55 protein-coding genes and 1 pseudogene (1 of these 56 running past the window's edge) are annotated in these 57,671 nt (G+C 57.4%); 13 read left to right on the plus strand and 43 right to left on the minus strand.

The features are described from left to right. Positions 1-32: 32 nt before the first annotated feature. Positions 33-1,613: a glutamine-hydrolyzing GMP synthase gene (gene guaA / locus ACW81B_RS09190; protein ID WP_491579926.1), complete on the minus strand. Its 1,581-nt coding sequence runs from the start codon at positions 1,611-1,613 to the stop codon at positions 33-35. A gap of 45 nt (positions 1,614-1,658) precedes the next feature. Continuing rightward, on the minus strand, positions 1,659-3,119 hold the full coding sequence (gene guaB, locus ACW81B_RS09195; protein WP_491580037.1) for an IMP dehydrogenase: 1,461 nt from the start codon (positions 3,117-3,119) through the stop codon (positions 1,659-1,661). 126 nt (positions 3,120-3,245) lie between these two features. Here guaB and xseA point away from each other — a divergent pair, with 126 nt between their 5' ends. The 4 genes and pseudogenes from xseA (at position 3,246) to ACW81B_RS09215 (ending at position 6,260) form a co-directional block, all read left to right on the plus strand. After that, the gene (gene xseA / locus ACW81B_RS09200; RefSeq protein WP_491579927.1) at positions 3,246-4,592 is read left to right on the plus strand and encodes an exodeoxyribonuclease VII large subunit; all 1,347 of its coding nucleotides are present in this window, start codon (positions 3,246-3,248) and stop codon (positions 4,590-4,592) included. Then, on the plus strand, positions 4,589-5,452 hold the full coding sequence (locus ACW81B_RS09205; RefSeq protein ID WP_491579928.1) for a peptidoglycan DD-metalloendopeptidase family protein: 864 nt from the start codon (positions 4,589-4,591) through the stop codon (positions 5,450-5,452). The genes xseA and ACW81B_RS09205 overlap by 4 nt, the downstream gene beginning before the upstream one ends. A gap of 6 nt (positions 5,453-5,458) precedes the next feature. Beyond that, positions 5,459-5,677: pseudogene (locus ACW81B_RS09210) on the plus strand (helix-turn-helix domain-containing protein); the annotation flags it as partial. 199 nt (positions 5,678-5,876) lie between these two features. Further along, positions 5,877-6,260 (plus strand): helix-turn-helix domain-containing protein, encoded by a 384-nt coding sequence (locus ACW81B_RS09215; RefSeq protein WP_491579929.1) that lies wholly within the window; start codon positions 5,877-5,879, stop codon positions 6,258-6,260. A gap of 15 nt (positions 6,261-6,275) precedes the next feature. Here the strand turns inward: ACW81B_RS09215 and ACW81B_RS09220 are convergent, their stop codons facing one another. The 21 genes from ACW81B_RS09220 to efp all read right to left on the minus strand — a co-directional run bounded on the left by ACW81B_RS09220 (position 6,276) and on the right by efp (position 24,669). Beyond that, on the minus strand, positions 6,276-6,689 hold the full coding sequence (locus ACW81B_RS09220) for a hypothetical protein (protein ID WP_491579930.1): 414 nt from the start codon (positions 6,687-6,689) through the stop codon (positions 6,276-6,278). Between the two features lie 14 nt (positions 6,690-6,703). Then, positions 6,704-7,438, minus strand: coding sequence for an MlaA family lipoprotein (locus ACW81B_RS09225; protein WP_491579931.1), 735 nt, complete (start codon positions 7,436-7,438; stop codon positions 6,704-6,706). A gap of 35 nt (positions 7,439-7,473) precedes the next feature. Further along, a complete protein-coding gene (gene der, locus ACW81B_RS09230) occupies positions 7,474-8,868 on the minus strand; it encodes a ribosome biogenesis GTPase Der (RefSeq protein ID WP_491579932.1) in 1,395 nt (464 codons plus the stop codon). A 5-nt stretch (positions 8,869-8,873) separates the two neighbouring features. Beyond that, positions 8,874-10,028, minus strand: a complete 1,155-nt coding sequence (gene bamB, locus ACW81B_RS09235; RefSeq protein WP_491579933.1) for an outer membrane protein assembly factor BamB — start codon at positions 10,026-10,028, stop codon at positions 8,874-8,876. Further along, positions 10,025-10,675: a YfgM family protein gene (locus tag ACW81B_RS09240; RefSeq protein WP_491579934.1), complete on the minus strand. Its 651-nt coding sequence runs from the start codon at positions 10,673-10,675 to the stop codon at positions 10,025-10,027. The genes bamB and ACW81B_RS09240 overlap by 4 nt, the downstream gene beginning before the upstream one ends. Before the next feature lie 20 nt (positions 10,676-10,695). Next, on the minus strand, positions 10,696-11,979 hold the full coding sequence (gene hisS, locus ACW81B_RS09245) for a histidine--tRNA ligase (protein WP_491579935.1): 1,284 nt from the start codon (positions 11,977-11,979) through the stop codon (positions 10,696-10,698). A 3-nt stretch (positions 11,980-11,982) separates the two neighbouring features. Next, entirely contained in the window at positions 11,983-12,882 is a 900-nt protein-coding gene (locus tag ACW81B_RS09250; RefSeq protein WP_491579936.1) for a RodZ domain-containing protein, read from the minus strand. Further along, positions 12,872-13,642 carry a type IV pilus biogenesis/stability protein PilW gene (gene pilW / locus ACW81B_RS09255; protein ID WP_491579937.1) on the minus strand — a complete coding sequence of 257 codons (771 nt, stop codon included), beginning with the start codon at positions 13,640-13,642 and terminating at the stop codon, positions 12,872-12,874. Before pilW ends, ACW81B_RS09250 begins: the two co-directional genes overlap by 11 nt. Continuing rightward, positions 13,642-14,742, minus strand: coding sequence for a dual-specificity RNA methyltransferase RlmN (gene rlmN, locus ACW81B_RS09260; protein ID WP_491579938.1), 1,101 nt, complete (start codon positions 14,740-14,742; stop codon positions 13,642-13,644). The genes pilW and rlmN overlap by 1 nt, the downstream gene beginning before the upstream one ends. Positions 14,743-14,975: 233 nt before the next feature. Continuing rightward, entirely contained in the window at positions 14,976-15,170 is a 195-nt protein-coding gene (gene iscX / locus ACW81B_RS09265) for a Fe-S cluster assembly protein IscX (RefSeq protein WP_491580038.1), read from the minus strand. Between the two features lie 18 nt (positions 15,171-15,188). Further along, positions 15,189-15,527, minus strand: a complete 339-nt coding sequence (gene fdx, locus ACW81B_RS09270; protein ID WP_491579939.1) for an ISC system 2Fe-2S type ferredoxin — start codon at positions 15,525-15,527, stop codon at positions 15,189-15,191. 12 nt (positions 15,528-15,539) lie between these two features. After that, the gene (gene hscA, locus ACW81B_RS09275) at positions 15,540-17,414 is read right to left on the minus strand and encodes a Fe-S protein assembly chaperone HscA (protein ID WP_491579940.1); all 1,875 of its coding nucleotides are present in this window, start codon (positions 17,412-17,414) and stop codon (positions 15,540-15,542) included. 3 nt (positions 17,415-17,417) lie between these two features. Beyond that, positions 17,418-17,966, minus strand: a complete 549-nt coding sequence (gene hscB / locus ACW81B_RS09280) for a Fe-S protein assembly co-chaperone HscB (protein WP_491579941.1) — start codon at positions 17,964-17,966, stop codon at positions 17,418-17,420. Between the two features lie 21 nt (positions 17,967-17,987). Continuing rightward, positions 17,988-18,311: an iron-sulfur cluster assembly protein IscA gene (gene iscA, locus ACW81B_RS09285; protein ID WP_491579942.1), complete on the minus strand. Its 324-nt coding sequence runs from the start codon at positions 18,309-18,311 to the stop codon at positions 17,988-17,990. Positions 18,312-18,324: 13 nt separating this feature from the next. Then, the gene (locus ACW81B_RS09290; protein WP_491579943.1) at positions 18,325-19,545 is read right to left on the minus strand and encodes an IscS subfamily cysteine desulfurase; all 1,221 of its coding nucleotides are present in this window, start codon (positions 19,543-19,545) and stop codon (positions 18,325-18,327) included. Between the two features lie 38 nt (positions 19,546-19,583). Then, complete coding sequence (locus ACW81B_RS09295) at positions 19,584-20,732, minus strand: cysteine desulfurase family protein (RefSeq protein ID WP_491579944.1); 1,149 nt, start codon at positions 20,730-20,732, stop codon at positions 19,584-19,586. 19 nt (positions 20,733-20,751) lie between these two features. Beyond that, on the minus strand, positions 20,752-21,240 hold the full coding sequence (gene iscR / locus ACW81B_RS09300) for a Fe-S cluster assembly transcriptional regulator IscR (protein ID WP_491579945.1): 489 nt from the start codon (positions 21,238-21,240) through the stop codon (positions 20,752-20,754). A gap of 215 nt (positions 21,241-21,455) precedes the next feature. After that, entirely contained in the window at positions 21,456-22,295 is an 840-nt protein-coding gene (cysE, locus tag ACW81B_RS09305; RefSeq protein ID WP_491579946.1) for a serine O-acetyltransferase, read from the minus strand. A 59-nt stretch (positions 22,296-22,354) separates the two neighbouring features. Then, positions 22,355-23,095, minus strand: coding sequence for an RNA methyltransferase (locus ACW81B_RS09310; protein ID WP_491579947.1), 741 nt, complete (start codon positions 23,093-23,095; stop codon positions 22,355-22,357). Between the two features lie 19 nt (positions 23,096-23,114). Next, positions 23,115-24,095: an EF-P lysine aminoacylase EpmA gene (gene epmA / locus ACW81B_RS09315; protein ID WP_491579948.1), complete on the minus strand. Its 981-nt coding sequence runs from the start codon at positions 24,093-24,095 to the stop codon at positions 23,115-23,117. Between the two features lie 4 nt (positions 24,096-24,099). After that, a complete protein-coding gene (efp, locus tag ACW81B_RS09320; protein ID WP_491579949.1) occupies positions 24,100-24,669 on the minus strand; it encodes an elongation factor P in 570 nt (189 codons plus the stop codon). A 42-nt stretch (positions 24,670-24,711) separates the two neighbouring features. Here efp and epmB point away from each other — a divergent pair, with 42 nt between their 5' ends. Both epmB and ACW81B_RS09330 read left to right on the plus strand, forming a co-directional pair. After that, on the plus strand, positions 24,712-25,716 hold the full coding sequence (epmB, locus tag ACW81B_RS09325) for an EF-P beta-lysylation protein EpmB (protein WP_491579950.1): 1,005 nt from the start codon (positions 24,712-24,714) through the stop codon (positions 25,714-25,716). A 176-nt stretch (positions 25,717-25,892) separates the two neighbouring features. Further along, positions 25,893-27,719 (plus strand): cyclic-di-GMP receptor FimW-related protein, encoded by a 1,827-nt coding sequence (locus ACW81B_RS09330; RefSeq protein ID WP_491579951.1) that lies wholly within the window; start codon positions 25,893-25,895, stop codon positions 27,717-27,719. 16 nt (positions 27,720-27,735) lie between these two features. Here the strand turns inward: ACW81B_RS09330 and ACW81B_RS09335 are convergent, their stop codons facing one another. After that, on the minus strand, positions 27,736-28,257 hold the full coding sequence (locus ACW81B_RS09335; protein ID WP_491579952.1) for a GNAT family N-acetyltransferase: 522 nt from the start codon (positions 28,255-28,257) through the stop codon (positions 27,736-27,738). Between the two features lie 223 nt (positions 28,258-28,480). Between ACW81B_RS09335 and ACW81B_RS09340 the strand changes: the two genes are divergently transcribed. Beyond that, on the plus strand, positions 28,481-30,568 hold the full coding sequence (locus ACW81B_RS09340; RefSeq protein WP_491579953.1) for a putative bifunctional diguanylate cyclase/phosphodiesterase: 2,088 nt from the start codon (positions 28,481-28,483) through the stop codon (positions 30,566-30,568). On the opposite strand, the gene ACW81B_RS09345 is transcribed toward ACW81B_RS09340, so the two are convergent. From ACW81B_RS09345 to ACW81B_RS09385, 9 genes are all read right to left on the minus strand, one after another. Beyond that, positions 30,565-31,788 carry a DUF1015 domain-containing protein gene (locus ACW81B_RS09345; RefSeq protein WP_491579954.1) on the minus strand — a complete coding sequence of 408 codons (1,224 nt, stop codon included), beginning with the start codon at positions 31,786-31,788 and terminating at the stop codon, positions 30,565-30,567. The genes ACW81B_RS09340 and ACW81B_RS09345 overlap by 4 nt on opposite strands. Before the next feature lie 85 nt (positions 31,789-31,873). Continuing rightward, a complete protein-coding gene (gene parC, locus ACW81B_RS09350; RefSeq protein ID WP_491579955.1) occupies positions 31,874-34,117 on the minus strand; it encodes a DNA topoisomerase IV subunit A in 2,244 nt (747 codons plus the stop codon). Between the two features lie 62 nt (positions 34,118-34,179). Further along, on the minus strand, positions 34,180-36,699 hold the full coding sequence (locus ACW81B_RS09355; protein ID WP_491579956.1) for a PilZ domain-containing protein: 2,520 nt from the start codon (positions 36,697-36,699) through the stop codon (positions 34,180-34,182). Between the two features lie 106 nt (positions 36,700-36,805). After that, positions 36,806-38,692, minus strand: a complete 1,887-nt coding sequence (parE, locus tag ACW81B_RS09360; protein ID WP_491579957.1) for a DNA topoisomerase IV subunit B — start codon at positions 38,690-38,692, stop codon at positions 36,806-36,808. A gap of 61 nt (positions 38,693-38,753) precedes the next feature. Next, a complete protein-coding gene (locus ACW81B_RS09365) occupies positions 38,754-39,338 on the minus strand; it encodes a CNP1-like family protein (protein WP_491579958.1) in 585 nt (194 codons plus the stop codon). 101 nt (positions 39,339-39,439) lie between these two features. After that, entirely contained in the window at positions 39,440-39,880 is a 441-nt protein-coding gene (locus tag ACW81B_RS09370) for an Hsp20/alpha crystallin family protein (protein ID WP_491579959.1), read from the minus strand. 238 nt (positions 39,881-40,118) lie between these two features. After that, positions 40,119-40,730, minus strand: a complete 612-nt coding sequence (locus ACW81B_RS09375; RefSeq protein ID WP_491579960.1) for a DUF3501 family protein — start codon at positions 40,728-40,730, stop codon at positions 40,119-40,121. A 19-nt stretch (positions 40,731-40,749) separates the two neighbouring features. Continuing rightward, positions 40,750-42,084, minus strand: a complete 1,335-nt coding sequence (locus ACW81B_RS09380) for a (Fe-S)-binding protein (protein ID WP_491579961.1) — start codon at positions 42,082-42,084, stop codon at positions 40,750-40,752. Between the two features lie 163 nt (positions 42,085-42,247). Next, a complete protein-coding gene (locus ACW81B_RS09385) occupies positions 42,248-42,667 on the minus strand; it encodes a rubrerythrin family protein (RefSeq protein WP_491579962.1) in 420 nt (139 codons plus the stop codon). A gap of 364 nt (positions 42,668-43,031) precedes the next feature. On the opposite strand from ACW81B_RS09385, the gene xseB reads away from it, so the two are divergent. From xseB to folE2, 5 genes are all read left to right on the plus strand, one after another. Beyond that, positions 43,032-43,280, plus strand: coding sequence for an exodeoxyribonuclease VII small subunit (gene xseB / locus ACW81B_RS09390; RefSeq protein ID WP_491579963.1), 249 nt, complete (start codon positions 43,032-43,034; stop codon positions 43,278-43,280). A 1-nt stretch (position 43,281) separates the two neighbouring features. Beyond that, positions 43,282-44,166: a (2E,6E)-farnesyl diphosphate synthase gene (ispA, locus tag ACW81B_RS09395; RefSeq protein WP_491580039.1), complete on the plus strand. Its 885-nt coding sequence runs from the start codon at positions 43,282-43,284 to the stop codon at positions 44,164-44,166. A 71-nt stretch (positions 44,167-44,237) separates the two neighbouring features. Further along, on the plus strand, positions 44,238-46,130 hold the full coding sequence (gene dxs, locus ACW81B_RS09400) for a 1-deoxy-D-xylulose-5-phosphate synthase (protein ID WP_491579964.1): 1,893 nt from the start codon (positions 44,238-44,240) through the stop codon (positions 46,128-46,130). Positions 46,131-46,158: 28 nt separating this feature from the next. After that, on the plus strand, positions 46,159-46,545 hold the full coding sequence (gene queD / locus ACW81B_RS09405; RefSeq protein ID WP_491579965.1) for a 6-carboxytetrahydropterin synthase QueD: 387 nt from the start codon (positions 46,159-46,161) through the stop codon (positions 46,543-46,545). Then, positions 46,542-47,372 carry a GTP cyclohydrolase FolE2 gene (gene folE2 / locus ACW81B_RS09410; protein WP_491579966.1) on the plus strand — a complete coding sequence of 277 codons (831 nt, stop codon included), beginning with the start codon at positions 46,542-46,544 and terminating at the stop codon, positions 47,370-47,372. Before queD ends, folE2 begins: the two co-directional genes overlap by 4 nt. Here the strand turns inward: folE2 and ACW81B_RS09415 are convergent. The 4 genes from ACW81B_RS09415 to ACW81B_RS09430 form a co-directional block, all read right to left on the minus strand. Next, positions 47,369-47,851 (minus strand): phosphatidylglycerophosphatase A family protein, encoded by a 483-nt coding sequence (locus ACW81B_RS09415; RefSeq protein WP_491579967.1) that lies wholly within the window; start codon positions 47,849-47,851, stop codon positions 47,369-47,371. The genes folE2 and ACW81B_RS09415 overlap by 4 nt on opposite strands. Next, entirely contained in the window at positions 47,838-48,803 is a 966-nt protein-coding gene (thiL, locus tag ACW81B_RS09420) for a thiamine-phosphate kinase (RefSeq protein WP_491579968.1), read from the minus strand. The genes ACW81B_RS09415 and thiL overlap by 14 nt, the downstream gene beginning before the upstream one ends. Positions 48,804-48,948: 145 nt before the next feature. Beyond that, positions 48,949-50,952 (minus strand): PAS domain-containing sensor histidine kinase, encoded by a 2,004-nt coding sequence (locus ACW81B_RS09425; protein ID WP_491579969.1) that lies wholly within the window; start codon positions 50,950-50,952, stop codon positions 48,949-48,951. A 35-nt stretch (positions 50,953-50,987) separates the two neighbouring features. Further along, a complete protein-coding gene (locus ACW81B_RS09430; RefSeq protein WP_491579970.1) occupies positions 50,988-51,437 on the minus strand; it encodes a YaiI/YqxD family protein in 450 nt (149 codons plus the stop codon). 285 nt (positions 51,438-51,722) lie between these two features. Between ACW81B_RS09430 and ACW81B_RS09435 the strand changes: the two genes are divergently transcribed. Beyond that, positions 51,723-53,051 carry a DEAD/DEAH box helicase gene (locus tag ACW81B_RS09435; protein WP_491579971.1) on the plus strand — a complete coding sequence of 443 codons (1,329 nt, stop codon included), beginning with the start codon at positions 51,723-51,725 and terminating at the stop codon, positions 53,049-53,051. Here the strand turns inward: ACW81B_RS09435 and cfa are convergent. The 6 genes in view from cfa to ribD are tightly spaced (at most 35 nt apart) and all read right to left on the minus strand, a layout consistent with a single transcriptional unit that may run on beyond the window. Next, entirely contained in the window at positions 53,048-54,163 is a 1,116-nt protein-coding gene (cfa, locus tag ACW81B_RS09440; RefSeq protein WP_491579972.1) for a cyclopropane fatty acyl phospholipid synthase, read from the minus strand. The two genes, ACW81B_RS09435 and cfa, sit on opposite strands and share 4 nt — an antisense overlap. Before the next feature lie 33 nt (positions 54,164-54,196). Next, the gene (gene nusB, locus ACW81B_RS09445) at positions 54,197-54,670 is read right to left on the minus strand and encodes a transcription antitermination factor NusB (protein WP_491579973.1); all 474 of its coding nucleotides are present in this window, start codon (positions 54,668-54,670) and stop codon (positions 54,197-54,199) included. Positions 54,671-54,675: 5 nt separating this feature from the next. Beyond that, the gene (ribH, locus tag ACW81B_RS09450; protein ID WP_491579974.1) at positions 54,676-55,152 is read right to left on the minus strand and encodes a 6,7-dimethyl-8-ribityllumazine synthase; all 477 of its coding nucleotides are present in this window, start codon (positions 55,150-55,152) and stop codon (positions 54,676-54,678) included. 35 nt (positions 55,153-55,187) lie between these two features. Continuing rightward, the gene (ribBA, locus tag ACW81B_RS09455; protein ID WP_491579975.1) at positions 55,188-56,303 is read right to left on the minus strand and encodes a bifunctional 3,4-dihydroxy-2-butanone-4-phosphate synthase/GTP cyclohydrolase II; all 1,116 of its coding nucleotides are present in this window, start codon (positions 56,301-56,303) and stop codon (positions 55,188-55,190) included. Beyond that, positions 56,300-56,983 (minus strand): riboflavin synthase, encoded by a 684-nt coding sequence (locus ACW81B_RS09460; protein WP_491579976.1) that lies wholly within the window; start codon positions 56,981-56,983, stop codon positions 56,300-56,302. Before ACW81B_RS09460 ends, ribBA begins: the two co-directional genes overlap by 4 nt. A gap of 21 nt (positions 56,984-57,004) precedes the next feature. Continuing rightward, positions 57,005-57,671 carry the 3' portion of a bifunctional diaminohydroxyphosphoribosylaminopyrimidine deaminase/5-amino-6-(5-phosphoribosylamino)uracil reductase RibD gene (gene ribD / locus ACW81B_RS09465; protein WP_491579977.1) on the minus strand. Its footprint extends 479 nt past the window's final position, so the window shows 667 of its 1,146 coding nt (coding positions 480-1,146); the start codon falls outside the window, past its right edge — the gene reads right to left on this strand; it ends in the stop codon at positions 57,005-57,007.

Here is a 57,671-nt window from a genome sequence, read left to right on the forward strand (position 1 = left end):
AGCCAGTGCCAGTCATTGCCTGAGATTGCCTGTCACTCCCACTCGATAGTCGCCGGCGGCTTGCCGGAGATATCGTAAGTCACGCGCGAGATACCGGAAATCTCGTTAATAATACGACGTGACACATGATCGAGAAATTCATACGGCAGGTGTGCCCAGCGTGCCGTCATGAAGTCGATGGTTTCAACAGCGCGCAAGGCTACAACATAATCATAGCGGCGACCGTCACCGGTTACCCCCACCGACTTGACCGGCAGGAATACGGCAAATGCCTGGCTGGTCTTGTCATACAGGTCCTGCTTGCGCAGTTCCTCGATAAAGATATGGTCAGCCAGGCGCAGGATGTCGGCGTATTCCTTTTTCACTTCACCCAGAATACGCACGCCCAGCCCCGGCCCCGGGAAGGGATGGCGATACACCATGTCGTAGGGCAGGCCCAGTTCCACACCCAGTTTGCGCACTTCGTCCTTGAACAGTTCACGCAGGGGTTCGAGCAACTTGAGTTTCATGTGTTCGGGCAAGCCACCGACGTTGTGGTGCGACTTGATCAGGTGTGCCTTGCCGGTTTTGGCGCCGGCCGACTCGATGACGTCCGGGTAGATGGTGCCCTGCGCCAGCCACTGGGCATTCGCCAGTTTATTGGCTTCTTCCTCGAACACCTCGACGAACAGGTTGCCGATGATCTTGCGTTTTTTCTCCGGGTCGGATTCGCTACCCAGCGCATCGAGAAAACGCTGTTCCGCATCGACACGGATAACACGCACGCCCATGTGTTCGGCAAAGGTCGCCATCACCTGGTCACCTTCGTGATGACGCAACAGGCCGGTATCAACAAACACGCAGGTCAGCTGGTCGCCAATGGCCTTGTGCAGCAGCGCCGCAACCACCGAGGAATCCACGCCGCCGGATAGTCCCAGCAAGACTTCTTCCTCACCGACCTGTTCACGCACCACCTTGATGCTTTCCTCGACAATATTGCCCGGCGTCCACAAGGCTTCACAACCGCAAATATCGACAATAAAACGCTGCAGGATACGCTCACCCTGACGGGTATGCGTCACTTCCGGGTGGAACTGCACGCCGTAGAACCCCCGCTCATCGTCAGCCATGCCGGCGATCGGCGCAGAATCGGTACTCGCCATCAGCTTGAAACCTGGCGGCAATTCAACCACCCGGTCGCCGTGGCTCATCCACACGTCCAGCAGGCCGTAACCTTCATCACTGGTATGGTCTTCGATATCGGTCAGCAGGCGGGTGTGACCACGTGCGCGCACCTGCGCATAACCGTACTCGTGGTGGTCCGCGTTCTCGACCTTGCCGCCCAGCTGTGCCGCCATGGTCTGCATGCCGTAGCAGATGCCCAGTACCGGCACGCCCAGTTCGAACACCAGCGCGGGTGCGGCAGGCGCTTCACCTTCGGTGACAGTTTCCGGTCCGCCGGAAAGAATGATGCCGTGCGGGTGGAAGATGCGCAGGTTCTTTTCTTCCATGTCCCAGGGGTGAATTTCGCAGTACACACCGATCTCGCGCACACGGCGCGCAATCAGCTGGGTGTACTGGGAACCGAAATCGAGGATCAGAATGCGGTGCGAATGGATATCGTGTTGAGACACAGTCAGGGTTCCATATTGGTTGCGGTACACAGCCGCGGAAATGGCTCAGGAGCGGTAGTTGGGCGCTTCCTTGGTGATCTGCACATCGTGCACATGACTCTCGGCCATGCCCGCGCTGGTCACACGAACGAACTCCGGTCTGGTGCGCATGTCTTCGATAGAGGCACAGCCGGTATAACCCATACTGGAACGCAAGCCACCCATCAGCTGGTGGATCACTGGCTGCAACGGACCCTTGTAGGGAACACGGCCCTCGATACCTTCCGGTACCAGCTTGTCGGTTTCGCTGCCTTCCTGGAAGTAACGGTCACTGGAACCGGTTTGCGATGCCATCGCGCCCAGTGACCCCATGCCACGGTAGGACTTGTAGGAACGCCCCTGAAACAGTTCGACCTCGCCCGGCGCTTCCTCGGTACCGGCAAACATACTACCGACCATGATCGACCAGGCCCCGGCGACTATCGCCTTGGCCATATCACCGGAAAAGCGGATACCGCCATCGGCGATCAGCGGAATGCCGCTGTCTTTCAGTTCATGCGCCACATTGGCCACCGCAGTGATCTGCGGCACACCAACGCCGGCCACAATACGCGTGGTACAGATCGAGCCCGGACCTATGCCAATCTTGACGGCATCCGCCCCGGCATCCACCAGCGCGCGTGCAGCGGCTGCCGTCGCGATATTGCCACCAATCACCTGCAAATCAGGGTAGTGCTTGCGCACCCAGCTGACCCGGTCGAGTACACCCTGCGAATGGCCATGTGCGGTATCGACCACCACCACGTCCACACCGGCGTTCACCAGTGCGTCAACACGTTCGTCCGTACCCTCGCCGACACCCACCGCCGCGCCGACACGCAACCGGCCCTGGTCGTCCTTGCAGGCATCAGGCTTGTCGCTGGCTTTCTGGATATCTTTCACAGTGATCAGGCCACGCAGGCGGAAGGCGTCGTCCACCACCAGTACCTTTTCGATACGGTACTGGTGCAGCAGGCGTATCACTTCATCGCGCTCGGCGCCTTCCTTGACGGTTACCAGCTTGTCGCCACCGGTCATCACCGATGACACCGGTGCGTCGAAGCGGGTTTCGAAACGGGTATCACGGTTAGTGATAATACCGACCAGCTTGTCCCCCTCCACCACCGGCACACCGGAAATGCCATGCTGCCGGGTCAGTTCCAGCACCTCGCGGATACTGGCGTCGGGCGCCACCGTGATCGGATCCTGGATGACGCCGCTTTCGTATTTCTTCACCCGCCGCACCTGCTCGGCCTGCTGCGCGATGGTCATATTCTTGTGTACGATACCGATACCGCCTTCCTGCGCCATGGCAATCGCCAGCCGCGCCTCGGTGACGGTATCCATGGCCGCCGAAATCAACGGAAGATTCAGTTCTATATCACGCGTCAGGCGCGTTTTCAGGCTAACATCCCTGGGCATTACCGAAGAATGCGCGGGTAACAGCAGGACATCGTCGAAAGTCAGGGCGTGTTCGGTAATACGCAGCATGCAGGCACCGTGGTCGGGGTCGGAAGTGAAGCCATCAATTATAGGTTCCGGCGGCCGCCGGGTAAACCGGATAAATCCTTGTCTGTCACCGGAAAACCCGGACAGATGCGCTAGAATACCCCAATGACAGGCCCGACCCGCGACATCTTCACTGTTACCCGCCTCAACCGCGAAGCCCGGGCGCTGCTCGAAACCGGCCTGGGCCGCCTGTGGGTGGAAGGTGAAATCTCCAATCTCGCCCGCCCGGCCTCCGGCCACCTCTACTTCACACTCAAGGATGCCCGCGCCCAGGTCAGCTGTGCGCTGTTCCGCAACCGCGCCCTGCGGCTGCGATTTACCCCCGAAAACGGCACCCAGGTACTGATCCGCGCCCAGGTCAGCCTGTACGAGGCACGCGGCAACTACCAGCTGATTGTCGACCAGATGGAAGAAGCGGGGGATGGCGCCCTGCGCCGCGCCTTCGAGCAGCTGAAAACAAAACTGTACAACGAGGGCCTGTTCGATGAAGCCGCCAAACAGCCGCTGCCCGACCTGCCGCACTGCATTGGCGTTATCACCTCACCGAGCGGAGCTGCCATCCGTGATGTACTGACCGTCCTCAAACGTCGCTTCCCGGGCATCCCGGTGGTGATTTACCCCACCCGTGTTCAGGGAGAAGGTGCGGCAGAAGACCTTGTGGCGGCCTTGCGTACCGCCGACAAGCGCGCGGATTGCGATGTACTGCTGCTGACCCGCGGCGGCGGCTCACTGGAAGACCTCTGGCCTTTCAATGAGGAAAAGGTCGCGCGCGCGGTCGCGGCATGCTCCCTGCCTGTGGTTTCGGCTGTTGGCCACGAAGTCGATGTGGTGATTACCGATTTTGTGGCTGATGCGCGTGCCGCGACACCGTCGGCAGCGGCTGAACGGCTCAGCCCGGACAGGGAAGAACTGGACACACGACTGCGCCAGCTTGCCAGCCGCCTCAAACAACAGGTCACACGACGACTGCAGCGACAGCATGAGCAACTCGAGTGGATCACCCGCCGCCTTCAGCAACAGCACCCGGGACGCAACCTCGACCAGCAGATGCAACGCCTGGACGAACTGGAGCAACGGCTCAATCGCGCCATGCAGCAGCAACTGACACAGCGACGAGCGAGATTACGGACTGCATCGGCACGACTCAAACAACACCATCCCGGGAGCCTGCTGGAAACCATGGCCGCGCGTAACCGGGACTTGGCACAGCGGCTTGAATACTGTATAAATATACAGCTTTCAAAATATCGGGAACGACTGACTGTTGTAGCGCGCGCACTGGAGACCGTCAGCCCGCTGGCGACATTGCAACGCGGCTACTCTATCACCCTGAACGGCGCGAATGGCGCTGTTATCACGGAGGGTTCCCAGGTCTCACCGGGAGATAAACTGGAAACCCGGCTGGCCCGGGGCCGTATTTTCAGCACGGTAACCAGCACGGAGCCAGAATGAGAACTGCCCGCACAAAATCTTTACGCTACCTGCTGGCCGCCCTGTTGCTGTACCTGTCGCCCACCCAGGCGCTGCAACTCCCGGAAAGCCACCCGGTTCCCGGCGGTATCGTCGTTATCCCCCTGAAGGGTTATGACACCCCCCCGCAAGTCACTTATCACAACAAACCGGTCATGGTTATCAGCAAGGAACCGCATATTGTCGTCGCTGTGGTCGGGTTGCCGCTAAAGACAAAACCCGGAAAACATGCGCTTACCGTCAAAGACAAAGCCGGCAAAGTACAGAGGATCTCTTTCAATGTTACCGCGCGTGACTACGAACGCCAGTACATTACCCTCAGCAACAAGCGCATGGTCAATCCGGAAAAGCGCGACATGCTACGCATCGGCAAGGAACAGCAGCGTATCCGCAAGGCACTGGCGAGCTGGTCATCGCAGACACCGGAAACCCTGCAACTGGTCTTGCCGGTCAAGGGACCGGTGAGCAGCACCTTTGGCTTGCGGCGCTTTTTCAATGACCAGCCGAGAAAACCACACAGCGGCCTCGACCTGGCTGCCCCCGAGGGCACACCGGTCAAGGCGCCGGCCAGCGGACGTGTTATCGATACCGGTAAATTCTTTTTCAATGGCAACACCGTGTTCATCGATCACGGGCAGGGGCTGGTCACCATGTACTGCCACCTGTCACGCATTGATGTCAAACCCGGACAGTCTGTCAGGCGCGGCGATATCATCGGCGCTGTGGGTAAAACCGGTCGCGTCACCGGCGCCCATCTGCACTGGAGCGTCAGCCTCAACGATGCACGTATCGACCCGGTGTACCTGCTGCGGAACCCCCTGCCGGAACAACCGGCCCACTGAAGCGAAATGTGTCACGAGCCAAAACCTGACGCCCCTGCAGCGGATACTGATATCCGTTACACACTGTCTCTGAATCTGCGCCTGTTTCGCCAGCTGTACGGCTGGAGCCAGGAGCAACTTGCCGAGCACAGCGGCCTGCACAGAACCTATGTCGGCGCGGTAGAACGACGGCAAATCAGTATCGGCGTCGATAACCTGCAAAAGCTGGCACATGCCCTTGACACATCACCCGCCACCCTGCTGGACCCACAATGCCGCGAGTTACCGGGCTGCATACGCGAAACGGCTGCCGCGTATAACCCGCAACACGACACACCTGCCAGGCTGTCATCTTCACGGAAAATACAGAATGTTGTAGATATGCGGCAATTTGCCCTATTTCGTCTGTGGACGATGTTACGGCACTCCCTTGTAATGGCTCCCCATGAAAGCCAATGCAAGGAAGCGGCTGGCGCAACGGGTGCGATTGATGCGCACCCGGCGCGGCTGGTCACAGGAAGTTCTCGCCGAACTCAGCGGACTCAACCGCAGTTACATCGGCGCTGTCGAGCGCGCCGAGCATAATATCGGCCTGGACAACATAGAACGTATCGCTGAAGCACTGGAAACGGGACTGCCGGATTTACTTGCTAACGACACACAAAAACCTGTGACTCCGGTTTCGCAGACAGGACAGACCCGTATCACGCAGCAACCCGTCATCGTACACCGAAAAATATTTCTGGAGCTTCTCAGGCAATGCGGCGAGACACACCGCGACCTTGTACTTGTGTATCTGGAGCGTTGCGGGGTAACGGTAAGAGACTAGTTGCCTGCAGGATTCTCAACCCAGGTGTATGGCTGCACCGTATTCGTGCCGGCCTCGCCTGAGATTTTTGTACCGCCGAACCATGACTATCATCTTGTCGATAGCGGCTGAATCGATGTGTGGCAACGCCAGTCCGACGCGAATCGGCACGCCACTCGCCCGCGGAGCACTGATTTCGATAAAATTGCGCAGACTCACGGGACGCGGCGAACCTTCCTGTACCAACCGCTGCAACTCGGCAGCAAGCGTCACGAACTCACAGCGCCAGACAACCTCCCGCCCCTCAAAAGGACCGGTGAAGGCTACCGTCGCATGATCTTTTGTCTGCTCAACAACCAGGCGGGGTAATCCTGATTTACCCAGAAACGCGGCAAACCGTTGCACATTACCACTCCATGCATCGCTATCCTGGCCGTCAGTGCCGTACACCCTACTGAAACGACCTAGTCATTGAACAGTTCGTCGTCAAAGAAATCCGGCTCCGGTGGATTACCGTCATAGATATCGTACCAGCGTTTCTGTCGGTACGCAGTCCGGACCTGCAAATAGGGATCCAGTGAACCGGCATCGAGCACGCGCGTTGCAGAAAGCAGCTCTGAGCGTTTATTAATCGCAAACAGAGTATACCAGCCTAACTGCACCCAGCCATTGGTCTCTATATTCACCGGCTCCATGAGCCAGGCGGGTGGCAAACCCGCCGTATCACGAACCGTGCTGGGGCCGAGGAAAGGCAATACAAGATACCAGCCCTCACCAAACCCCCAGACACCGAATGTCTGACCGAAGTCTTCATGGTGTTCTTCCATCCCCCAGGGCGTAGCCACATCGATCAACCCGACAAGACCGAAGACAGTATTAAAACTGAAGCGCATCGTGTCACTGGCCGCCTGTTCCGGTTTCCACTGCAACAGGTCGTTGACGATAACAATCGGTTCGTAGATATTTCCAAAGAAATTACCGACACCGGTACGCACCGGGGACGGGATGTATTCCCTGTAGTATTCTGCAACCGGTTTAACCAGTTTACGATCCAGCGTATCGTTGAAGTTGTAGACCACACGGTTCATACCTTCAAGCGGGTCACTGACTTCATCATAGGGCGACGTTACTGCACAGGCCTGCAGTAATACCACCAGCATCGCCAGCCAGCCGACCTGAACCTGTCTTTTCCTTCTCATGTTTTTCCACCCATCCCGTTTGAGGTGCATGATTATTATTTCTTGACGTGTCGCAACATCCGTTTGCGCTGACGCTGCTGACGTGGTGTCAGCTTGTTGCGCTTGTCCTTGTACGGGTTATCGCCGGTCTTGAACTCCAGCCGTATCGGCGTACCCACCAGCTTCAACGCAGAACGAAAATAATTATTCAGGTAACGCTTGTAGGTATGCGGCAACCGTGATGTCTGGTTGCCGTGTATCACGATAACCGGTGGATATTGTCCACCCTGGTGCGCATAGCGCAACTTGATTCGCCTGCCCCGGACCAGTGGTGGCTGGTGATCATGAACAGCCTGCTCCAGCAGGCGCGTCAACCCGGCCGTACTGACCTTGATCGATGCCGAGCGGTGCGCCGTTTTCACAGCCTCGTATAGTTCGCCCACACCACTGCCATGCAGGGCGGAAATAAAATAACGTTCTGCAAAACCAAGAAATGGCAGGCGTCGATCCAGCTGGTTGCGATACCAGTTGCGCCGCTCATCATCGAGCCCGTCCCACTTGTTCACGGTAACGACAACCGCTGTACCGCTTTCCAGTATATGCCCGGCCAGCGTTGCATCCTGCTCGGTCACTTCCCCTGCGTGCGCATCCAGCACCAGTAGTGCCACGTCAGCGTCATTGATTGCCTGCAGCGTCTTTATCACGCTGAATTTCTCAATGACTTCATTGACCTTGCTGCGACGACGCACACCCGCCGTGTCGATCAGGGTATAAGGCTCGCCATCACGTTCGAAATCTATGTAGATACTATCGCGTGTGGTACCTGGCTGATCATAGGCAAGCACCCGCTCTTCGCCAAGCATGCGATTGGTGAGGGTTGATTTGCCCACATTGGGGCGCCCCACCACGGCAATACGAATGCCCTTGTGTTGCCTTTTTTCCGACCCGGTCTGTTCGTGTGCCGGGAGTTCTGCCAGCACGCGGTTGATCAGTGTGGTAACACCGTGACCCTGTGTTGCAGCAATCGGTGCAGGCTCACCGAGTCCCAGCGTGTAGGCATCGGCAAGTATCGCGTTGGTATCCTGCCCATCCGATTTATTCAGCGCCAGCCAGGCAGGCTTGCCGCTGCGCCGCAATCGTTCGGCAATCTGTTCGTCACTGAGATTGATACCGTCACGCGCATCCAGCAGCAGGATGACTGCATCGGCTTCATCGACTGCCTGCCAGACCTGGTCAGCCATCAGGCTGTCCAGCCCCTGCTCATCACCCACCAGGCCACCGGTATCGACCACCAGGTACGGGCTGTCCCCGATACGGCCGTTCCCGTACTGGCGGTCGCGTGTCAGCCCCGGGTAATCCGCCACCAGTGCATCCCTGCTGCGAGTCAGCCGGTTAAACAGGGTTGACTTGCCGACATTCGGACGACCGATCAGCGCGATAACGGGCAGCATACGACCTACTCGACAGGCAACAGCCGGTACATCACCAGCTTGCCACCGGCACCCAGTACCAGCAAACGGTCGCCAAGGGCCACCGGTGGTGCAAGTATGCCGGCACGATCAACCCGCTCGCGTCCGGCTATTGCACCGTCGATACGGGACAACAGATGCAGATAGCCTTCAAAATCACCCACAGCCACATAACCACCGACAACCACCGGGGCAGTCAGGTACCTGCGCTGGAGATCGCTGTTCTTCCACAGCGACGCACCGGTACGACGATCCAGTGCCCACACATGACTCAGCTCATCGCTGACGTAGACCTGCTGCAAATCGACCGCGATGCCAGCATAGGCAGACATTTCACGACTCCAGAGCAAGCGTCCGTTTTCCAGCGAGACAGCCGCAAGCTGTCCCTGGAAACTCGCCACGTAGAGGACGCCATCGCGCACGACCGGGTCGGCATCGAGATCCACCATACGCTGCAATTCCGAGCGACCTGTTGGAACAGCAATCGCCGCTTCCCACAGCTGGCGGCCGCTACGCACATCCAGCGCCACCATCTTGCCACTGGCAAACCCTGCCAGCACCAGACCCTCCTGGATCAGCGGCGTACTGGTGCCACGAAGTGACAGTACCGGCACTGTCCGGTCATGGATCCACAGGCGCTTTCCAGTATCCGCATCCAGGCCGGTCAGATTGCCATCGACCGTCTGTACGATAACCACACCCTCGTGTACCCGTGGCACCGAAAGCACTTCACTGGAAACCGGGACCGCCCATAACAACTCGCCCTTTTCCGTATCGAACGCCAGTACGCGCGCATCACTTGTACCAATCAGTACGAGACCTTCATCCACGCCGGGACCTGCCGAGACCGGTGCGTCTGCCTTTTTGTGCCAGACAGATTTACCATCTTCAAGCCGGTAGACTGACAGACGTCCCTTGCGGTCGACTGTGTAAACCCGCTCGCCAAAAACCGCCGGAACCAGCTTGACCCGCTGCTCGTCAGTTCCCACACCGGTGTCATGACTCCACAGGCTGCGCAAGCTCACCTGCGCATCAAACTTCTTCAGTTTGGCCGGTGGCTCACTGTTGTCCTTGTCCCCGAACCACGAACAACCGCTCAGCAGGGCAAGCGCAAGTACAGCAGAAACAGCAACTCGCATCATTGTGAAACAGCATCCACGCCAGCGAGGTTTTCATATTTTACCCGCAGGTAGCCCACGTTTGGCGCCGTTGCGGGCAGTGCATCCAGTGCATCACGATAGGCCGCTGCGGCGCGTTCCGTGTCGCCCTGTGCAAAAGCGAGGTCGCCCTGCAATTCTGTATAAACAGGCTCATAGGCCCCGGCATCGGTAACCTGCGAGAGTCGTGTCCCGGCCTGCGCATAGTCTTTTTCGCCAATCAGTACACGCACCAGCCGGCTGCGCGCAATATGTTCAACCTGTGCTGTTTTGGCGTGATCCAGCGCCCATTCCAGCTGACCCTGGGCAGCGCCCATCTCGCCGTCCTCTACCGCCAGCTTTGCAAGCATCAACGCGGCCAGTGTTGCGTAGCCGGAACCGGTATAATTACTGATCAGTTCGTTGGCCTGGTTACGTACAATTTCAACATCATTCTGCTTGAGTGCAGACTGCATCATGGCATAGCCGTTTGACGCACTCTCCACCTGGTTGTCTTTCCAGTTCATCCAGGCCTTGCCACCGAAAATCAGTGAAAGCCCCAGCAGTGCACCGGTAATCAGCGAGCTGCCATTCTCTTTCCACCATTTTTTCAGGCTCTCGATTTGTTCTTTTTCCGACGCATGAACGTCCATCGGATCATCTCCTGTTCAGGTTAATTTATACTGCGATCAAACAATTGCGAAAAATACCCGGCGAGGTCACCAAACTTCACTGCCTGTTGTTCGCTGCGCTCTCGCAACGGTTTGATCCCGGCTTCACCACGTGCCACCTCATCCTCGCCGATCACCAGTGCATAACGCGCACCGCTGCGATCAGCCTTTTTGAACTGGCTCTTGAAACTGCCACCGCCACAATGGGTCTGCACACATAACCACGGCAGACTGTCGCGCAGGCGTTCCGCAATCAAGAGCCCCTCACGCTGTGCCGTATCACCCATGGCGACAAGATAGAGGTGCGGCGTGCCATCGGGAATATCCACCTGCTGATTCTCCAGCAGCGCAATCAGCCGCTCAAGGCCCATGGCAAAACCCACCGCCGGTGTGGCACGTCCGCCCAGATATTCCACCAGGGCGTCATAGCGACCGCCCGCGCATACCGTACCCTGCGCACCCAACTGGTCAGTGACCCACTCGAAGACTGTGCGGCCATAGTAATCCAGACCACGCACCAGTCTCGGGTTGATTTCGTAAACCACACCGGCCGCATCGAGCAATGCCAGGAATGCCTCGAAGTGTATCCTTGAGGCTTCATCGATATAGTCGGACAACTGCGGCGCATCAACAAGCAATGCCTGGACATCAGGATTTTTACTGTCGAGGATACGCAGCGGATTGGTTTGCAGACGGCGCTGGCTGTCATCATCGAGCTGATCGTAACGTGCCTGCAAATAATCAACGAGATCCGCCTTGAAGCGGGTTCGCGCCTCTACAGTACCGAGCGAATTCAGTTGCAGTGTTACGTCATGCAGCCCGAGACGCTTCCAGAAGCGCGCGGTCATGATTAACAGCTCCGCATCGATATCCGGCCCTTCCAGACCAAATACCTCGACACCGATCTGGTGAAACTGGCGGTAGCGTCCTTTCTGCGGACGCTCGTGGCGGAACATTGGCCCGGCGTACCAGAGTCTTTGCACCTGGTTATTGATCAGACCGTGCTGGATGCAGGCACGCACACAGCTGGCCGTTCCTTCAGGCCGTAGCGTCAGGCTGTCGCCATTGCGGTCCTCGAAGGTATACATTTCCTTCTCGACAATATCTGTGACTTCACCGATGGAACGTTTAAAGAGTTCGGTTTTCTCGACGATCGGCATGCGAATCTCGCGGTATCCGTAGGATGCAAGGACGGCGCGCAGGGTATCCTCGACAAACTGCCAGGCCGGAGTCTGCTCCGGCAAAATATCATTCATGCCGCGAATGGCTTGCAGGGTGTTCGACATGATTCAGTGTTCCAGTTTGATACGCGCGACCTTGCCACGCTGGTACGGGGTAATATCAAAGGGTTTGCCACGCCACGTCATCTCCACCCCCGGGGCATTGCCGAGCAGGATATCGATCGGGGGTTGTGCCCTGACGGTACGTTCAGTTCCCGCGTGCTGTGTGCCGACAACCAGTTTACGTTCCCTGGATGTCATTTCCACCCAACTGTCCTGGCTGAAACGCAATGTCAGTTCTGCCGGCCCTGCCGCTTGTTCAGTCTCCGGCGCTGTCGTCGCAACCGCCTCGTTCAACGAGGCCGGAGGAAGTTCGATGGTTCCGGACCTGCTGTCATCTCCGGACCTGCTGTCGTCAATGCTATTGTCTACCGCTGACGCTGATGCTTCGCTGCCACCCTCTGCGGGCAAGGACAATGCACCTGCATCAGGTGCCTGGCTGTCTGTCAACGGAAGCTGTAACGTATTGTCTACCGGTTGACTGTCCCGACCGGACCACAGGCGCTCCAGTGCCGGTGCGCCGTACAATACCAGTACAACCAGTACCAGCAGGACAAGCCCCCAGACCATTACACGCCCAACCGGAACAGACGGCACGCGGTAAGGCTTGCGCGCAGTCTGCCGGGGAACCGGGCGATGCTCCACCGCCTGCGGCAGGCCGGCAACCAGCGCAACATCATCCAGTCCGACATAGCGTGCGTAGGAACGAACGTAACCCCGAACAAAAGCAGCAGCCGGCAACGCTTCCTCATCGCCTGCCTCAAGCGCCTGAATGATTTCAACCCGCAGATGCAATTCCGTGGCCACGTCGTGCAGCTCCTTACCGGCATCCTCACGCGCCTTTGCCAGACGCTTTCCAATCGCTGTCAGGGCGCTGTCAGCAACATTTTCCGTGCTGTCATCGACCACTGTGCGTACGCTCCCATTCAACCAGCAGTTGGGCCTCTTCAGATTCGGGGTAACGGTTTTTCAACAACAAGGCGTAACTGGACAGCGCATCGCGGTCACCGAGTTTATCTTCCGCTTGCACACCGAGCCATAAAAATTCCGGGGTCAGAGGGCCAAGTTCCTGCAAGCGCTGCAGGTAAGCACGCACGCCCAGCCAGTGCTTGCGTGCAAAACTGATACGCGCCATTTCACGCAGTGCAGGCAGATACTTCGGATTCATGCCCAGCGCCTTGCGGAAATACTTGATTGCACTGTCCTGCCTTGAGTGCCGGGCTGCGCACAATCCTGCATTGGTCAGGGTGATTTCCGGTTGACCGTACAACGGGTCTTTCAGTGCCGTGTCAAACATCCGGCCGGCCTCGTCATATCGCTCGTTGCGACACAAAAACTGGCCGTAATTGTTTAACGTAATAGAATCTTTCGGGTTCAGGGAAAATGCTTTCCGGTAGTGCTTCTCTGCCAGTTTTTTCTCGCCAAGGCGCTCGTAGAGCACAGCGATCGCAGAATGCGCCGGCTGATAGGAGTGATCCTGCCGCAGTGCTTTCTTCAGTTTGTCCAGTGCAGACTCGTACATGCCTTCGCGCATATATTCGACACCCAGCTGCGTATTGACACTGGCGGGTGTCTGCCGCCCCCCGGCACTGCGGCTGTCTGATCCTGTCGTAGTACAGGCTGTCAGCAGCAGCACCAGTATCCACGCCATCATGAGCCGATTCTTCATTACGATATATCCCCTGATACTTCGATTGCCATTCGCTCGCGGCGTCGTGTGCGGTCTGCGAAGTCTCCTGCCAGCTGACCGCATGCCGCGTCGATATCCTCGCCGCGCGTCTTGCGGGTTATCGTAACAATGCCCGCGTTGTGCAGAATATTTCTGAAACGCTCAATCTGCTGCACGCTGCTGCGCCGGTAACGCGTGTGCGGGAACGGGTTGAACGGAATCAGGTTGACCTTGGACGGCACCTTGCGCAGGCGCCTGGCCAGTGCACGGGCGTGCTGGTCACTGTCATTGACGCCATCCAGCATGACGTATTCTATGGTGACCCGACGCCGGCCCTCACCTACGTAGTCCGTGCATGCCTGCAGGACTTCATCGATGTGATACTTGATATTGAGCGGTACCAGTTTATTGCGCAGCTCATCATCCGGTGCATGCAACGACAGCGCCAGCGAGATATCCGATTCCTCGGCCAGGCGCTTCAGCCCCGGCACAACACCTGCTGTACTGAGCGTGACACGCCGTTTGGACAGCGCGTAGGAAAAATCATCCTGCATCAGCGATACGGCGACCATTACGTTATCGAAATTGAGCAGGGGTTCGCCCATACCCATGAAAACCACATTGGACACGGGTAGCATGTCATCTTCAGCCAGCAAGCGCGAAGCTGTCCACAGCTGGCCGATGATCTCCGCGGCGCCGAGATTACGGTTGAAACCCTGCTGCGCGGTCGAACAGAAACTGCAATTGAGCGCGCAACCCACCTGCGATGAAATACACAGGGTGGCACGTTCCGCCTCGGGGATGTAGACGCTTTCGATGCGGTTGCCGTCGTCCAGTTCGAACAACCATTTGCGCGAACCGTCAGCCGACTTCTGATCGGCGGATACTTTCAGGCCACGCACTTCGGCATCCTGCTTCAGGCTGTCGCGCAGCTTCTTGCTGAGATTGGTCATCTCGTCAAAATTATCGACGCCCTGCTGGTAGATCCACTTCAACAACTGCTGGGCGCGGAACGGCTTTTCGCCACGCGCAGCAAACCATTCGGCCAGTGCCGGACGATCGAAATTCAACAAATTGGTCTTGTCTGCCGTGCTGTCCACGTGGGGTCTGCGCCTCGCCGGCCTACCGCGAAAGTAAAATGCCGGGAAATCTGAAACTTAGCTAATAAAGCTGAATCGGGTAGTGTACCTGTTCCGGACCTGAACAGGCAATCGGGGACAGCGGCGCACCGCTGGCGGTGCAAATCCACAACCCTCTCGGTCGAATCAATGCAACCAATTAATATTTATACGAATATTTTCCAAAAAGACGGGCAGCAGGCAGAAGCAACGGGCTACTCACGTTCCTCGATCCAGGCCATCTGGATGGCCTCGAGGATCTTTTCGCCGGAATGTTCAGGGTCATCGTCAAATTCATCCAGCCCGATCACCCACTCGCGCAGCTCGGTAAAGCGTACTGTAGCCGGGTCTACATCCGGGTGTTTTTCGTCCAGCTCAATGGCAATTTCGAGTGAATCGATCCATTTCAGTCCCATGACGCCTGCCCTCTAGTGATTCTCGCTGACCATGTTGATGGTGTATTTGGGTATTTCCACCACCAGGTCTTCATCTGCAACTTTTGCCTGGCAACTCAGGCGTGAATCCGGGTCCAGACCCCAGGCCTTGTCGAGCAGGTCGTCCTCCGTTTCATCGGACGCTTCCAGCGAATCGAACCCTTCCCGCACATACACATGGCAGGTGGTACAGGCGCAGGACTTCTCGCAGGCGTGTTCGATCTCGATGCCATTGGCCAGCGCGGCGTCACAAATCGTGGTGCCGGGGTCTGCTTCAATCACTGCGCCTTGCGGGCAGATCTCTTCATGGGGCAGGATAATAATCTTTGGCATAGTTCGTTTGCTCTATTTGAATTCGTCGACAGCGTGACCGGTCATGGCCTTGCGGATATTGGCGTTCATGCGGCGATCCACGTACACACTGCTCGCGGCCTCGAGGTTTTCGATAGCCTGTTTAATCGCACGATGGTCATCTCCGCCGCGTGTCTCGCGCAATGACTCAACGGCCGCATCGATCTTCGCCCGCTCCTCGTCACTGAGAAACTCGTCACCATCCGCACTGAGTGCTGCATGGATAGCTTCCAGTACACGATCAGCCTCCACCTGCTGTTCGCGCAGGCGTCTCGCGTCCATATCATCCTTCGCGTGCTCCATGGAGTCGCGCAACATGGTCTCCACCTCGGCATCCGTCAGCCCATAGGACGGCTTGACTTCAATATGTGCCTGCACACCACTGGTTTCTTCACGCGCGGTAACACTCACCAGTCCGTCAGCGTCGACCTGAAAGCTGACCAGGATGCGTGCTGCGCCAGCTGCCATGGGCGGAATATTACGCAATTCAAAACGTGCCAGCGAGCGGCAGTCCTCAACCAGTTCGCGTTCACCCTGCACCACGTGCAGGGCCATGGCCGTCTGACCATCCTTGAACGTGGTAAATTCCTGGCCGCGCGTGACCGGGATGGTGGTATTGCGGGGAATAATCTTTTCCGTCAGCCCGCCCATGGTTTCAATGCCCAGTGACAGCGGAATAACATCGAGCAACAACATTTCATCATCCGGCTTGTTGCCGGCCAGAATATCGGCCTGGATAGCCGCACCGACAGCAACCACCCTGTCAGGATCAATATCCACCAGCGGTTCACGTTCAAAAAACTCACCCACACGAGAACGCACCTTCGGCACCCGCGTGGAACCGCCTACCATCACCACCTCGGAGATATCTTCGCGATCGATGCCCGCATCGCGCAGGGCGCGGCGGCAGGGTGCCAGGGTCTTTTTGATCAGTGGCTCAATAATATCGCCCAGCTGCACACGGGTCAGCTCGCCCTTCCAGGTACGACCGTTTTCGAGGTTCAGTTCTATGGCGGCCTGTTCCGATTCGGTGAGAATTTCCTTGACACGACAAGCTTCCTGTAACAGCCGCCGTTGCAGACCATGATCCGGACTGCCATGGATTCCGGCCTGCTGCATCAACCATTCAGCAATCAGGCGATCCATATCATCGCCACCCAGCGCACTGTCTCCCGCCGTGGCCAGCACTTCGAACACCCCCTGGTTGAGACGCAGTATCGACACATCGAACGTACCACCACCCAGGTCATAGACCACAATGACACCATCCGAATCCTTGTCGAGACCATAGGCCACGGCGGCCGCGGTCGGCTCATTGAGCAGACGCATGACATTTAGGCCGGCCAGCTTGCCGGCGTCCCGGGTTGCCTGGCGCTGGGCATCGTCGAAATAGGCCGGTACGGTGATCACAACACCGGTCAGCTCACCGCCCAGTGTCGACTCTGCGCGTTCGCGCAACGCCTTGAGGATTTCAGCTGAAACCTGCACCGGGCTCTTGTCTCCCGCCACGGTGTGGATCAACGGCATACCGGAATCGGCGGCAACAAATTCATAGGGCAGTTCGGTACCGAGACGCTTTATGTCATCAACACCACGCCCCATGAAACGCTTTACGGAAATAATGGTGTTCAGCGGATCTTCAGCCGCCTGCTCGCGGGCAGCCAGCCCGACATCGACACTGCCGTTTTCACGGTAGTGCACCACGGAGGGTAAACGGTGCCGACCGTCCGTGTCCGGCAGCGTCTCGGCCACAGCATTACGCACACTGGCAACCAGTGAGTTGGTGGTGCCAAGATCGATACCCGCCGCCAGACGGTGCTGGTGCGGCGCAGTCGACTGGCCGGGTTCAGAAATCGTTAGTAATGCCATAGGTCAGAGCAGTTCGTCTTCCAGATCGGCTTCCAGTTCCTGCACTTCGTTCTGCAGACGGGTAAAAAACTGCATTTTCTGCACCAGCGCAACAGCCTGTTCGACATCGCCGTTGTCGGCATCGAGCACTTGCGCCAGTTCGCTTTCCAGCGCTTTATACAGCGCGCCAATCTCCCTGGCCAGCCCGTCGAGTTCGGCCAGCGGGTCATCGGCCTCGCGAATCTCGCCAAGCCGTTCACGCAACGCCATCTGCTGCATGAGAAATGCCGGGTCGGCCTGCATGGTCTGCTGGTCGTTGATCGTGCGCCCGCGCAGTTCCAGCAGGTAACGCGCCCGCTTCAGGGGATTTTTCAGCGTCTGGTAGCCTTCATTAATGTGCGTGGCATGCTGCATGGCAATGCGGCGCTCCTGTTCACCGGCGCTGGCAAACCGGTCGGGATGGACGCTGCGCTGTAAATTCCGGTAGTGCACATCCAGTGCCGCCCGGTCCAGGGCGTACTGCTGTGGCAGGGAAAACAGTTCAAAAAAATTCTGCGTCAGTAGCGACGACATGGAAGATACCCCGCCGCCAGGCTAGATGGTGAAGCTTTCGCCACAACCGCATTCGTCCTTGACGTTGGGGTTGTTGAATTTGAAACCCTCGTTGAGGCCTTCCTTGCCAAAATCGAGCTCGGTACCGTCGATATACAGCAGACTCTTGGGGTCAACGACAACTTTCACGCCGTGATCCTCGAACACCGTATCTGTGTCATCGATCTCGTCCACAAACTCCAGCACGTAGGCCATGCCGGAGCAACCGGAGGTGCGCACACCAAGACGCAGGCCCACGCCCTTGCCCCGTTGTTCAAGAAAGCTCTTGACGCGTTCCGCAGCAGCTTCTGTCAGGGTAATCGGCATCTTGCATGACTCCTCAGTGCGCGGCCCACTGGACGGAATCCAGATCAATGCCATCCTTGTACATTTCCCAGAGCGGGGAAAGGTCGCGCAACTTGCCGATCTTTTCATGAACCAGCTTGATGGTGTAATCGATTTCTTCTTCAGTCGTAAAGCGACCGATGGTGAAACGAATGGAACTGTGTGCCAGCTCATCGTTGCGCCCGATCGCACGCAGCACATAGGACGGCTCCAGACTGGCGCTGGTGCAGGCCGAACCGGATGATACCGCCAGGTCCTTGAGCGCCATGATCAGGCTTTCGCCCTCGACAAAGTTGAAACTGATATTGAGGTTGCCCGGGATACGGCGGTCCAGGTCACCATTGATATAGACTTCCTCGATGTCCAGGAAACCTTCGTACAGGCGATCGCGCAATCTGGCGAGGCGGATATTTTCCTCAGCCATTTCTTCCTTTGCAATACGGAAAGCTTCGCCCATGCCAACGATCTGGTGAACCGGCAGTGTACCGGAGCGCATGCCACGTTCATGACCGCCACCGTGCATCTGCGCTTCCAGACGCACACGCGGCTTGCGGCGCACAAACAGGGCGCCCATACCCTTGGGACCATAAATCTTGTGCGCCGAGAAGGACATTAAATCCACTTTCATATTCTGCAGGTCGATGTCCACCTTGCCGGCGCTCTGGGCGGCATCGACGTGAAACACAATCTTGCGATCGCGGCAGATTTCACCAATCGCAGCAATATCCTGGATGACGCCGATCTCGTTGTTGACGTGCATGACGCTGACCACAGTGGTGTCTTCGCGCAACGCCGCCTTCAGCTTGTCCAGGTCCAGCAAGCCATCGGTTTCCGGGTCCAGGTAGGTCACCTCGAACCCCTCACGCTCCAGCTGGCGACAGCTGTCCAGTACCGCCTTGTGTTCGGTCTTGACGGTGACAATGTGCTTGCCCTTCTTGGCGTAAAAGTGCGCGGCACCCTTGATCGCCAGGTTATCCGATTCGGTTGCGCCACTGGTCCAGATAATTTCTTTCGGGTCAGCGTTGACCAGTGCCGCCACGTTGCTGCGCGCTTGTTCAACGGCATCGTCAGCGTCCCAGCCGAAACTGTGCGAACGCGAAGCCGGGTTACCAAACTTGCCGTCCGGGGTCAGAAAACTGCACATCTTTTCCGCAACACGCGGGTCAACCGGTGTGGTCGCAGAATAATCGAGATAGATTGGCGTTTTTACAGTCATAAGTTCTTACACCTGAAATAAAGTCATGTTTGTCCGGTTCACCAGCCGGCAGCCTGCCCGGCCTTCTGAACCCACTGCAGTTGTTGCCCAAGCTGGCTCAACACTGCATCGATATCCTGTTGCGTGGTATCACGCCCCAGGCTGATACGAATAGCGCCACGCGCAATATCCGGCGCTATACCCATGGCCAGCAGTACATGGCTGGGTTCGTTGTCAGCACTCGAACAGGCCGAACCGCTGGATACAGCGATGCCGGCTCGATCAAGCTGCATCAACAGGGTTTCACCCTCGATGCCTGCGACTGCCAGCTGCACAGTATTCGGCAGGCGCGGCGCCTGCTGTGCAAAAATGGTCACCTGCGGATAGCCACCCAGACCGGCCTCCAGTGCATCACGCAGTACACGTAACTGCTCGCGACGCTCATCCAGTTGCTGTAACGCCAGCTCCGCCGCCACACCAAACCCGACAATACCGGCGACGTTTTCTGTCCCGGCGCGCAAGCCGCGTTCCTGACCACCGCCATACTGAAGCGGGGTCAGCTCCAGCGACTTGTCGAACACCAGTGCACCAACGCCCTGGGGCCCGTATATCTTGTGTGATGACAAACTCATCAACTGCGCGCCACTGGCGGCGAAATTCACCGGTAACTTGCCTGCCGCCTGTACCGCATCGGTATGCATGACAGCGCCCGCAGCACGTGCGCGTTCGGCAATCGCGGCGATATCCTGGATAACGCCGGTTTCGTTGTTAGCCATCATCACCGACACCAGCCGGGTGTCAGGGGTAATGTGCTGCTGCAGTGCATCTGCGGTCACCCGGCACTGCGCATCCACGGGCAGCCAGTCAACCTGCCAGCCGGTTTCCGCCAGTTGCTTTGCCGTTTCCAGCACCGACGGATGTTCTATCGAGCTGACAGCAATACGTGCAGGCCTGTGGCCAGCCGTTACCGCGTGCAGGGCCAGGTTATTGGCCTCGGTGCCGCCGCTGGTAAAAATCACCTGGGATGGCTGTGCGCCCACCAGCTGCGCCACCTGCTCACGTGCATTATCGATCATTGCCCGGCGGGTACGCCCAAACTGATGCGTACTGGACGGGTTACCCGGCCAGCCTTCCATACAGGCCAGCATGGCATCCCGCACCGGCCCGGCAAGCGGCGTCGTGGCGTTGTAGTCGAGATAGCATTTCATACCTGCCGTCCCTTCCTCGTCAGAGCGACTCCGCCGCCCGTCCTGTATGCACAACGTCAACCGTCAGTTCCTGTTTCACATCCTTTTCCGCTTCATCACGCACTGAAGTCCCCTGCTCGACCAGCTGGGCCAGTGAAATACTGCTCAGGAATGTGAAGATCTGCTCACTGAGCTCTGTCCACAAATCATGGGTCAGGCAGCGTTGTCCGTCCTGGCAGTTCTCCTGACCGCCGCAACGTGTCGCGTTGACACTTTCGTCGACCGCCGCGACCACATCGGCAACTGCAATGTCTGTCGCATCACTACTCAACAGGTAACCGCCACCCGGTCCACGGGTACTGGATACCAGCCCGTTACGGCGTAAACGCGTGAACAGTTGCTCCAGATATGAGAGCGAAATACCCTGACGCTCGGAAATCGCCGACAGCGTGACCGGACCCTGATTCGCGTGCAGCGCCAGATCCAGCATCGCCGTGACGGCATAGCGACCTTTACTGGTCAATTTCATACGAGCCTGCCTCGTTTCAACCCTCGGAAAACCTTGCTAAAGTGCCATAACTGAGTAAAACAGTCAAGAATTATCAACCCGCTGAAAACAGGGGTTGCCGGCCATGCGCAGACAAGACATTGATACACAGGGACATCCCCCGAAACCGGCGCTCAGCGCCGTCAGCTGCCAGCAAGCGCCCACCCCGGACGAGGCAGGCTCGCTGACAACACGCGTCAATCGGGCTTGCCACTGCCGCCGGGCTTTTCCGCGGCATCCGTTTCCGGCTCATCATCCCCGGTTACGACAGGCGGCACCGTGCGGGCCGTCTGGCTGTCCAGTTCACAGGGACCGAGATCCGGCATCTGCATGTCCGCCACCTCGGCACCGAGACTTTTCAGGCCACGGCACATGTCTTCCAGGCGCTTGTCCATCACGTGAATATGGTCGAGCATGCTGTTGATGGCACTGGCAACCGGATCAGGCATGTCCTGGGTACTGCCGTAGGCGTCGAAGCCCATTTTTTTCGCAATCGCCTCACGGCGCTTCTGCTGGTCGGAAATACTGCCACCCACCACCCGTCCGGGCACACCGACGACCGTCGAACCTTCGTGAACATCCCGCACCACAACGGCATTTGAACCGATGCGCACATCATCGCCGATATGAATCGGACCCAGCACCTTGGCGCCGGCACCAATCACCACATCATTGCCCAGCGTCGGGTGGCGTTTGCCTTTTTCCCAGCTGGTGCCCCCCAGTGTGACACCGTGGTAGAGGGTGCAATCATCACCGATTTCGGCCGTCTCACCAATGACAACGCCCATACCATGATCGATGAAGAAACGCCGGCCAATGGTGGCGCCGGGATGGATTTCAATACCGGTAAACAGGCGCGCGACATTCGCCAGCACGCGCGCCAGCCAGGGCAGGCCGTTGTTCCACAGAAAATGCGTGAAGCGATGCATCAGCACCGCGTGGAAACCCGGGTAGGTCGTTATGACTTCAAAACGGGTGCGCGCGGCCGGGTCGCGATCAAATACGCAGTCCAGATCTTCCCGTAATCGCTCCCACATACATCACCCGGCCTGAAAGATAGCGGTTCATTATAGGCAGCTGGAGCCAGTGCGCCAATTCACGCCCTGTTACCCGGGGTTTTGCGGTTCACGGCGGTAAGAATTCCGCGCAGGATATTCACCTCGTTGTGATCCGGCCGGGCACGGTTAAACAGGCGGCGCAGGCGGCGCATTAACTGGCGTGGGTTATCGGGGTCAAGAAACTCCAGCTCGACCAGCGTCTGCTCAAGATGCTGGTAAAACTGCTCCATCTGCCGGGCCGTAGCGTAATCCGTGTCAACATCCGGCTGCGCCCCCCCCGCAGCCGTCAGAGCGGCCATACGCAACTCGTAACTGATCACCTGCACAGCCGCCGCAACATTCAATGAGGGATAGCCGGGATTGACCGGGATCTGCACAAGGTAGTGACAGAGGCTCAGCTCTTCATTGGTCAAACCGGTGCGTTCACGACCAAACAGGATAGCCGCCTTGCCGGTAGCCGGGTGGCTGCGCACCTGCTCCGCGCAACTGCGCGGCTCCAGCATCGGTATCGGTAATGCGCGACTGCGCGCACTTGCACCGATCACCAGCGTAGCGTCAGCGATTGCTGCATCGATAGAGTCAAACTGTTGCACAGCGGCAAGCAGATCGTCTGCGCCGGCGGCCCGCGCCGTTGCTTCGGCACAGGGAAACTGTTTGGGACTGACCAGCCTCAGGTCATCCAGCCCCATGTTTTTCATGGCCCGCGCAGCTGCCCCGATATTCCCGGGATGGCTGGTTTCAATCATCACAATCGCAGGCTGCAGCATCGCGTCAGTCATGGCTTGTAGTGGCATCCTGTCACACCCGGCCAAGATCAAACGGCATCACGGTTCCGATCGAAGCAGCGCCCGAAGCCACCATCAGCAGCCGATCGACACCCAGCGCCACACCGCTGCAATCCGGCAAACCATGCGCAAGCGCGTCGATCAGCGCATGATCGATTGGCATTTCGGCCTGCCCCTGTTGTGTACGGCGCCGGTTGTCAGCAATAAACCGTTGCTGCTGTTCATCCGCATCCGCCAGCTCATGAAAACCGTTGGCAATTTCAATACCGCCAACATACAGTTCAAAGCGTTCCGCCACCAGGTATTCACCGTCGCGCAGACACGCCAGAGAGGCCTGGGATGGCGGATAGTCGTACACAAACTGCGCCGCCGGACCGAGCCGGGGTTCCAGCCAGTGTGTCACGATCAGGTCGAGCCAGCCGTCCCTGTCCGCCTTATCCAGCGCGGGCAGTGCCTTGCCGAGCTGCTGGAGCGCGAACTGCCGGAATGCGCCGCTATCATCGCACCACGGATCAAGCCCGGTTCCCTCGATAAACCAGTCCCGGTAACTGATGCGCACAGCCGGGCTGTAGTCAACAACCCCGTCCAGCACCGAAGCCATGAACTGGTCCACTTCATCCATCAGCGCATGGTGGCCAATACCGGGTCGGTACCATTCCAGCATCATGAATTCAGGATTGTGGCGCGTCCCGTACTCACCATTACGGAAGACGTGCGCGAGCTGGTAGACCGGTCCACTGCCCGCTGCCAGCAATCGCTTCATGAAAAACTCGGGGGAACTGCACAGGTAAAGGGATTTTCCTTCCGCTGCACCTGGCCCGGTGTAGCGGGTGTGAAAGGATACTATCGCCGGATCGGTCGTTGCAGCAGACGACAACGCCGGCGTATCGACCTCCAGCACATCCTGCTCACGAAAGAAATCCCGGATACGCGCCAGCAGTGTCGCACGCATCCGCAGCACATCATTGCCGGTGCCGGGACACCAGTCGCTCACAGGTTCAGTCTTTGACACGGCCGACGTATTCGCCGGTACGGGTATCGACCTTGACGATTTCACCGATATCGATAAACAGTGGAACACGCACCACGGCTCCGGTTTGCAATGTTGCCGGCTTGCCGCCACCGCCCGAGGTATCGCCGCGCACCCCGGGATCTGTTTCTGTCACTTCCAGTTCGACAAAGTTGGGCGGCGTGACACTGATCGGTACGCCGTTCCACAGGGTGACCTGGCAGGTATCCTGTTCCTTCAACCATTTTTTCGCCTCGGCCACCGCCGCTTCACCGGCGGCAATCTGTTCGTAGCTGTCCGGGTCCATAAAATGCCAGAACTCGCCATCGGTATACAGGTACTGCATGTCGGTTTCCATGACGTCTGCCGCTTCCACCGTTTCGCCGGATTTAAAGGTACGCTCGATAACACGGCCGGTCTTCAGATTGCGGATTTTCACCCGGTTGAAGGCCTGGCCCTTGCCTGGCTTCACAAACTCGTTTTCAATGATGGAACAGGGGTCGTTGTCGAGCATGATCTTCAGACCGCCCTTGAATTCATTCGTACTGTAGGTCGCCATGGAGCACCTTGTATTGTCAATATCGGGGGAAACAGGAGCCGTATGATACCGCGAAGCCTGCAACGGCAACAGACACCCCTGTGGCAAACGCTGATGGGACAATGCATCACGGACGTGGAGACCTTGTGGCAAATGCTGGATCTGCCACGGGATCTGCTGCCCCAGGCAAAAAACGCCACACGGCAGTTTCGCCTGCGCGTCCCGGCCGGTTTCGTGCAACGCATGCGCAGGGGTGACCCGGCCGACCCCCTGCTCAGGCAGATATTACCCGTTGGCGAGGAATTGCAGGACACACCGGGCTATGTCGCCGATCCGCTTGAGGAGCTGGTCGCCATGCCGGTTCCCGGTCTGCTGCACAAATACCCGGGTCGCGTGCTGCTGACGCTGACCGGTGCCTGCGCAATCAACTGTCGTTACTGCTTCCGCCGTCACTACCCCTACAATGAGGCCAATCCGGGCCGCGAGCACTGGCCGGCCACGCTGGACTACCTGGCGCAGCGTGAACAGATCAGCGAAGTCATCCTCAGTGGCGGCGACCCGCTGACGCTCAGCGATTCCCGCCTGGCCGGCATGGCTGAAGACCTGGCATTGATCCCGCATATCACCACCCTGCGGTTGCACAGCCGGGTGCCGGTGGTCGTCCCGGAACGTGTCGACAGCGCGCTGCTCAACTGGGTAACAGAAACCCGCTTGCGGGTGGTTCTGGTCATTCATTGCAACCACGCCAGTGAAATCGATACCGCGGTGAAAAACGCCATGCAACAACTGCAATCCGCCGGTGTCACCCTGCTCAACCAGTCCGTCCTTCTGCGCGGCATCAACGACAATGCGGAAATTCTCTGCGCACTTGGCCAGCGCCTGTTCGATGCGGGCGTTTTACCCTATTACCTGCACCAGCTGGACCGGGTTCAGGGTGCCGGGCATTTCGCCGTTGGCGATGCGGAAGCACACCAATTGATAGAAAAAATCCGTTCTGTATTACCGGGTTACCTCGTGCCAAGGCTGGTTCGGGAAAGTCCCGGGGAAAGCGCAAAAACACCGCTTTGATGCGCCCCCGCCCATAAACCCGCCCCCTGGCAAGCCTTTGTCACTACGATTCCTGCTTCGGGGCAGGGCAGGCTGCATGCATTGCCCTGCCCCGCAAATGTTCAGTTTCCTGCTGAAAGGACGATAGCCCGGGCGGGATGCAGGGATGACAGCGCCGTGCCCGGAGTCCGCCCTGCATGCAAAAACAACCAGCGGACGAAATGCCCATGCAACTTTCAGTACCGAACCGTACCAGCCCGAAACGCGGCTCATTCGACAGCAAACCCGCCAGCGTAAAAGTATGGATTGAGCATCTCCCGATGGCCAATGTGGGGGAAACGACAAAGCTGCTGTTTGAAGCGCTGAATGACCTCAACCACCAGGATATACCGGGCCAGCAACGCTTCAGGACACTGGAACTCCTGCAGCAACCGGTTCGGTTTGTGACCGATCATATGAAGAAACACGTCATCGGCAAGCCGCTGCCGCCAATGATGAAGAACCTGAAGATTGCCCACCTGTCACGCGAAATCACCCATGCACTGGCTACTGGCTACAAGGTGCTGGTCATGGAACAGATCGCCGGCGTCGGCCGCAAGGACAAAAAACTGCTGGTAACGGCCATCCATCGCTCGGTAAAACTGCTGGGACTGGTGCTGCTCAAGGCTTTCCAGGTCTATGAACCGTACCCGGCATCGGTCTGGCTGGAGATCCATTCGCTGTATCGTTACGCGGAAAGCAACGGCCTGCATCGCAGCAAGGTGATGGACGCCATCGCGGCTGTCCAGCACGCATCGACAGTAACAGACTGTTACAAACAGATTCTGCTGCTGGCACTGGCCTGCCCCTACCGCCTGCGCCACGGTGAAGTGGAAGACATCTACAACGCACTGGAAAACTGGGCCAGGTTCAGTGATCTTGATACGCTCGAGCAACGACCGAACGCACTTTTCTCGGTCAACCTGGATGCTGACGAGCCACCCAGTTACCTGGTACTCAGGGACAAAAGCGAGAGCTGCGGCACAACCCGCACGATGGACACAGGGCGCCTGGCGGAACACATCCGCAATGCCATCAGCGAGAGCCGGGGCAAGCGTACGACGGGGATCAAGCTTTCCACATTGCGGCACCTGATGCTGGTATGGGGCGTCATGCCCAAACGCCGCTATTCACGGGTCAAAGACCACTCACAGGTCATTGTGTCGATGGGCCTGAGTTCTATTCACTATTTTGTCAGTGGCGAAGCTGCTTTCAACCAGGCGCCTGTCAGTAAAGAATGCCATACCGATCTGTCGGTTGACCCGGAATCCAGCCCCGGCATTCAGCAGCCTGCCCGCTTCGAGGCCCGCAACCTACAGTCTGAAAACAGCCCGTTACCTGACGTATGGGAAATGAACTACCGGATTGAGGGAGAAGCACTGCCAAGCAGCCTGGAAACCGCCGTGGCGCGCGCTGCGTCGGGCATGCAGATTAACCCCAACCACCGCACCCAGAACTGGAAAATGGTCAATATCAGCGCCGGCGGTTACTGCCTGCTGTGGGACAATCCTGAAACCACCCGCGCACAGGTCGGTGAATTACTGGGTATCCGCGAAGAAAGCGACCCGGACACCTTTCACTGGCGGCTGGGTGTCATCCGCTGGCTGAAATTCGCTGACAAACGCGGGCTGGAACTCGGGGTTCAGATGCTGTCACCCGGTGCCGTGGCTATCGCAGGACGCCCCGCGCAGCACGCTGCAAAAAATGATGAATTCACCCGCGGCCTGCTGCTGCCCGAAATCGCCACCATCCAGCAGAGCGCGACACTGCTGTTACCGTCACCACCGTTCAAGGTGGGCGACACGGCAATCATCAACTGTCATGGAAAGAATGTGCGTGTCGAGTTGACGAAACTGGTGGAAAATACCGGCAGCTTTGCCCAGTTCCAGTTCACCGCACTGGGTGAGATAAAACTTGCCACACAGAAAAAGTCTGCCGGCAAACCCGCCAGCAGCGACTTTGATGACATCTGGGAATTACTGTGACCCGCTCACCGGGCTGCTAGAACAGTGCCCTGAACAAATCCGGGTATTCGACTATCCCGCCACCTGACAGGGCGCCATCGACCAGCTCCATGGCCGTCAGCGCATCATCCGGTATTGGCAGGTTGCAGGTCACACCCCGGTCTGATGCCGGCCTGAAACCAAAGCGCAGGTAATAGTCGGGGTGCCCGGCTACCACGATAGCGTTGTAACAAAGCGGTCTGGCACGCGCTACGGCGGCATCGATAAGCTCTGAACCAATCCCGCGATGTGACTGGGAAGGCACGACCGACATCGGTCCCAGCGCGAGAATCTCGCTTTCCCCCTGTTCGGAGACCAGCTTCACCCGGGATAGTACGACGTGGCCGACAATACGCCCGTTGAGCTCCGCCACCAGTGACAGGTCGGGGATAAAGGTCGGCGACTTTCGCAGCTCACTGATCAGCTGTGCCTCGGCTTCACCCTCAAAAGCACTGAGATTAACGACATCAATGGCGCTGAAATCATCGGGAGTTTCAGCTCGTACCCTGATCTGTTGCATACCACTGTCCCCGGCTGCTGTTATATGGCCACTGTCATGCTGACCGTGTGACGGGATGCTAGCAGGAAACCCGTTTATGTAAAAGGGGTTACGGCACAGGCAGGAATAGCCATATCGCCATGACCCGCAGGTAAAGAATGTGCTCCCTGCTGCCGAAACAATGAGAGCGCACGGCCAGCCACCCGCTGGCGAGAGACATCTGAAATCAGGAGCACCACACCCTATGGACAAGGATCAAACCCTGCGTCTGCTTGTCGTCGAGGAATCACGGAACGATGCGGAAGCGCTTGCCAATATCCTGAGAAACGCAGGACAGGCGTCCCGGCTGGACTATGCAGAAGACAGTGAGGACATCAACGCCGCACTGGACAAACAGACACCGAACCTGGTGTTGTGCGCAACGGGGCTTGAATCCATTTCCTTGTCCGAAGTGGCGGACATCCTCAAGCAACGCGAAATTCCTGTGCCACTGATTGCCATCGGTGAAACGGCTGACGAGTCCGATATCATCGAAGCCATGCGCCAGGGTGCGCACGACCTCTGTTCATACGACCAGCCAGAGCACCTGCAACTGGTCACCCAACGCGAACTCCGGCAACTCAGCGCCTGTAGCAAGGCACAGATTTTTGAGGCCCGCTTTCACGAAAGTGAGAAGCGCGCACGCTCCCTGATGGAAAGTTCACGGGATGCCATTGCCTACGTTCACGAAGGCATGCACATCTTCGCCAATAGCTCTTACCTGGAAATGTTCGGCTTTGACGACATTGAAGAAATCGAGGGCACACCGATTCTCGATATGGTCGCACCCGGTGAACACGACAAGTTCAAGGCTTTTCTTCGCAACTTCAGCAAGCAAGGCGCTACTGAGAGTTCGCTGGAAACCCACGGCCAGTTACCTGACGGCAAGCAGTTCGACGCCCTGATGGAGTTCTCCCCTGCCAGTATAGACGGTGAAGCCTGCACCCAGATCATCATCCGCAACCAGGCCGGATCGAGCAAGGAGCTGGAGCAGAAGATCCGCTTCCTCAGCAAGCAGGACGTCCTGACCGGCCTGTTCAACCGGCAATACTTCATGGAAGAACTGGAACTCTCCATCACTAACGCGGTAAGCGGTTCTGAAAATGCCGCCCTGATCTATCTGCTGATGGACAATTTCAAGGACATCAAGGATAACATCGGACTCGGCGCAGCCGATATGGTGATCAGTGATATCGCCGAACTGTTACGCGAACACACAGAGGATGAGGATATTGTCGCCCGCTTTGGAGATCACTCTTTCACGGTACTCCGCAAGGACTGCGACCACGATTCGATTTCCGTACTGGGCGAGAAAGTTCGCCAGGCAATTGAAGACCATATCACCGAAATTGAAGGCAAGTCTGTCACCACCACCTGCAGCATCGGCATGAGTATCATTGGCGAAAGCGCACCGTCGGCACACGAAGTCATTTCGCGCGCCGACCTGGCCTGCGAGGTTGCCCGCTCCTCGGGTGGCAACAGGATCCACCTGCATAACCCGGTGGTGGACGAAAAGATCGGCAAGGAACGCGATCAGCAGATGCATGCCCTGATCGAGGATTCACTTGAGAAGAACCAGTTCAGACTGCTTTACCAGCCGATCGTGAGCCTGCAGGGCGATACCGGCGAGAAGTACGAGGTTCTGCTGCGCATGCTCAATGACGAGGATGAACATATCCTGCCCAGCCAGTTCCTGCCCATTGCCGAACAGACAGGACAAATCGGGGACATCGACCAGTGGGTCATCAGGCATGCCATCAAGGCCTTGTCGGAACACCGCGCACAGGGTTCCGACACGCAGTTCTTCATCAAGATTTCAGCCCAGACCCTGCTGGATGAAAAACTGGTCGCGTTTATTAATGACTGCCTGAAGAAATATCGCCTGCCCGGTGACGCACTGGTATTCGAACTCTCGGAGAAAGTCGCGTCACAACACCTGAAACAGGCAAAAACATTCGTCAAGACGCTGCGGGATCTGCACTGCAATTCTGTTCTGGAACACTTTGGCACCAGCCCGAATTCCTTCCAGTTGCTCAAGCACCTGCCCGTCGACTTCCTGAAAATCGACGGCTCGTTCATTCACAACCTGGCCAGCGATACCGACAACCAGGCGATGGTGAAGTCAATTCTCGACACCGCCAACTCAATGAACAAGCAGTGTATTGCCGAGTATGTACAGGATGCACATAGCCTGGCGGTTCTCTGGCAGAGCGGTATCAACTTTATCCAGGGCAACTTCCTGCAGGAGCCGAGCGAAACACTCAGCTACGATTTCACTGGAGAGGTCGCCTAGTCGAGCACGTGCGATACCAGTCCATCAGCCAGTTTGGGTTCAAACCAGGTTGACTTGGGTGGCATCACTTCATTGGCATCCGCGACGGCCATCAGGTCTTCCATGGTCGTGGCGAACAGGGAAAATGCGACGGCCATCTCTCCGCTGTTGACGCGTTTTTCCAGTTCTCCCAGACCGCGAATACCACCGACAAAGTCGATACGCGGGTCGGTGCGCGGATCACTGATGCCCAGCACCGGTTCCATCAGGTTGTCAGCCAGCAGGCTGACATCGAGCCGCGCCACAGGGTCTTGCGGGATCAACTCCGGGTGGATATTCAGACGGTACCACTGCCCGTTCAGGTACATGCCGAACTCACCCGGTTTCCCTGGCGCTACCGGCTCCGGTGATGGATTGACATCAAAGGCCTCGGCAATTTTTTCCATGAACTGCATTTCGCTCAGCCCGTTCAGGTCTTTCACCACACGGTTGTAATCAAGGATTTTCATCTGTTTGTGCGGGAAGATCACGGACAGGAAATAACGGCTCATGGCATCCTCCGGTCCGTTTTTACGGGCCGCCACCCGTGAAGCCGCTGCCGAGCGGTGATGTCCATCGGCAATGTAAATCGCCTCCATGGCATCGAAACCTTTTGTCAGCTTTTCGATCGTCTCCGGATCGTCCAGCACCCAGAAGGCATGCCCGATCCCGTCATCGGCAACCAGGTCATATTCCGGCGGTTTGTTCGTCGCAGAAGCGATCAGCGCGTCAATCTCATCCTGCGAACGATAGGCCAGCAACACCGGTCCGGTCTGGGCGTTCAACGCCTCGATCTGACGGACACGGTCGTCCTCCTTGGCGGGACGGGTGAACTCGTGCTTGCGGATACGGTTCCTGTCGTACTCGGCCACCGAGGCAACGGCAACCAGCCCGGTCTGCACATGGTCACCCATGGTCAGACGGTAAACGTAATAGACCGGCTTGTCCTCGCGCTTGAGCACACCATCTGCGATCAGCTTCTGCAGGTTCTCCGCCGCCCTGGCATACACCGCCGGATCATAGGGATCTGTGCCTTCCGGCAGATCGATCTCTGCCTTTGAAATATGCAGAAAACTCAACGGCCGGCCGGCAGCCCGCTGACGGGCCTCCTCGCTGTTGAGTACATCATAGGGAGGCGCCACGACATCATTGGCGTGCTCTGGCACCGGTCTCAGGCCGGCAAACGGGCGAATCAGGGACATAGAACCTTATCCTGGCTGAAAATGAACGGGCGCCATTCTACCTGCACGTCGCCGCCGGTGCACTGACTATACCTGAAAGACCGGTTTATTCAGCAAAAGCCCGGTCGACACGCTGCAGGCCACGCGGCAGTTTCCTGCCCTTGCGCCCGCGGTCGCCCAGATACAGCGCCAGTTCAGAGGATTTCAGTTTCAGGTGTCGCTTGCCTGCATGCAGCACCAGCGCGCCACCCCCGGGCACGCTTACCACAGCCACCATGCGCTCATCCCCGCTGGCAAGCTTCTTCGCATTGATACCCTGAATCTTGATGCCCTTGCCGCGGTTCAGGCGCGGAACCTCCGCCGTCGGGATCACCAGCATATGGCCCTGCAGGTCTATCGCTGCCAGCTGATCTGTCCCGGGATCCGTAACCGGTGCCGGTTGCAATACCCGGGCATGCTTGGGAACCGACAAAACAGACTTACCGGCCTTGTTGCGCGCGTACAGGTCGCCAAGGCGGGCAACAAAGCCATAGCCGGCGTCGCTCGCCAGCAGATAAAGACTGTCAGGATTCCCGGCCATAACACCCACAAAGCGGGCGCCATCCGGCGGATTGAAACGGCCGGTCAGTGGCTCACCCTGGCCGCGTGCCGAGGGCAGGCTATGCGCCGCCAGTGTGTAGGCGCGACCCGTGGAATCAAGAAATACGACCTGTTGATTACTGCGCCCCTGCACTGCAGCGAGAAAACTGTCACCTGCCTTGTAGCTAAGTGCCTCGGGATCGATATCGTGGCCTTTTGCCGCTCTCACCCAGCCTTTTTCGGATAACACGATGGTAACCGGGTCGCTGGGGATCAGCGCTGTTTCGTCCAGCGCCTGTGCCGGCGGGCGTGTTACCAGTGCGGAACGGCGATCGTCACCAAACTTCTCGCTGTCAGCGCTAATCTCCTTTTTTACCAGCGTGCGCAAACGCTGTTTCGACGACAGGGTTTTTTGCAGGCTGTCGCGCTCTTTCGCAAGCTGTTCCTGCTCGCCACGGATTTTCATTTCCTCCAGCTTCGCCAGGTGGCGGAGCTTCAGATCGAGAATCGCATCCGCCTGCCGCTCGCTGAGGCTGAAACGTCTCATCAGTACCGGCCGCGGTTCATCTTCGCTGCGAATAATCGCGATGACTTCATCGATATTGAGATAGGCAACCAGCAGACCATCGAGAATGTGCAAACGCTCCAGCACCTTGTCGAGCCGGTATTGCAGGCGCCGGGTCACTGTGCCAATACGGAATTCCAGCCACTCCTTGAGCAGTGTATGCAGATCCTTGACCGCCGGGCGACCGTCCAGCCCGATCATGTTCATGTTGACGCGGTAACTGCGCTCCAGGTCGGTTGTCGCAAACAGGTGCAGCATAATGGTATCGACATCGATACGGCTGGAACGCGGCACAATCACCAGCCGGGTTGGATTTTCGTGGTCCGACTCATCGCGAAGATCGGCGACCATGGGCAACTTCTTCGCTGTCATTTGTGCGGCAATCTGCTCCAGCACCCGGGCACCGGATACCTGCCAGGGAAGTTCTGTAACAATGATATCGCCACCTTCCTGCTCATAGCGGGCGCGGATACGCACACTGCCGCTACCCGTGTGGTAAGCGCGCAGCAACTCCTCGCGCGGTGTAACAATATCGCCACCGGTCGGGTAGTCAGGTCCCTGAATGTACTCACACAAGTCATCCACCGTCGCCTTCGGCTTCTCCAGCAGGTGAATGGCAGCGGCAGCGACCTCACGCAGGTTATGCGGAGGAATATCTGTCGCCATACCCACTGCAATACCGGCTGCGCCATTCAGCAACACCACCGGCAGGCGTGCAGGCAGCAGGATCGGCTCCTGTAACGTACCATCAAAATTGGCCGTCCAGTCGACAGTACCCTCGCCCAGCTCGGCCAGCAGAACTTCGGAAAAAGCTGACAGGCGCGCCTCGGTATAGCGCATGGCGGCAAAGGACTTCGGATCGTCCTGCGCCCCCCAGTTCCCCTGCCCGTCAACCAGCGGGTAACGGAAAGAAAAAGGTTGCGCCATATGCACCATGGCTTCGTAACAGGCCGAATCGCCGTGCGGGTGAAATTTACCCAGCACGTCACCCACGGTGCGCGCGGATTTTTTAAACTTGGCACGCGCCGACAGGCCGAGTTCAGACATGGCGTAGACAATACGCCGCTGCACCGGTTTCAGTCCGTCACCGATGTGCGGCAGTGCGCGGTCGAGGATGACGTACATGGAATAATCCAGGTACGCCTTTTCAGTAAAGGTATGCAGCGGAAGCGTTTCGACGCTTTCAACGGGGGTATCTGTGGACATGCCGGTTCCGTGGTCTGAATTGAGACCCGGCTATTGTACCGGTACAGGCACGACAGAGTGAACTAGGATGCGCTACGCAAGGACGCCCACTGCCGGGTGATATCCACAATCTCGCCACAGCCCACCACGGAATGTGCCAGGTCCGAGAGCTTGATGGCGCGATGTTTCGACTGCTCGCGCACGGAAGCAACCAGCTTGTCCAGCGACTTGTCATCCAGCGCATGAACAAACGTGGTAATAATCTTTAAACAACGCCATTCAGCCTTTTCAGACAGCTGTTGCAAGTAGGCCTCACGCCCGGCATCGCTGGAGAAATCCAGCTCGGTGGCCGCGTGAATAAAGGTTTCACCGGTTTCCTCGTCCAGCTCCCGATAGAGATAAAGTTCCAGTTCGAAGGGTGCCGGCGGTTCCTGTGAGGCTTTCTGCTGGCGCAACAGGATCTGCACCGCATCATACAACGCCGTTACGACACGGCGATCATTGAGACTGCGAAAATCGTGGCCACTTTCCGTGGTAAAAAAATCCAGCAAGGCATTGCCGCCTTCCGGCACACCAACAAACTGCAGGTGAGCTCCACCCTCCTGGTTACGCCCGAGAAAAAACGGGATGGTCGGTGTATTGGCGGCCAGCAACGATTCGTAGAGCCTCGATGTCGTGGCACTCCAGATATCTCCCGTATCCACACCCAGCTTGTGCTCATTCTTGGTGATCAGCTCGACAAAGAACTCCTTGAGCCCCTCCTTGGCACTGCCCAGCACACGCTCGAGCATGAGCACCGTGCCCTCGCCACTGTCCATCGAGTTAACCACAAGGTAAGGAATATCCATCAGGTTAGCAGCGGATTTTTTCTGCTGCAGGGACACCAGGCCCACCTTGACCGGTACACCGGGCTTGACCGAAACCTGTTCATTCAACTGTATGCGAATACCGCGCGTGGAAATATCCTTTGACATCCCGTCAAAACTGCGCCCGCTGATTTTGACATCAACCCGCGTCTCGGCAAGATAACGGTCTTCGCGACGGCGCTCGACATAACCAAAGCGAACCAGCTCGATTCCCGGCTGTTGCCGAGACATGTCCAGTGACTGCACCACGGAATCGTCCGAAAGTTTCCGGCACTCGGAGCCGACCCAGGCAACCAATCCCTCAACCGAATCATCGTCCACAGACAGATCCGTGTACTTGCGTGTCATGTCCACTGTGTAGGCCACAAATGACAGGCGCGCCAGTTGATCGCGCAACACTTTCATCTGTACTTCGGACTTGTATTGCAGCCGCTGGGAAACTTCATCGATTTTTTTACCGGAGGCCTGAATCAACGGCATGCTGCCCGCCTGGACCTTGACCACGCTGTATTCCGGCTGAGTGGTGGCAAAACGAACAAAACGGGAAAAATCCGCTTCACAGGCAAACTCGAAATCGGCCGCGGAATGCAGTCGCATGCAGTCATCGCTGTCCCCCTTGCGACGATACATCGCCATAACGAATTCGCCCTCTTCAAGCAGACGTTCAAGCCGTGCGGGAAGGCTCAATGGAGTAAAGTCGTAATTATCCGCATCTGTACAGAAAAAACGTGCAAGATGGGTATTACCCTCACTCATGGCAACTGCCTGCACACGCAACTCCCCGGCATCGGTCTTTTCGATAAAAACCGGCAACTGGGTGATACTTTGCGCATGGCTGCGCTCGTAATACCAGCTCAGCGTCGACTGGTACTCGTCGTCGACATCCAGTTTGTAGCGACGCCGGTTTTCATCAACAAACTGAGAAACAAAGTCTGAAAACGCGGCAGGCTCATCAAGATCCACCCGCCGCAGAAACAGGGCACTCTCCGTTTCCCGTGTCTGGATACGTACAACCTTGTAACCGATATCGTCAACCTGGACACTGCCTGCCTTGTCACGCAGCCCGGCAAACGACACGCGGACCTTCTGGCCTTCCCGAAAAGTCGTCAAACCCTTGATACGCACCTGAATACCACACACGGAAATATCCCGGGTAATACCGCTGGTACGGATATTTCCGCCTTGCATCGTAACCTTGCAGGCATATTGCAGGCGTGGGTGCTCCCGTTTGCGGAAATAGCCAAGTGGCAAGAGATCCGGATTTTCCGCGACATCCGCCTGCACATCCGCGGCCTCATCATCGCCGTCCACGCGGACCCGCTCACGCACTGCATTACGTGTACGTTCCAGGCGCCGCTGTTCGATTTCCTGGCGTCGGCGTTCTGCTTCATCGCGTGCATTTATCTGGGCCTGAAGGGTATGTGCACCCCCGACAATCGACTCGAAGGTACCAACGGTATACACACCGTTGTTCTCGCGCAGACCGCGTTCGAACATCTGAAAGGAAATATCGTCGAGATAGTGTACGCGGTCATTGAACGCATAGCGCCGGCACTCACCGGCTACCCTGCCGCGCATATCGATCGTCTGGAAACAGGGTCGGGTTAGACGAGACTCTTCAATACGCCTGAGAAACTGACCGGTATCCGAGTTCTCCACCACAATCTCGGTAACCAGCTCTTTCCGGTCCGATGTCGTGTCGGTACGTTTGAAATGTTTGACGATAATCTCGCCCATGTCTCTCCCACAAACCCGTGCCATGGCAGCCCCGGGATGCCATATTTTCTTTCTTTGATTTCATGCAGTTAAGCACCAGGCCAGCAACCCGGCCAACCAGCTCTGACTATATATCGGCAAGATTGCCGTTTTTCTCAAGCCAGTTCCGGCGGTCGGAAGCCCGGCCCTTGGCCAGCAACAGATCGAGGGTACGGTGGCTGTCATCGCCAGCCTGAATGGTGAGTTGTACGAGACGACGGGTATCGGGATCAATGGTGGTTTCTCGCAGCTGCAAGGGATTCATTTCCCCCAGGCCCTTGAAACGCTGCACATTGACCTTGCCCTTGATACCTTCGGCGGCGATACGGTCCAGCACACCCTGCTGCTCTGCGTCGTCAAGTGCGTAGAACACCTGTTTTCCAACATCGATACGGTACAGGGGCGGCATAGCCACGAACACATGGCCGGCTTCGACCAGTGGCTGGAAGTGGCGCAGAAATAACGCGCAAAGCAGCGTGGCGATGTGGGCACCGTCAGAGTCCGCATCCGCCAGGATGCAGATCTTTCCATAGCGGAGATTTTTCAACTCCGTGGAGCCCGGTTCAACGCCTATGGCCAGCGCTATATCGTGCACGGTCTGTGAAGCCATAACCTCTGAAGGGTCAACTTCCCAGGTGTTGAGTATCTTTCCGCGTAATGGCATGACCGCCTGAAACTCACGGTCGCGCGCCTGCTTGGCGGAACCACCAGCCGAATCACCCTCGACCAGAAACAGTTCGGAGCGCGCCAGGTCATTATTGCTGCAATCCGCCAGCTTGCCGGGCAACGCCGGACCACTGGTTACCTTCTTACGCACGACTTTCCTGCCGGCACGTTGACGGGTCTGTGCGTTCTGAATCGCCAGTTGGGCAATCTGCTCACCCGCCTCGGTATGCTGGTTAAGCCACAGGCTGAACGCGTCCTTGACTACACCGGATACAAACGGTGCACACTCTCTGGACGACAGACGTTCCTTGGTCTGCCCGGAAAACTGCGGCTCGCGGATTTTTACAGAGAGAATGTAGGCGCAGCGTTCCCATACATCATCCGGTGCCAGTTTGATGCCACGCGGCAGCAGGTTGCGAAATTCACAGAATTCACGAATGGCCTCGGTCAGCCCCATGCGCAGACCATTAACATGCGTACCACCCTGCGCGGTCGGAATCAGGTTGACATAACTCTCGGCAACCAGTTCACCACCCTCTGGCAGCCACACCAGCGCCCATTCGGCAGCTTCATCGTTACCTTCCAGGCTACCGGTAAAGGGTTCCTCGGGAATACGAAGCGCATCACCCAGTGCATCGACCAGGTAGTCACGCAACCCGTCCTCATAGCGCCAGACTTCTTTTTCGCCACTTTTCTCGTCGATCAGGATGACTTCCAGGCCGGGACACAACACGGCCTTGGCGCGCAATACATGTTTCAGTCTGGGCAGGGAAAACTTTGCTGAATCAAAAAATGTCGGGTCGGGCCAGAAACGAACCGTTGTACCGGTGTTCTGCTTCCCGACCTTGCCCACCTCATCCAGGCCGGAGACTTTCTCGCCATTTTTGAACGCCAGGTTGTATTCCTTGCCACCCCGGCGCACCCAGAGTTCCAGGTGTTTCGACAAGGCATTTACCACCGACACGCCAACACCGTGCAAGCCACCCGAGAAACGGTAGTTTTTATCCGAGAATTTACCGCCGGCGTGCAGGCGGGTAAGAATAACCTCCGCACCGGACACCCCTTCTTCAGGATGGATATCCACCGGCATACCGCGGCCGTTGTCCTTCACCTGCAGGGAGCCGTCCCTGAAAACCGTGACTTCGATCTTGCTGGCAAACCCGGCTGTCGCCTCATCGACACTGTTATCGATAACTTCCTGGGCAAGATGGTTCGGCCGGGTGGTATCGGTATACATGCCCGGGCGCTTGCGTACCGGGTCCAGGCCGCTCAGAACTTCAATGGAGGCGGCATCGTATTGGCTGGCCATGACGTTTCAGACTTCGTGAGTTAATCAGGGCGCCCATGCTACAGAAAGCGCCGCGCTTGTTCTATTCCTCTTCGGTAAAGAGGAAATTGTCAGGATTGGATGCCCGCAGACGCCGCAGCACAACAGCTGTGTTGCCGGGCGCGGGAGCCGGGCACATAAAATGGTCTCTCAGTACCTTCAGGTAACGATCCGAACCACCCGACCTGGCGGGAATATACTTCCAGCGCGAATGCGTTGCCAGGTGAAAGCCGTCCCGGGCACCGAACGCGTAGCGCCGGTACTGTCCGGTTGTACAACGCATGCCCTCGTAAATCACGTTACTTGCACCGGAACGGGACTTGAGAATCACGGTATAACGCACGACGCGGTCTTCCCCGACGCTGACGGAGGCGGGATCGACAAGCAACCGGAAGGGATAATCATTCAGCAGCAGGTCGACCTCGATCAAATCCCGGGAGCTGGTATCGGGGTAGGCCGGCAATGAAATGCCCCGCTCCTTCCATGCCTTGCCCTCGACAAACCCGCGGCTGTCACCGCCCTCACCATAGAGGTCATCAAAAACAGGGTCCCCGGCGGCAACGGCCACACGTAGCACGGCAAGCACCAGCACAAGAAGCCCGGCAGTCAATACACGTTTATTCATCATTGTCACCGGAATTTCGCTTGCCGCAGTGTAACCAGTTCACGGAAAACAATGAAGCCACAAAAAACCCCGGCCTGTGGCCGGGGTATCTCAGCTGCCTGAAATCAGCCCTGTACTTCGATACGCCTGGGTAACACCCTGGTCTGCTTTGGAATGACGATCTCAAGCACACCATCCTTGCACTTCGCGCTGATGGCATCCGCGTCGGCGCCATCGGGCAGGCTGAAGCGACGGTAAAAATTACCGCGCACACGTTCTATGCGTTTGTAGCCTTCCCGTTCTTCCTCGTTTTCGAACTTGCGTTCGCCACGGATCGACAGGACACCGTCTTCCATGTTGACTTCGATGTCTTTGGCTTCCACGCCAGGCACATCCGCATGGATGACATAACGCTCGTCTTCTTCCTTGATATCTACCGCAGGCACCCAGTCACTGGTGGCGAGCGGGCTTCCGTCGTCACCAAAACGGCTGGTATCAAACATACGGTTCATCTCTCCCTGCAACTGGTTCAGAATATTCCAGGGTTCATATCTCACTAATGTCATGGCTGCATCTCCTCTTCTCCTGAATCCACGTCGCGCGATACCGGTATGGCATCCGCTGATAACTGGAAAGTGGGAATGCCGCAATGGATTTTCAAGGCCTGTGCCAACATTTTCCGGCAACTGCGCCGAACCGGCCATGCGCGGTGCCACAATCCTGAAAATGCTCCCTGGGCGGATATCAAATGCGCACGGAACATAACGGCAGGCAGCCGGTTACCCTGGAAAATGTACCATTCTGTCAGTCGAGGTCGGCCACCAGCGCAGCACGAATATTTTCCGGCAGTGGCTCCAGCTGGACCGTGTAGGCCGCATGACTGATGCCGGCACCGAGTGCCGCACCCTGTTTGACAGCGGCCACCATTTCCGGCGTCAACTCGAAACGCATGAAATGCACCGAGGAGGTTTTTTCCGCGTTCTCACGCTCCATATCCTCATCGGCAATGGCAAATACCGGGTCGAAGCCTTCGACACGCAGCCAGACCTCGTCCTCGATGCCTTTCAACTCGGCCAGCTTGTGACGCCGTTCCTCCTCATCCGACACCTCGATCATGAAGGTGGCCTTGAGGTTACTGCCATCAGGAATCAATGGATTGTAGGCGTCCAGTTCTTCCTGAATGCCCTCGCTTTCAAAAATCCGCTCGACACGCAACATTTCCTGAATCTGGTACTGCATGGTCAGGCGATCCTCGAAATACAGTGCTGCGATTTCGCCCAGCGGTACACGGCGATTCTTTTTGTGCGCGATTACCTGCTGTCGAAATTCGGGACGCAGCGTCGAATATTCTTCCAGACTGTAAAGATCCGAACGTGAGAGTTTCTGCATGGACTTTTCGCCCTCGATTGTGTTCATGTCAACTTGCTCCAGCGCATCATATGCCATAGGCCATGCGCAACAGTTTGAGTGGGTGCGCCGGTGCCTGGCTCCCTTCAAGACCGTTCTCGATCTGGTGGCCGGCCATCGGGCAATCACTGCAATAATGGTCGGGCTGTGCCTTCTGCACCCGGTTCACCACAGGCTTTCCGATTTTCATGGAAATTTCGTGGAACTCTTTTTTAACCGCGTAGGTACCGTCGTGCCCTGAACAACGCTCGATAGCGTCGACACGGGTATCCGGCACCAGTTGTAACAACTCGCGGGTTTTCATGCCGATATTCTGTACGCGCAGGTGACAGGCAACGTGATAGGAAATATCACCAAGACCGTGACTGAAATCTGTTTTCAACAGACCGTGTTTGTGACGCAGCACCAGGTACTCGAAAGGATCATAGATCGCATCGCGCACCTTCGCCACATCGGCGTCATCGGGAAACATCAGTGGCAGTTCCTGCTTGAACATCAGCACACAGGACGGAACCGGTGCGACAATATCCCAGCCCTTGTCGACCAGAGAAACCAACCGGGGGATGTTGACCTGCGCGGCCTTTTCCACCGCCGCCAGGTCCCCCAGCTCCAGCTTTGGCATGCCACAACAGCGTTCGGTGTCCACCAGCCGCACGGGAATGTCGTTATGTTCAAATATTGCGATCAGGTCTTCACCCAGTTCAGGTTCATTGTAGTTGCCATAACAGGTAGCGAACAATGCGACCTTGCCACGCGTCGGCCCGGCCTCGGGGGCGGCCTTTGCGTCCTGGTTGCGGGTGATATCCACACGATTGCGCAATTTGTTACTGTGGTAATCGGGTAAATGTGCATCGGGATGCACTTCCAGCAACTCTTCCAGCACGCGTCGCCCCAACTTACTGTGATTCACGGCATTCACCACAGCGCTGACAACCGGGATACCGGCCAGCGTACCCACACTGTCAGTGGAACTCAGGATTTTATCGCGTACCCGTGTCTTGCCCTGCGCATGCTTTACTGCCTTGGCGCGCAACATCAGGTGTGGAAAATCAACGTTCCATTCGTGCGGCGGCACGTACGGACACTTGGTCATGTAACACATGTCGCACAGGTAGCAGTGGTCAACCACCTTCCAGTAAACCCGTTTATCCACGCCATCGAGTTCCAGGGTTGGCGACTCGTCAATGGCATCGAACAGCGTGGGGAAAGCATTGCACAAACTGAAGCAGCGACGGCAACCGTGACAGATATCAAATACCCGCTCCAGTTCTGTCATCAGCAACTTTTCGTCGTAGAAATCAGCATTTTTCCAGTCCAGCGGGTGACGGGTTGGTGCATCCAGACTGCCTTCACGAACAGACATCGCAAATCTCCGGGTTATTCAAACGGCCACAGACCGGGCCAGAAAATTCAGGGGATTCTCTTGCCGGCACACATCACCGGCAAGAGAAACCAGACCGGACTGCCAGGATGACATTTCCGGCCACACCGGTTGCCTTTCCAGGAACCGGTAATAGACGTCGCGATCAGTCGTCCAGGGTATCCAGTGCCTTCTGGAAACGGTTAGCGTGTGAGCGCTCTGCCTTGGCCAGTGTTTCGAACCAGTCGGCGATTTCGTCAAATCCCTCATCGCGGGCTGACTTGGCCATACCCGGGTACATGTCGGTGTACTCGTGAGTCTCACCGGCAATGGCTGCTTTCAGGTTGTCGCTGGTACCACCGATCGGCAAACCGGTTGCCGGATCACCAACGGCTTCAAGGTATTCCAGGTGACCGTGGGCGTGGCCGGTTTCACCTTCGGCGGTGGAGCGGAACACGGCTGCGACATCGTTGTAACCTTCGACATCGGCCTTGGCAGCGAAGTACAGGTAACGACGGTTGGCCTGGGACTCGCCGGCAAAGGCAGCTTTCAGGTTGTCTTCGGTTTTACTTCCTTTCAGATCCATGTGGGTAACCTCCGAATTAATGAAAAAACATCTGCTCAAAAATTTAGACTAAGTCTAAACTGGGGGAGAGAATTTAGCCCAGCGTCTGGCACCTGTCAATTGCTTATTGTATTCCCGCACCTCCGGAGTTGTCACAGGAATTTCGGGTGATTTTAATATTTGAATATTTGGGGTCAAATATTTGGGGTCAGAGTAAAAACTTGTGATTACCGAATATAGACACGAAGTAGTTTTTACTCTGACCCCAAATATTAACCGTTGCCGGCGAAAACAACCCCGCCCGTGACGAGATCAACCACGGTTCACCGATTGACCTTCCCGACCTGCACTTGTAACGTACGGCTCCTGAAAACGAGGAAGCGATGTGGCAAAACGTAGCAGGAAAACTCCGGATTTCGAAACCGCCCTGGCGGAACTCGAAAGCCTGGTCGAACAGATGGAACAGGGCGACTTGAGCCTCGACGAGTCGCTCAGGCAATTCGAGCGTGGCATACAGCTTACCCGCAGCTGCCAGACTGCGTTGAAAGACGCCGAACAAAAAGTACAGATCCTGCTGGAAAAAGACGGCCAGGGCGCACTTGAGCCTTTCCAAAGTGACAGCGACTCCGACTGACCTGAAAAGCTTTATGTCGGACTGCCAGCAGCGCGTGGAAACAGCACTGCAGCAGTTCCTGCCCGACACACACACGCACCCCGCACAACTCCACGAGGCCATGCGCTATTCCGTGCTGGATGGCGGCAAACGCATTCGGCCGGTACTGGTCTATGCTGCCGGTCACGCTGTCGGGGCCAACCGGCAACCGCTCGATGTCGCTGCCAGCGCCGTTGAATGTATCCATGCCTACTCACTGATACATGACGACCTGCCGGCCATGGACGACGATGATCTGCGGCGTGGCAAGCCCAGCTGCCACAAGGCTTTTGGCGAGGCTGAAGCGATACTCGCCGGCGATGCCCTGCAAACCCAGGCGTTTTATCTGCTCGCACACGCGAATATGGGCAGTATGCCGGCTGAACGACGCCTTGCCATGATCGAACGCCTGGCGCTGGCTTCCGGCTCACGAGGCATGGTGGGGGGCCAGGCCATCGACCTGGCGGCGGTCGGCAAGACACTGGATATTGCTGAACTGGAAGACATGCACATCCACAAGACCGGCATGCTGATCCGCGCTGCGGTATTACTCGGGGCACTGTGCGCCGGGCAGGTCGATGAAGCCACGCAGCGTGCACTCGACCACTACGGCAAGGCTATTGGCCTGGCGTTTCAGGTGCAGGACGACATTCTCGACATCACCGGCAGCACCGAGCAACTGGGCAAGCAGTCCGGCGCCGACCTGGCCCTGGACAAACCTACCTACCCCGCGCTGCTGGGGCTGGCCGGGGCGCGGGAACGCGCGCAGGACCTTCACGAAACCGCGCTGGATGCACTCTCCCGCCTGGACCAGCGCGCCGACCCATTGCGCTGGATTTCGCAATATATTGTGCAACGCAGCAGCTGAAGCTGGCGGATTTACTTGCCTCAGGTGCCGCCAGCACCGATAATCTCCGCTTCCCTGCCGTACAGCCATGCATGAAAACTGCCGACCCGACCATCCTGCTGAACCAGATCGACTCCCCTGCTGATCTGCGCACCCTGGACATGGCCCAGTTGCGTACGCTGGCGCGCGAATCACGCCAGTTTATGATCGAGTCAGTCTCGGCCACGGGCGGTCACCTTGCCGCCAACCTGGGGACCGTGGAACTGACGCTCGCCCTGCACTATGTCTTCAACACCCCGGACGACAAGCTGGTATGGGACGTTGGCCACCAGAGTTACCTGCACAAAATCCTCACCGGCCGCCGCGACCAGATGGACAGCATTCGTCAGAAAGGCGGCCTGGCCGGTTTCCCCAGGCGTGACGAGAGTCCCTACGACGCCTTCGGTGTCGGGCATTCCAGCACCTCCATCAGCGCGGCGCTGGGCATGGCCATTGCCGCTACGCAGCAGGGTAGCAGCCGACGCGTGGCCGCCATCATTGGTGACGGCGCCATGACCGCCGGACAGGCCTTCGAGGCGCTCAACCATGCCGGCACCCTCGACGCCAACCTGCTGGTGGTACTGAACGACAACGATATGTCGATTTCGCCCAATGTCGGCGGCCTGTCCAACTACCTGGCGCGTATCCTGTCAGGCCGCACCTACGCCACCATGCGCGAAGGCAGCAAGAAGGTCCTGCAGAAAATGCCCACTGTATGGGAGTTGGCGCGGCGCGCCGAGGAACACATGAAAGGCATGGTGATCCCCGGCACCCTGTTCGAGGAACTCGGCTTCAATTACATCGGCCCCATCGACGGTCACGACCTGGATGCTGTTGTCACCACGCTGCGCAACGTACGCGAACTGAGCGGCCCGCAATTGCTGCACGTCGTCACCCGCAAGGGCAAGGGCTATGCCCCGGCGGAAAATAACCCCTGCAAGTTTCACGGCATCGGCAAGTTCGACCCGGAAACCGGCGAGAGCCAGGGCAGTGGTGCACCGGCAGGTAAAACCTATACGCGCATCTTCTCCGACTGGATCTGCGATATGGCGCGCAGCGACGACAAGCTGGTCGGTATCACCCCGGCCATGCGCGAAGGCTCCGGGCTGGTGGCCTTTTCCGAGCAATTCCCGGCACGCTATTTCGATGTCGGCATCGCCGAACAACACAGTGTCACACTGGCGGCCGGGCTGGCCTGCGAAGGCATGAAACCGGTTGTGGCGATCTACTCTACCTTTCTGCAGCGCGCCTATGACCAGTTGATCCACGATATCGCCCTGCAAAACCTGCCGGTATTGTTTGCCATCGACCGCGGCGGGCTGGTTGGCGCCGACGGCCCCACACATTCCGGCAATTTCGACCTGAGTTTCCTGCGCTGCATTCCCAACATGCTGCTGATGGCGCCAGCCGACGAAAACGAGTGCCGGCAAATGCTGTCCACGGGTTTCCGGCACGACGGACCCGCAGCCGTACGCTACCCGCGTGGCACCGGGCCGGGCGTGGACGTCAGTTCCGAGCTGGGGACGCTGGAAATCGGCAAGGCGCAGCGATGCCGCGAAGGCAAGGATGTTGCCCTGCTGGCTTTCGGCAGCACGCTGAGCGCAGCGCTGGAAGCGGGAGAGAAACTGGATGCCACGGTCGTCAATATGCGCTTCATCAAACCGCTGGATGAAGCCCGCGTATGCGAACTGGCGGCCAACCACCGCATGCTGGTCACGCTGGAGGATAATGCCGTGAGCGGTGGCGCCGGCACGGCAGTGGCCGAAGCCCTTGCCGCGCACGACATTGCTATCCCGTTGACTCATCTGGGAATTCCGGATCATTTCATCGAACACGCCAGCCGCGAGCAACAGCTCGCTGAATGCGGCCTGGATGCCGACAGTATATACCAGCGAATCCAGCGGGAACTGGCGGCGCGAATTGCAACGCTGCGCGCGGTCGACTAAAATCCTACCTTTTCAGTCAGGAATTAGTGTGGCCGCCCGTTATACACTGAAAATTGTCACCGACTTCGCCTCCGCGCATACCCTGCGCGAGTACCCGGGCGCCTGTGCGCGCATGCACGGGCACAACTGGAAAGTCGAGGCCGAAGTTCGTGCCGGTTCGCTGGACGAAATCGGCATGGGCATAGACTTCAAGATCATCAAGCAAGCGACGCGCGATATCGCGTCCAGGCTGGATCACCGTTACCTGAACGAACTGGAACCTTTTACCAGGATCAACCCGACAGCCGAACACATCGCCGCCTATTTCTATAAGGAACTGTCGGCGCAATTGAACAACGAACGCGTCCGCGTTCATGCTGTCACGCTATGGGAAACCGAACGCGCCTGCGTGCGTTACGCTGAGGACGAATCATGAGCAAATCAACAGCCGCCACAATCAACAAGCCGATTGCTGACGTGCAAAACAGTGCCGACACCCGCCACATTGCCATCGACAAGGTCGGCATCAAGGACATTCGTCACCCGGTGCGGGTAAAAGACCGTAGCGAGGGCGAACAGCACACCATCGCCAATTTCAACATGTACGTGAACCTGCCGCACAATTTCAAGGGCACGCACATGTCGCGTTTCGTGGAGATTCTCAACCTGCACGAACGCGAGATCGGCGTTGAATCCTTCAAGGAAATGCTCGGCGAAATGGCAGAACGCCTGGAAGCGGAAGCCGGTCATATCGAGATGACCTTCCCCTACTTTATCAACAAGACCGCACCGATCTCCGGCGTGCAGAGCCTGCTCGATTATGAAGTGTCCTTCATTGGAGAAATCACTGACGGCAACCCGGAAATGAAGATCAAGATCATTGTCCCCGTCACCAGCCTGTGCCCCTGCTCCAAGAAGATTTCAGACCGCGGCGCACACAACCAGCGCTCACACGTTACCGTTACCGCAACGACACGTGATTTTGTCTGGATCGAGGAATTGATCGATATGGTCGAAGGACAGGCCTCCTGTGAACTCTATGGCCTGCTCAAGCGCCCGGATGAGAAATACGTTACCGAAAAGGCCTACGACAATCCCAAGTTCGTGGAAGACATGGTGCGCGATATTGCCGCCACGCTGAACGATGACGACCGTATCAGTGCCTACGTTGTGGAATCGGAAAACTTCGAGTCCATCCACAATCACTCGGCCTACGCGCTGATTGAACGCAACAAGGAAAAGGATTCGCTGGTTGACGGCTAGAGAAGCCCCGCGCTCCACAACACGGCTGCCGCCATCAGGCCGGCCAGCACATCATCCAGCATAATACCCGGACCGCCGCAAACCTTGCGGTCTGCCCAGCCAATCGGCCAGGGCTTCCAGATATCGAACAGGCGGAACAGGACGAACCCGGCGGCAACACCAATCCAGCCTTCGGGCGCTGCCGCCATGGTGATCAGGAAACCGGCAAATTCATCCCAGACGATACCGGGGTGGTCGTGAACACCCAGCGTTTGCGATGCACGTCCACAGATCCATACACCGACAAGCGCAACAAGCGCAGTAGCAACCAGGTAACCGGTAAACGGCAAAAGGTCCAGCACCAGAAACAACGGTATTGCCATTAACGTGCCAGCTGTACCCGGCGCACGTGGTGCAAGCCCTGAACCAAAACCGAATGCCAGCCACAGCACCGGGTCGGAAAAAACCTGACGGGCAGTGACGTGTTCAGTCATTGTCATCCCCGAAGTGGTCGTAACCCTCAACCCTTAACCTGTAGACTGATCCATCTTCACGCACGCAACGAATACCCGGTTGAGGTTCGATAATACCGATTTCTGCCACACAAACCGCACAGTCTTCCGCTGCCTGGTACACCTGCTCAACAGCATCAGCGTCTACCGTGAAACACAACTCGTAATCGTCTCCACCGTTCAACTGGCAAGCCAACGCGTCCTCGTCAGGCAGTGACTGCAACCAGCCGGAACGCGGAATAGCATCGACATTCACTTGTGCACCACAACCGCTGGCATCCAGTACATGTTTAATATCAGCCAGCAACCCGTCGGATATATCGATCGCCGCACAGGCGACTCCCGCCAGCGCCATGCCAAATGCAACCCGGGGCTCCGGCCGGTTCAGGCGACCAAGCAATTCATCGTCGAGCTGTTCGCCAGCCAGCAGGCGCTGCAGGGCACATGCTGCATCACCGGGTGTGCCGGTCACAAAAAGATGCTGCCCCGGTGTTGCGGCATCGCGCCGCAACACCTTTCCCGCATCAGCCTGACCCAGCACCTGCACCGTTACGGACAACGGACCGCGTGTGGTATCGCCGCCCACCAGCGCAACATCGAAACGATCTGCAAGCTCAAAGAAGCCTTCGGCAAACCCGGACAACCAGGCTGTATCAACTTCCGGCAGCGTCAGCGCGAGCGTTGCCCAACGCGGCTGCGCCCCCATTGCAGCAAGATCACTGAGATTCACGGCCAACGCCTTGTGGCCTATGCTGGCCGCATTGGTTTGCTCCGGAAAGTGCCGCCCGGCGACCAGCGTGTCCACCGCCACAACCAACGAAGCACCGGGCGGTAGTTGCAGCAAGGCCGCATCATCACCAACACCCAATATCGTCCCTGACACCACCACATCATATTCACGTTGGAAAAAGCGCTGAATAATATCAAATTCGGAAACCATCAGGGCGCCTCTCCATCCGGCCCGGGCCGTACCCTCGCTGGAAATACCTTGTGACATGCCTGCCCGGCAGGTGCACAACAGATGGCCCTGAATACTGTGGAAACACGTGTTGCATTCCCGGAGTCATTCTGTGTCTTGCCGAAGATCAAGGAAGATTTGACCCGCCAAGCGTGAAAAAGAACGTAGCACCCCTGCCTGGTTCCGCCTCGGCCCAGACACGCCCCCTGTGACGATCAACAATTCTCGACACGGTAGCCAGTCCGATACCCGTTCCCTCGAATTCATCGGCCCTGTGCAGCCGCTGAAAGATACCGAACAGCTTGTCTGCATAACGCATATCGAAGCCCACACCATTGTCTTTTACAAAAAACACCTGTTCTCCATGATGCTCCTGAACACCTATCTCGATAGAAGCCTGCTCACACACGCTGGTATATTTCCAGGCATTACCAATCAGATTGTCCAGCACCACATCAAGTAGTGCCCTGTCACTCCTTACACGCATACCTTGCACCACACTTACATTTACCCGGCGTCCAGGTTCTGTCTCCCGAAGGCGTTCAACGACTGCGGCAGCCAGTTCACTCATATCCACATCTGACCACTGCATGTCATTTCGATTCACACGTGACAATTGCAGGATATCATCGATCAGGTCTCCCATACGTTGACTGGCGGCACGCACCCGGCGCAGGTAACTTCTGCCTGCATCGCCGACAGCGTCAGCGCAATCCTCTTCCAGCGCGTGAGAGAAACCATCGATGGCTCGTAAAGGTGCGCGTAGATCATGGGAAACCGAGTAGGCAAACGCCTCCAGCTCCCGGTTAGCCACCTGCAACTCATGGGTGCGCTCTGAAACCAGTTCCTCGAGATGATCGCGATGCACGCGCAGTTCATCCTCAATCAACTGGCGTTCGATTTCCATGCCGGTACGCGCAGCAAATATCTCCATCACGGACTGCAGTTTTTCAAGCCCTTCCATAGGCTTTCCATCCAGTACTACCAGCAGCCCGGTAGGCGCACCGTCACTGTCGAACAGCGGCGTACCGATATAGCTGTCTACCTCCATTTCAATAAGCAGCGTGTCTTCAGGGAATGCGGCCTGCACACCGGTGTGATACGAACAGGTATTCTGCCCCACCACATTGGCGCAGGGTGTACCACGCAGGTTATAACTGAAATTAGCAACGAGCTTGCCATGCGCACAGACTGCACGCGTATTGACAACCTCTGGATTATTTTTATCCAGCACACCGACAAAGGCATAATCAGCATTAAAGAACTCTGCCAGTTTGAGCACCAGTGTGCCGAAATACTGCTGCGTATCGGTTACGGAAACACCTTCTGCAATATGACGAATGGCAGCTTCGGTGTGTTTTTGTCCCGTTATATCAGTAACAGTTCCCACATAACCGATCACATTACCCTCACTGTCGTGTTCAGCCGTAGCCTGTACCAGCACCCAGGTAACCTTGCCACCCGGGCGTTGAAAACGACACTCGATATAAAACGGCATCTGCGAGCTGGCCGCCCGGTACCATTCGGAAAACACACGCTCCCGGTCTTCCGTATGCAAGGCCGCAGACCAGCCTTCGCCAAGCGCCTGTTCCGGGGACATACCGGCTATCAGGCACCAGCGTTCATTGGTATAAATACAGTTACCCGCCGCATCGGTACGAAAAATACCCACCGGTGCGATACGAGCCAGTGCCTGGTAACGCTGCTCGCTTTCCAGCATGGCCTGTTCTGCTTTGCGGCGCTCGGTAATATCCAGAACGATGGCAATGAATACCGCTGGTGATTCCTCTTCGGCAAACTGAAGACGAACCTCCACTGGATAGTGACTGCCATCCTTGCGCTGGTGACGGGTTTCAAAAACAACCCGCTCCTGCTTTCCGTCCAGCAACGGTTTAACCAGGCGGTTAAACCCGGCCTCACTGATCTCGGGCTTGATATCGACAGCCGTCAGTTGCTGCATCTCCTGCATGGAATAACCGAGATTCTGCAAGGCACCGCGAGAGACCTGCATAAAACGCATACTGTCTGCTGAAAACAGGTAGATTTCGTCAAAGGAGCTTTCCAGCAGACGGCCCCAGCGTTTACGCAAGGCTTCGCCAGGCTGTGTTTCCTTACGCTGGTCTGACGTCATTGTGTAAAGACCTCATTCCCTGTTGGGTCCACAAGCTATTTCGCCAGCAACCTGTCCAGCTGATTGGCAAATGCCTGCCGATCGGCCTGACTGAATGAGGCCTGACCGCCGGTATCGACACCACTGCTGCGCAGGGTATCCATAAAATCTCTCATATTCAGTCGTTGGCGGATATTCTCTTCGGTATAGAGTTCACCGCGAGGATTCAGCGCCAGGCAGCCTCTGGCAACCACCTCCGCTGCCAACGGGATATCTGCCGTAATCACCAACTCATCCGCCTCCGCATGCTGCACGATATAGTTATCTGCCACATCAAACCCGGCTGATACCTGAACCGAGCGAATATTAGGGGATCCGGGCACCTGAAGATACTGGTTAGCGACCAGAACCACTGACACATTCACCCTGTCCGCGGCACGAAACAGTATTTCCTTGATGACTTTTGGACAGGCATCAGCATCAACCCAGATTTGCCTCAAGCGCATTTTTACCCGAAATGAAATAATGAGTGTAGATGCATTATACTGAGTTGCCCGTACATGCCCATGACAGGATTTCCCCGGACCCGGGTTATTTCTGGTATACTGCCTCTATTCCGGGTGCCTGACCGGTTAGCACCCATTGAGCGGCCTTGAACAGTCGCCGGAAGATCTTGAGCCGTTTGCCCGTTTTACGGGCCTCCCGCAAGCAAGAAATCCCTTATCCAGCCCGAACCGGCTCCCGCCAGCAAATGCTGTCGATGGGAGGGCAAGACTGGAGTTATTACCCCAATGTCATTTGATACCCTCGGCCTGTCGGCTGAACTGCTGCGCGCAGTCAGCGAACAGGGCTATAGCGAACCCACCCCCGTTCAACGCAACGCCATCCCCGTTGTACTCGAAGGCAGGGATGTCCTGGCCGGTGCACAAACCGGCACCGGCAAGACTGCCGGTTTCACTTTGCCGCTACTACAGCGACTGAGTGAAAAACCCGCAAGTAACGGACGACGTCCGGTTCGGGCACTGGTGCTTACCCCGACCCGTGAACTGGCCGCACAGGTTGGCGACAGCGTGAACACCTACGGGCGTCACCTGCCATTGAAATCCGCCGTTATTTTCGGCGGCGTCAAGATCAATCCGCAGATCGACAAACTGCGTCGCGGCGTCGATATCCTGGTGGCCACACCCGGCAGACTGCTGGACCACGCCAACCAGAAAACGGTGGACCTGTCGCAGGTCGAAATCCTGGTGCTCGACGAAGCCGACCGGATGCTGGATATGGGTTTCATTCACGATATCCGCAAGGTGATGGCGATGCTGCCTGACAAGCACGCACGCCAGACGCTGCTGTTCTCCGCGACCTTCTCCAACGAGATCAAACAGCTCGCAAACCGCCTGCTCAACAACCCGAAACTGATCGAGGTTGTACGCTGTAACGCCACGGCCGAACGCATCGAACAGAAAGTTTACCCGGTCGACAAGCAGCGCAAGCGTGAACTGCTGAGCTTCATGATTGGCTCACGCAACTGGCGTCAGGTGCTGGTATTCACCCGCACCAAGCACAGCGCCAACCGCCTCGCCCAGCAACTGGAAAAAGACGGCCTGACGGCTTCCGCCATTCATGGCAACAAAAGCCAGGGGGCCCGCACCCGTGCACTGGCCGGGTTCAAGAATGGTGATGTACGCGTGCTGGTTGCAACCGACATTGCGGCCCGCGGCCTGGACATCGATCAACTGCCACACGTCGTAAACTACGAACTACCCAACGTAGCGGAAGATTATGTACACCGTATTGGCCGAACCGGGCGTGCCGGCAACGAAGGGGAGGCGATTTCCCTGGTGTGCGTGGATGAACTCAAACTGCTGCGTGATATCGAGCGACTGTTGAAACAGGACATTCCGAAGGAAACGCTGGAAGGCTATGAGCCGGACCCGGGCATCAAGGCAGAACCGATCCAGAACGGGCGCAACGGCAAGGGCCGCTCCCAGCCGCGAAAATCCACTAACGCTCATAAGCGCAGCAATGGCGGGGCCGCGAAAAAATCAGCTTCGGGCTGGCGGAAATCCTCTGGTACCCAGTCAACATCGCAACAAAGGCCTGCACGCGCAGGACGGGGCTAGCGAATCGAGTCGTAACCACCATCCAGTCCTTTTTTGCTGTAAACAATCTGCCATAACTGGTTCCGGCGCGCACGCGCCGAGCCAGCGGATGAGAGCAGGAAATAACGCCACATACGGTAGAAACGCTGGTCATAGCCCAGGCTTTCCAGTTCTTCGCGGTGTGAATCAATATTCTCCATCCAGGCCATGAGCGTTGGGTCGTAGTGTGTGCCGATGTTGTGCAGATCCTCCAGAATGAAGATGCCATTTGCAGCGGCATCGATCTGCCCCAGGATCGGGAGCATGCCGCCGGGGAAAATATACTTGTCGGTCCAGGGATCGACGGCTGTGGTTTTGGTGTTGGTACCAATTGTGTGCAACAGAAACAACCCGTCGTCTTCCAGGCAACTTTCAACCACCTTCATGTACGTACGGTAGTTTTTTCTGCCAACGTGCTCGAACATGCCAATGGATACGATGCGATCAAAACGTTCATTCATCTCGCGGTAGTCCTGGAAACGCAAATCGACATCAAGGCCCCTGTAACGTTCCTGCCCGAACGCAATCTGTTCCTTTGAAACTGTCACGCCAACCACCTTGACACCATAGTGTTCGGCGGCAAAACCGGCGAAACTGCCCCATCCACAACCAATATCCAGCACCCGCATACCGGGCTCCAGTCCTGTCTTGCGGCACACCAGGTCGAGCTTGGCTTCCTGCGCATCGTTCAGGTTGTCAGCGTCTTTCCAGTAACCGCAGGTATAGGTCATACGCGGGTCCAGCATGCGTTGGTACAGGGTATTACCCAGGTCGTAGTGATGCTCACCGATACGGAATGCCCGGTTTCGACTTTGCAGGTTGACGAGTTTTGACCAGACAACCGGCCACAGCAGTTTCAGGGGTGAGATGCGGTGCTCAAGATCGGCTCGCAGCAGGCGGTAAATCAGCGCATCCAGCGCCTCGCAATCCCACAGTCCCTGCATGTAGGTTTCACCGAAACCCAGTGCACCGCCTTTCAGCAATTGCTGGTAGAAACGGGAATCATTGACCTGGATATCGTGTGGCTGACTGCCGTTGATCTCGATGTCGGCGAGTTCAACGAGACCACGAATAGCGGTTTCGGCTCTGTCCATGCACGCTCCTGTCCTGGTTGACCTGCACAGGCGCTATTTTTTCAGCAAGCCGCTCCCGCCATCTCCTTGCGGATGCTCGACAGCACGCAACTTGCGCGCCGTTTGATCAAGCACGCCATTGATGTATTTGTGCGCCTGCTCTGCGCCAAACTTTTTAGTCAGGTTAACAGCTTCATTGATGATGACCCTGTAAGGGACATCGAGGCGTGTCATAAGTTCATAACTCGCCATGCGCAACACAGCGCGCTCGACCGGATCGATTTCCCTGACCGGTCGATCGAGGAAGGGGGAAAAGGCCTCTTCAATTTCATCGAGCCTTGCCGGCACCTTATGCAGCAACTCGTTGAAATAGTCCGCATCGGCCTTGTCGAAACCATCCTCCTCGACAAACTGGGCTTCGATATCCGACAGGTTGTTGCCGGACATATCCCATTGATAAAGCGCCTGCATGGCAAGGCGACGCGCGCGGGTGCGTTGTGCAGCCTGGGGTTTGGCGGGTTGCGTCATGCGTTTTACTGACCAATCTCACGCAGCACGTTGATCATTTCAATGGCAGACATGGCTGCTTCGTCACCCTTGTTGCCCGCCTTGGTACCAGCGCGTTCAATGGCCTGCTCGATGCTGTCCACGGTGAGTACGCCGAACGTGACCGGGATATCGTATTTCATGGATACGCCGGACAGCCCCCTGGTGCACTCACCGGCCACGTACTCGAAGTGCGGTGTGCCGCCACGGATTACGGCGCCCAGCGCAATGATGGCATCGTAACGCTTGCTGGCGGCCAGCCGGTTTGCAGCCAGCGGCATTTCAAACGCACCCGGCACACGCACGATTGTCAGGTCTTTTTCTTCTGCGCCATGGCGCTTCAGGGTATCGATGGCGCCACTCAGCAGGCTCTCCACAACAAAGCTGTTAAACCGCGCCACAAGCAGAACAATACGCGCATTGTGAATATTCAGTTTACCTTCAATTTCCTGGATGCCACTCATGACAGTCACTCCGAGTTTCAATGTTTGAATTGAATTTATTTCCGATCATCGACATATTCGATGATTTCCAGCCCGAAGCCGGACAGTCCATGCTCAACCTTGGGCGCACTCAGTACACGCATCTTCTGCACGCCGAGGTCGGCAAGGATTTGTGCGCCGATACCGTGGGTGCGCAGTTCATGCTGTTCCTCGTGCTTCAGCGGTTCGCCGGTCTTTTCGTGTTCGTTATAGTTCTGGATGCGCTGCACCAGGTCACGCGGTGATTCCTGCTGGCCAAGCACGACAATCACACCCTGGCCATTTTCGTTAATACGCTGCATGGCATCGCGCAACGGCCAGCCGATATCCTGCATCTGCGCACCAAAAAGATCGCCCAGGGCATTCTGCACATGGACACGCACCAGGCTGGGTTCAGTACTACTGACTTCACCCTTTACCAGCGCAAGGTGCAACCCATCGTTGACGATATCCTGGTAAGCATACAACTGAAACTCGCCAAACCCGGTCGGCAAACGGCAATCTGCAACACGCTCGACGCTCTTCTCGTTGGCGATACGGTAGTGAATCAGATCGGCAATCGTACCAACCTTCAGGCCATGCGTCCCGGCAAACTTTTCCAGGTCGGGACGGCGCGCCATGGTGCCATCCTCGTTGAGGATCTCGACAATCACCGCTGCCGGCTCCTGCCCGGCCAGGCGCGCCAGATCACACCCCGCTTCAGTATGGCCGGCACGCGTCAGCACGCCGCCGGGCTGTGCCATCAGTGGAAAAATATGTCCCGGCTGCACAATATCCTGTGGCTTTGCATCCGGCTTGACCGCCGCCTCGACGGTGCGCGCCCGATCGTGGGCCGAAATGCCGGTCGTTACCCCTTCGGCCGCTTCGATCGATACGGTAAAGTTGGTTGCCAGTTGCGCCTGGTTATCCGCCACCATTAACGGCAACGATAACTGACGGCAACGCTCGCGGGTCAGTGTCAGGCAGATAAGACCACGTCCGTGGGTTGCCATGAAGTTGATATCTTCCGCTTTCGCAAGACTGGCGGCCATCAGCAGGTCACCTTCGTTTTCACGGTCCTCGTCATCCATGATGATGACCATCTTGCCGGCACGGATGTCTTCGATGATCTCTTCGATGCTGTTCAGTTTCATAAGCCGGTTGACCTGTCTGCTGCGCCCATAAAACCGCAACGTTGTAAAAGTTCTTCCGTTACACCCTCGCTACCCGGTTGCGCCGCGCGCTGACCCAGCAGCAGGCGCTCCAGGTAACGGGCAATAATATCCACTTCAAGGTTGAAGGTGCGCCCGGGCTGAAATTCGCCCATGGTGGTTTCAACCAGCGTATGCGGCACAATGTTCAGTTCAAACCCGGCGCCATCGACCGCATTGACAGTCAGGCTGATCCCGTCCACGCACACTGAACCTTTTGCAGCAATGTAGTGTGCAAGTTTGTCCGGGGCGCGCATGCGAAAGCGCACCGAACGGCCGTCTTCATGACGCGATACCACTTCACCGATGCCATCAACGTGCCCGCTGACCAGATGCCCGCCCAGCGGGGTGGAGAGTGTCAGCGCCTTTTCCAGATTGACCCGGTCGCCGACTTTCAGCTCACCGGTGCGGGTACAGGCCAGCGTTTCGCCGGACACATCCGCCCGGAAGCCGTCACCGGGCAGGTCCACAACCGTCAGGCACACGCCACTGGTGGCAATACTGTCGCCCAACGCCACGTCAGCAAGATCCAGCTTGCCGGTACGGATGCGCAGGCGCAGATCGTCACCCATCGGTTGCAGGGCAGCGACTTCACCCACGGATTGTATGATACCGGTAAACATGTTCTCTCTTCGCTTGCCCTGTTAATCCTGCGCCGGCCGTAACGTCAACCGCAATGTATCGCCGAGCTGGCGAATATCCTGCCACTGCAGCGGGATACGATCCTGCATTTTCTCCAGACCCGGCAGATGAAACAGGCCACGCGCGCCATCCCCCATCAGGTGCGGCGCCAGGTACAGGATCAGTTCATCGACCATCCCGGCCGTCATAAAAGCGCCCGCCAGTGTCGGGCCGCATTCGAGCAGCACCTCATTGATCTCCCGCGCCGCCAGTTCCTGCAACACGGCCTGCGGCGACGGCTGTCCATCCTGCGCCTCGACAGCACAAACGGCTGCACCGGCCTGTTCCAGCACACGACGCGCTGTTGTATCATCACTCACCGTAACCACCAGCGTTTCACCCGGCAACGACAGTAACCTTGTCTGTGGCGACATACGAAGATGGCTGTCCAGCACAACGCGCAAAGGCTGACGCAGCGGCTCCACACCATACAGTTGCGAGGCTTCCAGCCGCACATTCAGTGACGGGTCATCGGACATCACTGTGCCGATACCGGTCATGACAGCGGAACTGCGCGCCCGTAACCGCTGCACGTCCTGTCTTGCTTCCGGGCCACTGATCCAGCGGCTTTCACCCGACACCATGGCCGTGCGCCCATCCAGACTGGCCGCGAGTTTTACCCGTAACCAG

Source organism: Thiogranum sp. (genome assembly GCF_058323355.1).

Coding starts and splice junctions, on each gene's coding strand:
- ACW81B_RS09215 (WP_491579929.1), top strand. CDS start 5,877: ATGAAAGCCAATGCAAGGAAGCGGCTGGCGCAACGGGTGCGATTGATG.
- fdx (WP_491579939.1), bottom strand. CDS start 15,527: ATGCCAAAGATTATTATCCTGCCCCATGAAGAGATCTGCCCGCAAGGC.
- hscA (WP_491579940.1), bottom strand. CDS start 17,414: ATGGCATTACTAACGATTTCTGAACCCGGCCAGTCGACTGCGCCGCAC.
- cfa (WP_491579972.1), bottom strand. CDS start 54,163: ATGGACAGAGCCGAAACCGCTATTCGTGGTCTCGTTGAACTCGCCGAC.
- ACW81B_RS09355 (WP_491579956.1), bottom strand. CDS start 36,699: ATGGGCGAGATTATCGTCAAACATTTCAAACGTACCGACACGACATCG.
- ACW81B_RS09460 (WP_491579976.1), bottom strand. CDS start 56,983: ATGTTTACCGGTATCATACAATCCGTGGGTGAAGTCGCTGCCCTGCAA.
- der (WP_491579932.1), bottom strand. CDS start 8,868: ATGCTGCCCGTTATCGCGCTGATCGGTCGTCCGAATGTCGGCAAGTCA.
- hisS (WP_491579935.1), bottom strand. CDS start 11,979: ATGTCGAACACCCTGCAAGCCATTCGCGGCATGAATGATATTTTGCCG.
- hscB (WP_491579941.1), bottom strand. CDS start 17,966: ATGTCGTCGCTACTGACGCAGAATTTTTTTGAACTGTTTTCCCTGCCA.
- ACW81B_RS09385 (WP_491579962.1), bottom strand. CDS start 42,667: ATGGATCTGAAAGGAAGTAAAACCGAAGACAACCTGAAAGCTGCCTTT.
- ACW81B_RS09435 (WP_491579971.1), top strand. CDS start 51,723: ATGTCATTTGATACCCTCGGCCTGTCGGCTGAACTGCTGCGCGCAGTC.
- ACW81B_RS09340 (WP_491579953.1), top strand. CDS start 28,481: ATGGACAAGGATCAAACCCTGCGTCTGCTTGTCGTCGAGGAATCACGG.
- epmB (WP_491579950.1), top strand. CDS start 24,712: ATGATACCGCGAAGCCTGCAACGGCAACAGACACCCCTGTGGCAAACG.
- ACW81B_RS09310 (WP_491579947.1), bottom strand. CDS start 23,095: ATGACTGACGCGATGCTGCAGCCTGCGATTGTGATGATTGAAACCAGC.
- efp (WP_491579949.1), bottom strand. CDS start 24,669: ATGGCGACCTACAGTACGAATGAATTCAAGGGCGGTCTGAAGATCATG.
- ACW81B_RS09345 (WP_491579954.1), bottom strand. CDS start 31,788: ATGTCCCTGATTCGCCCGTTTGCCGGCCTGAGACCGGTGCCAGAGCAC.
- iscA (WP_491579942.1), bottom strand. CDS start 18,311: ATGCCGATTACCCTGACAGAAGCTGCTGCGGAACGCGTCAAGAGCTTT.
- ACW81B_RS09380 (WP_491579961.1), bottom strand. CDS start 42,084: ATGTCTGTTCGTGAAGGCAGTCTGGATGCACCAACCCGTCACCCGCTG.
- parC (WP_491579955.1), bottom strand. CDS start 34,117: ATGTCCACAGATACCCCCGTTGAAAGCGTCGAAACGCTTCCGCTGCAT.
- ACW81B_RS09205 (WP_491579928.1), top strand. CDS start 4,589: ATGAGAACTGCCCGCACAAAATCTTTACGCTACCTGCTGGCCGCCCTG.
- ACW81B_RS09415 (WP_491579967.1), bottom strand. CDS start 47,851: ATGACAATGACTGAACACGTCACTGCCCGTCAGGTTTTTTCCGACCCG.
- thiL (WP_491579968.1), bottom strand. CDS start 48,803: ATGGTTTCCGAATTTGATATTATTCAGCGCTTTTTCCAACGTGAATAT.
- ACW81B_RS09425 (WP_491579969.1), bottom strand. CDS start 50,952: ATGACGTCAGACCAGCGTAAGGAAACACAGCCTGGCGAAGCCTTGCGT.
- iscR (WP_491579945.1), bottom strand. CDS start 21,240: ATGAAATTGACCAGTAAAGGTCGCTATGCCGTCACGGCGATGCTGGAT.
- ACW81B_RS09330 (WP_491579951.1), top strand. CDS start 25,893: ATGCAAAAACAACCAGCGGACGAAATGCCCATGCAACTTTCAGTACCG.
- ACW81B_RS09240 (WP_491579934.1), bottom strand. CDS start 10,675: ATGGACGTTCATGCGTCGGAAAAAGAACAAATCGAGAGCCTGAAAAAA.
- ACW81B_RS09295 (WP_491579944.1), bottom strand. CDS start 20,732: ATGAAATGCTATCTCGACTACAACGCCACGACGCCGCTTGCCGGGCCG.
- ACW81B_RS09225 (WP_491579931.1), bottom strand. CDS start 7,438: ATGAGAAGGAAAAGACAGGTTCAGGTCGGCTGGCTGGCGATGCTGGTG.
- folE2 (WP_491579966.1), top strand. CDS start 46,542: ATGAGCAAATCAACAGCCGCCACAATCAACAAGCCGATTGCTGACGTG.
- parE (WP_491579957.1), bottom strand. CDS start 38,692: ATGGCCAGCCAATACGATGCCGCCTCCATTGAAGTTCTGAGCGGCCTG.
- ACW81B_RS09365 (WP_491579958.1), bottom strand. CDS start 39,338: ATGATGAATAAACGTGTATTGACTGCCGGGCTTCTTGTGCTGGTGCTT.
- pilW (WP_491579937.1), bottom strand. CDS start 13,642: ATGAAGAATCGGCTCATGATGGCGTGGATACTGGTGCTGCTGCTGACA.
- ACW81B_RS09290 (WP_491579943.1), bottom strand. CDS start 19,545: ATGACTGTAAAAACGCCAATCTATCTCGATTATTCTGCGACCACACCG.
- cysE (WP_491579946.1), bottom strand. CDS start 22,295: ATGTGGGAGCGATTACGGGAAGATCTGGACTGCGTATTTGATCGCGAC.
- dxs (WP_491579964.1), top strand. CDS start 44,238: ATGAAAACTGCCGACCCGACCATCCTGCTGAACCAGATCGACTCCCCT.
- ribH (WP_491579974.1), bottom strand. CDS start 55,152: ATGAGTGGCATCCAGGAAATTGAAGGTAAACTGAATATTCACAATGCG.
- ribBA (WP_491579975.1), bottom strand. CDS start 56,303: ATGAAACTGAACAGCATCGAAGAGATCATCGAAGACATCCGTGCCGGC.
- ACW81B_RS09370 (WP_491579959.1), bottom strand. CDS start 39,880: ATGACATTAGTGAGATATGAACCCTGGAATATTCTGAACCAGTTGCAG.
- bamB (WP_491579933.1), bottom strand. CDS start 10,028: ATGATGCGAGTTGCTGTTTCTGCTGTACTTGCGCTTGCCCTGCTGAGC.
- ACW81B_RS09375 (WP_491579960.1), bottom strand. CDS start 40,730: ATGAACACAATCGAGGGCGAAAAGTCCATGCAGAAACTCTCACGTTCG.
- ACW81B_RS09335 (WP_491579952.1), bottom strand. CDS start 28,257: ATGCAACAGATCAGGGTACGAGCTGAAACTCCCGATGATTTCAGCGCC.
- xseA (WP_491579927.1), top strand. CDS start 3,246: ATGACAGGCCCGACCCGCGACATCTTCACTGTTACCCGCCTCAACCGC.
- nusB (WP_491579973.1), bottom strand. CDS start 54,670: ATGACGCAACCCGCCAAACCCCAGGCTGCACAACGCACCCGCGCGCGT.
- ACW81B_RS09430 (WP_491579970.1), bottom strand. CDS start 51,437: ATGCGCTTGAGGCAAATCTGGGTTGATGCTGATGCCTGTCCAAAAGTC.